This window comes from Anaeromicropila populeti (assembly GCF_900112775.1).
In the GTDB taxonomy this organism is placed as follows: Bacteria; Bacillota; Clostridia; order Lachnospirales; family Lachnospiraceae; genus Anaeromicropila_A; species Anaeromicropila_A populeti.
The window spans coordinates 158,351-211,046 of record NZ_FOYZ01000008.1; the positions used below are offsets into that span (position 1 = coordinate 158,351).

Genomic DNA, 52,696 nt, shown 5'->3' on the forward strand with positions numbered 1-52,696 from the left:
ATTGGTACTGCCAGCACAATCCCTATGCTTCCGCTAATTCCCTGTAGAATCTCTAAAGATACAAAATCTGTAGAAATAAGCTGTAGAAACGGAACTTTATAGGAATAAATAAGTATCATCATATTTAAAGAGGAACCAGCAAATGCTAAAATCAACGTATTTGACATGGTTCCCATGGCATCACGCCCAATATTCATCCCCGATTTCAGCAATTCTCTTTCACTTAATGCAGGATTTCTTGCATTAATTTCATTGATTGAAGATGCAATACTCATTGCAACATCCATTACAGCTCCCAGGGAGGATAAAAGAATTCCACACACCAACAATCCCTTTACGGATATTGTATAATCATATTTCGCCAGAAGTAATGCTTCTGATTCATCCGAATTAAGAGCTGTAATAGCCAGAAGCTTGCCAACTGCTATGGCAATGAATCCTGCAACGGCAACTCCTCCAATAGTTCCTGCCATTGCGGCAATGGTTTTAGCTTGAATTCCATCAATCATAATAAAACAGACTATAGTTGTCACAACTATAATCGCCATAGTTACAAAAAGTGGACTAAATCCTTTTAAAATCAGGGGAATCTGAATAAAGCAAATGCTAGTAAATGTAAATATAAGTCCTGCTACTGATTTTAGTCCTTTTTTACCACCCATTGCTCCAAGCAGAATAAAGAATGCAGCTATAAATAAAATAATCAGCAGAGTTCTGTCATAATTATATACATTTGTTTCAAAGCTGCCATCTTCAGCCGTATCAATTCTTACAACAACTCTCGTTCCTTCTTTTAAATAATAGCTGTACATAGCACTAAGATAATTCGTCACAACGACTTTTTCTCCTTTATGAGTACCAGAAGTAATCTTTAAAATTACTTTCTGGTCACCCTTCCGGATATTTTCTGTTTGGGAATCAATCTGGGTATTATCCTCTACTATTTGTTCTGCAACAGCTTTTGCATAAGTAGTATATGCTCCTTCCTTTTCTGCTGCCGTATTATCCTTATTCAAATAAATAATTGCGCCAATATATAATGCAAAAAACAATAGTATGCCAATCAGCTTTTTCCAGTTTGATTCCCAATATTTTTTCATATTACTCTCCTGATTATACTTTCTTTTTCTTCGAAACGTAACTGCTATATAGTTTTGTCTTTCCTACTTTCACATAAGTGCGGATACGAAATGTATAGGATTTCCCTTCCTTCAATTCACTAATGGTATAAGTTTGGGCTGAACCCTTCCCAATAGTTTTTACTTTCTTATAGGCACCTTTCCCTGTCTTCATCTCAATCACATAGCCATCTGCGCCAGAAACCTTGTCCCAGCTAAGCCTTGCCTCACCCTCTGCTGTCTTCTGTATCTTTACATTTTTAACTTTTGCTGTGACAGTTGAAGTAGTAATAGTAGTGCCTGCTTTTCCATAAACTTTTTTTCCTGACTCCTTGATGTACGACGTTACTCGAAATTTATATGTGGTTGCCTCTTTTAACCCCGTTATTGTCTGAGATATCTTGGTAGTTAATTTTACCGTCTCCCATTTTTTTGTGGCATTATTGTAAATTTCAATCAGATAACCATCTGCATGTTCTGCTTTTTCCCATGCAATTGTAATGGAAGTTTCCTTATTGGAGGAAGTTGAAATTTCCGTAACCTTTCCAGGAGTTTTTACAGTCTCATCTTCCTTTGTAGTATCAGCTGCATTGCCTTCTTGTGATGTGCTTTCATCAGATTTTTTTTTGCTAGAAACACAAAAAACTTCTCTACAATCTCTTACTCGAAGAACCGTAACTGATGCATTGGAAGCTCCTTCGGGATGTTTATATAATAATCCTGTAGCATAAATGGTCTTTCCTTCCTTAATGCTATCTGCCAACGTGTTTTTCCCTGTTTTAGAAGAAAGAATATACCCATCTATAAATACAGTTGCTTCTACTCCCGACGAATCTTTTACCTTACATTGTGATAAGGCACTTCCATTTGGTGTTATCTCTGTTACAGTACCTTTAATGGTAACAAGCTGTCCTCCAAAAGAATCATAGTCTGTTGCCTGAGCTGTAGTAAGAACTTTGCTGGTTACCTTATGAAGGTTTTTATCGTCCAGAATTTCTGATTTTATCACCTGTAATTCTCGATCCCCCTGGTACTCATCCACATAACCAATAATTCTTATCTTTGTTCCTATTTTTAATCCACTGGTAGAATATGGGAAAATTGTAATTCCCCCCGTATTATCCTGCACATAAATTGCATCAAAAAACGTATTTGACTCTAATTCTGTTCCTGCTGTAACATATCCTTCTACGCAATAAACATCACCAAGTTCCCCTTTTCTTGCCTCAGCAATGGTAGAAACCGGAACCTTTACTGCGGAATTGTCCAGAATATTCAAGATAATATTACGATTTGAATATTGCAGATCATTTCCATTGTCTACCTCTTTCTTCAGTTCAAAATCAGATAAAAATACTGTTCCAGCCAGAAATATGTTTGAACCTGTTGGTAAAGTTTCCCGTCCCATTGCTACAATATTACCCTTTCCAATCTCCTTGTAATAATTGTCAACTGTTTTTGTATTCAAGCTGTAGGTTGTAGCATGTCCATTTACGATAGGTTCACAGGTTCCTGCTGCAACCTTTGTCTCATCAAGAATAACGGAACATCCACTATAAGAACTATATGTTTGACCTGATGTAATTCCTCTCGTATAATTAGAATTAGTATTATAGTCATCAAAGAACAATCGGTATGCCTGTCCTCCGTTTGCATCATCATCTACTATTTCATCACTGTTTAACCTCATGGATGCTCCAATTGCTTCTAATAACCTGTTGATCTCTGTGGAACTCTGGCAGTCTGCTGTATCAGAATAATCGGCAAGGCCACAAAATATAATATTTCCTCCCTTGTTAACATATTCTTTTACAAGCTCAATGTAGGAATCTTCAAAGTGTGAAACCGTATATGCTCCCCCATTGGCTGTTCCGGCCTTCTTGGCTGGTGCGGAAATAATCAGCAGATTACAGTCATCTAATATTTCCTTTGTTATGTTGTCTTTCACAACTGTTACCTGTGCATAACTTTCCGCAAACAGTTCTGCAACATTTCCTACATTACCTCCATAATATCCTGTAACGTAATCGTTATAATGTGTTCCATCCACCACCACTTTTGTAACCATGTTTTGGGCAACATAATTTAATTGCAATACACTAGAGTATTTCTTGGCAGCACCGTTTAACCTGCCTGTTACAACCGCAGTAATTTCTATAGAGCCTGCCTTGTCATATGTGTAATGAAATTGATAGCTCTGACTTTTCAGAGAGGCTAATGTTGTTAAGCCTGCTGCTGCAAGATCTACTGTATGAATCGTTTCATTCCCAATTTTAAACTCGATTGAGTTGATTTCTAGTGCAGTATTTTCGTTGTTATATAGCTCAAGATTCACATCTAGTGACTCTCCTTGGACAGGAAGCGCAGCGGTGGTTGACATTCCTGCAATTCCTACTGCCTCTACATCCGAAATCCATACAGGCGCTGTTACTGCAATGTCTCCATCCTCTTCTACCACTTTTATATAATAGTACGAATAGGTTGATGGAACCGTAAAAGTCACTTCTGCTTCATTGGTAGAAATGGTTGTAGAATCTGCAACAATACCTCCATTTACGATTACCTCTACTGTGCCAATCTTACTATCAGTAGGATCACTAAATTCTGCCTTTAGTTCTACCGTTTCACCAGTTGAGCCTTCCTCAAGTATGGTTCCCATAATGTTTCCATCTAGCGTATATTGAATACTTAAATCATTATCTTCAGTAGCATACATGCGCATATTACGCATAGCATCATAAATATTTTCTTCTGTTAAGGTATCTGCCAGAACAACACTTCTCGCCGTATTTGCAGAACCCCATAGCCCTTTGTGGTTATCCTGATTGTTTGTTGGTGCCACATGCCAGCCTTTGTCTAGTGCTCTCGTATAATATTCATAGGAAGGGAAATACCCGCTGCTCCCAATAGATCCTTCTCCATTTCCCACTTCAATCATGGTAATAAGTGGATCAATTTCCTCATCATAGTGTGCAAAATCACTAAAATCACCAAACGTTGTACCTGGATGGTTAAACTGATTAATAGACGCGGGAGCTGTTTTTAAGGTCGCATAATAATTTTGAAGTGCCGTAGAATAATCTGTATATTCTGACTGGGTACGGCTTTGAAAACCATCTGTGTTAAATGTGTTCATATGCCCCAGTCCATTTGACCACGTCATTTCGTAACCATATATCCCAACAAAGTTACTGTCTGTATAGGCCGCTGCTAATGCATGTCCTTCTGTCCATTCTCCTGCTGATTTTGTATGAATGGATGAAGAATCGGCATTATCTAATGAATTAGAGTGATCGGTTACAGCTAGAAAATCTAGATTTTCTGCTGTATTTTTTCCATAATTAAATGCCTCTTCACAACTTCCAGCACCATCAGAATAGTTGGTGTGAGAATGAAGCTGTCCAAAGTAAATGTTGTACTTTTCATTTTCCCTTTTTGTAAAGGAAAAAGTATTTGTTTCACTGTCAATATAACCGTCTTTAACGCCTTTTGCGTAGATTACAGCAGGAAACTCCTCCAGCTTTATTTTCCCTGTATAGGTTATCCATGCTGCACTCTCTGCTAATTCATCTTGCTTGACAACTTTATAAAGTATGTCTGCTCCTTCTGTTGCTGTTGTAAGCTGTACACTGGTTCCTTCTGCAACAGAACCTCCGTTTGGAGAAGCTTTCACTGTTGCAACCTGCGCCTGGGTATAAGAATATGACATTACAATACTGTCATCCTGCCCTTCCTTTTGAGCATACGCATTTAAGGTTACTGGAAATTCTGTCAAAACTGGCTTTGCATCTCCAGAATATTTTACATACTCAGAAGAATTGATTGAATAAAAAATTGTCGCACTTTTTGTCTCTGATGATAACGTGACCTCTGTTCCTGCTGTAATCTCTCCTGCTCCAGGATTTGCCGTTACATATTTGGTAATTGAATCCGAAATAATCGGACTGCCACTTAGCTTTATTTCCGTCAGATAATTGGTTCCACTTTTTCCAATTGTACCATTATTAATGGATTTGGAAGAGGTTACAACAATTCGCAGGAATAAAGCTTCTGCATGATTTGCAGCGGATGGAAGTGTAAATGATATATCATGATATTTACTTGCTGTTACAAGAGAAAACTGGCCACTTGTACAGCTGTTATCTACATTTACACTAGAACTTTCACCATTGGAATATTGTGTGTAGGAACATTTTAAATTGCCATCTCCTGCTGGAAAATAATTCGTTCCATCTGTACTATATTGTAATTGAAATGCCGAAGCACCTGTATTAGAACCTTTCATCCGGAACGAAATCTGTAATGCGCCGAATTTTCTAGTGCTTGTAACGATTTGATAAAACTGGTTTTCCGTAAGTCCCACCGAACCTATATTAGATTTATTAACAACTGGAATTGCATCTGTGGAAAGAGTTAACATAGAATTTTTATCTAATCCGTCATTACCTCCATTCAAGTCACCGTATACCATTTTTTCAGTTGGTGCTGCCGTTCCTGCAAAGCCTGCAATTACTTTAGTAATAGAGGTATCTATATACTCCTTTAGAAAATAATCTGTATTCAGACCATTTCTAAGCTGTTTTGTTGCATTGAATTTTGATCCTGCAGCAAATATATTTACATTACTTCCTTCTGCAATCCCATCTGGATAAGAAACACCCTGATAAATATTTACGGTGCCTGTTTCATCTGAAATAGCTGTGTTCGATGTGGAATATGCTCCAAGAGTAACATTCTTAATGCATAAATACTCTGATATGTATTGTTCTGTATTTGTAAGAAATTCGCTGATTGAAATTTCCTGAGGTTCAAATTTCTGCACCCCTGCTTGGACTATCGTTACTACTGGTGAACTAATCTGGGTTACGCCTCCATAGAGAGCAGTCTTTCCTGTAACCGTAATCACATCACCCACCTGATAGCCTGTAGCTGCATTTGAAGTGTCATAAATCTGTAATCCAACCACTTCATTATTTATTACATCCTGTAACAGAACCGTATTCAATTTTCCTTTACTGCCATAAATATAAGCAACCTGTCCAATTACTGTCATGGAAGTGCCTATTGTTTCTGCAAGTGCTTCTTTAATAGTTAACACATTCTCTTCGATCATATCCTCAGTAACTGGGTCAAAGATTCCGCTGTTATTCCCTGACTGATTATTAATCTGATACTCAAACGTTATTTCTTCACTGGTCTTACTATCTTTCGCTGCATAGGCTTTTACATATATCGTATCGCCTTCCATTCCCTCAAGTGTAACAGTCTGTTCCTCGGTATAAACTTGTTCATTTGAAAATACAACTGCATTCCCACTAACCGTACCAATACTATAAAGTATCTCTGCATCCTCAGTTACTGTTGTTAGTGTAATCGTTGCTCCCGATGCAATAGCGGAACCAGATGCAGGCATTGCTGTGACATTTTCAACCGTTGCTTCTGCCTGTTCATTTTCTTCCTCTGCTGCTACATAAAAATCAGTCTGGCTAAATGTCCCTGTAAATAAAACAAGGCACATCATAATTACTGCCAATAATCTTTTCTTTTTTTTGTTAACTCTCATTTTCACCGCTCCTATTATTGTCTTTGTTCATAAAAATCATGCTGTTTCGGAGTTACTATTATATTCTTTACTAATATAAAACACTTTAGTAAAAACAACAATCTTTTTTTGTGAAAATGAGGTTAACTTTTTGTCACCCTATATATACAAATTTCCTTCCATTCCTTCAAATGAAATTGCTTTTTTACTTCCATCTATGAAAGCAATTTCTACTGGACCATAGCCACCACATTTTTCCTTATCTGTATAAGTAACCGAATCAATTGGGAAAATTTCCTCCTCGGTAAAATCCTCCAGACTTTCTTTGGTTATAACTTGAGAAATCATGATATACGGCTCGTATCCATATTGTTTTCTTCTTGTTAATTTTCCGTAGACTACAATAGAGTTTTCCGAGTCGGGATTTGTTTCCTTACTACGCAAAAAATTGATTTCATCCCATCCTTCATAAATGGTCATTGCAAGCTGTTTTTCTCTTCCAGTAAAGTCATGGCCTTTTAAAAGGATGGCTTTCCCATTTCCTTTCTCTAACCTACTTATCTCTGTACCATTATCGGGAAAACCATAAGCACCAAATGTCAATGAAACTGGCCTGCGATATAACCTGAGCTTATCTACCCTGAGAATTCCATGGGGTACAGGAAAATCGGCAAGATTTAATGCCTGAATCCAGTGTGACTCCTTCCATAACTCATAGTTAAAAAACTGCCTGCGATATAAAATCCCTTCCTTCATGCCACTCCAAAAAGTCACATTACATTTTTCATAGTTTCCAGAAGTTAAATCTTTCAATACATACTGTTGTGACTCAACATCTGTAGACGGAGCTGATTCCCAAGGATATTTACTGTTATAGCTTAACTTAGAGTAGTTCCACATACCATGCTCATCGTTACAATTCTTTACTACCTTTCCTGTCCTTAAGATAGTTTCTCCATTTGCCTTGTGATTAGTAAAACAAAGTGCTGGACCATTAAGCACCGTCTCCTTAATCTGCTTCTCTTCTAGTTTATCCCATGTGCCATTATTTTCTTGAGCTGTCCAAAACGGATGTTCTGCTGGTAAATGCAGACATAAAAATGCCTTCCCTAGCCAAAAGGGTGATTCTGCACAGGAATATCCCTGAACTAATGGAGTAAATTGTCCATAAAAACCCAAAGTAGGCACACCTTGAAAAAGAAAGTCCTCTCTCGTCAGAAATTGAAGCAGCGAACCCGATGCAATTCTTCTCGATAGACCTGGATTGGCTTTTGATTCCTTTAATAACATATTTGCATCAAATGGACTTGTAGCTGCATTTCTATAAATATTACTTCTCCCCCACATAGTGGTAAAACCATCTTGGTCAAAAAAATCTCCATATGTTTTGATTAATTCGTTAGAATATTCTTCAAACTTCTTTGCAATATAGGGTTCCTTTTCATAGCCATACCAAACATTCCATATAGGAGCATAAACATTAAATGCCCAACAGGAATAATAATCAAAGGAATGACCGTCACGATACCAGCCATCCCCAGCATAATAATTTAAGATTGCCTGTGCATGTTCTCTCATAATATCTTCGTCAATTGGATAGCCTTCTTTTGCTAAAAAAGCCATATCTAACATATTGAACAAACGCCAGTTTTGTGGAACCGTATTTGCATGCGCATAGTTTGACAAAAAATCGGCTATTGTGTCCTTTTCTTCCCTTGTATAAGTGTCCCATATTTCTTCTTTACAGTTCCATAAACACACTACTAAAGCACAGGTTTCTACTGTCTGCTGAAATGCCCTGTCAGGCTCCTTATTTCCTGTTAATTCCTGTAGTTCATCATAGTTTCCCACTGAATTACTATCTCCCTTTGTACATGCCCTCAGCACATGTTCTTTATAGTAATCCCGAAGCTTAAAATTGCAAATGCTGATTTCCTGCTTGGTATGAATTAAAGGAGCAGCAATAAAAAAGGATCTGGCTAGTCCTTCGAAAATCTCTGCTTTTCTCTCTAGCTCTTTTTGTATTTCCTCGGCATTTTGATGAGGATATGTGACTTTTGTCTCCTTTCTTGGCATAATGACTGGGTCATGAATTGATTTGATATTTTGAAAAATACCTGTTAATAAATACTCTCCTGCTTCTATCCAGCTTTCTCTAGTTAATCCTGTGTAAGGACTCAACTGAAAATCTAATGATTTTGGTTGAAAAATCACGCTATGCACCCCTTTCTTTTTTCCCGAAAAACATTTTACTATTTACCATATGAAAATTTCCTGACCATTTAATTTCCATATTGCTTCTATAAAAAAATAGTCGCCATATATAATAGAGAATTCATGGGTTTTATCATGGAATGCTGCTGTACACCTCTCAAGTATATTATCACTGTCCTCATCCCAATTACATCTGCTTTTTTCAAGTGTCTGAAGCATTTGTATTGCTGTTTTATAATAAATCTTCTTTTCCTCTAAAGAAACCATTTTTTGAAGCTCAAGTAAACCACAAGCAGCAATAGCTGATGCTGTAGAATCTTCTAAATTACAATCCTCTGGCTGGAAAAAATCTACTGGTACAAAACCACTTACAGGGATATGTGAAATAAAATAATCAGCCACCTTTTTGGCTGTATCAAGATAAGATTGCTTTTTTGTGTGTAAATAACTTAGTGCAAAACCATAAATTGCCCATGCCTGTCCTCTGGTCCATGAAGAACCCTCACAAAAGCCCTGTCCCCCATATGTCTTTACAAATTCTCCTGTCTCTGGATTAAATTCCACAATATGATGAGCAGAACCGTCCTGTTTTATAAAAAATTTTTCTGCCATATCTGCATGCATTACAGCAATCTGACGAAAACGCGGATCATTTATTTCTTCAGATGCCCAATATAAAAGTGGCAAATTCATCATACAATCAATGATTGCCAGTCCAGCGTTATTGCTATCTCCATAGTCATTCCATGCCCGTATAAAAGTTCCTGACAAATTAAACCTGCCAGCCAGATGATTAGCTGCCAAAAGTCCTCTATTACGGGATTTCTGGCTGCCTGTCAATCGATAATTGGCAACAGCAGTAGGAAGCCACTTAAATCCATTGTCATGATCCAGTCCTTGGGGCTCCATTAAATTTTGATCTAGTTTCTCCTCATTTTCTTCCGCTATTTGACGAAAAAGTTCATTCTTTGAAGCATGATACAACTGCCACATGATACCTCCCCAGAATCCATTGGTCCACCAACAGATATTTGTTATGGATTGGTCATCAAATTTTCCCTCTACTGTAGTATACGGAATCTTATCCTTATTTCGCTCTGCCACTATACTAACCTTTTTAATGATTTTTTCCGCAACTAGTTTTGCCCATTTTATTTCATCCATCTTATTCCTCCATCATCTTCTAGTTTCTGTGCCAGCTTTTTGAGCTGACATCTTTTCTCTAAATTCTCTGGGAGACAGCCCCTTATACTTTTTGAATTGTCTTGAAAAATGTATTTCATTTTTATATCCACAAATTTCTGCAATGGCTCCAATTGACATTACAGACTGCATCAAATAATACAAATGTTCCAGAAGGAGTCTGATATGATACTCCATTGATAGCAAATGATGTTTCTGATTTAGTTACTAGTAACAGATAGTCATTACTACCTTTCTTCTGACTTATCATAAAGTTTTGTGGATGATGATTATTGCATCCTCCAATATTGACTTTAATCATGTTTCATTCTTTCCTGCTTTCCAAATAATGATTTGTGTTTATTTAAAAGTAAATCAAAAATATATACTTCATTTTATCAAAGTACTATCTTATACTCAATGATAAAACCTGTTAAAACTTATCTTATCCTGCTATTCAATTCTTTTCATTATTTCCTTTTAGTTCCTCGTTTATATTATTGAAAGAATGGTTATAATCATATTAATACAAAAAAGGTGTGATTCATTATGGCAAACGTAATTATTATAGGAAATGGTCCTGCTGGTATTTCAACGGCATTATATACAACACGCGCTGGAATTAAGACAACAATAATTGGGAAAGACTTTGGTGCTTTAGGAAAAGCTTCAGAAATAGAAAATTACTATGGATTTCGTACACCTATATCAGGAACTGAACTGATTACAAATGGTATCGAAGGTGCGCGCCGTCTAGGTGCTGAAATCTTAACAGATGAAGTGGTTGGTATTTCATATGAACAGAAGTTTACTGTTATAACAAAGGAAAACGAATATACGGCTGACAGTGTAGTAATCGCAACTGGTTCTTCCAGAACTACCCCCAAAATAGAAGGTTTAAAGGAACTAGAAGGTTATGGTGTAAGCTATTGTGCCGTATGTGATGCATTTTTTTATAAACAAAAAAATGTTGCTGTACTTGGTAATGGTAGTTATGCACTACATGAAGCCCTGGAACTATTTCCAACTTCAGCTTCTGTCACAATCCTTACAAATGGAAAAGAACCTGATGTTTCAATTCCTGATATTATCCAGATAAATACCAATACTATCAAATCGGTTGACGGCAATGGCATTCTAGAAAAGGTTCATTTCACAGATGGTTCTACCCTTCCCATTTCTGGGTTATTTATTGCCATAGGAATTGCTGGAAGCAGCGATCTAGCTAAAAAAATTGGAGCAGAAACCAAAAATAATAAAATAACTGTGGACGAGAATATGTCAACAACCGTTCCTGGCCTATATGCTGCTGGAGATTGTACCGGAGGGCTATTACAGATTTCAAAAGCAGTCTATGAAGGTGCAAAAGCAGGCACAGAAGTAATTAAATATTTACGAAATACTTAACATCGTATTTTATAAAAAGCCTCTTTCTCTACAATTTATGTTAACAATACAATAAAGAATCCATTATAAATATATTTCTCTCGCAAAGACGTTTCCGCATGGTATATTCTGTGGTTTTTTCAACAATCCGTTTTTTGTGAATTAAGATAGCATATATATTCCTCGCCCCACTCCCCCAAAACGTCTAACACCTTTTTAAACTTTTTACCGATTTCACTTAATTGATACTCCACTTTAGGCGGTATCTGTGCGTATTCCTTTCTCACAATCAAACCTTCCTCCTCCAGGGTTTTCAGCTGCCTTGATAGAGTTGTATGCGTCATTTCCTCTGGCATTCGTCTTTGTAACTCATTAAAGCGCAAAGTTTCCTGTGATAGTATATATAAAATATACAATGACCATTTTCCAGTCAGTACCTTTTGTGAAGTTACATAGGGACACAAACCAAACAATTCTTTCTTCGCCATCTAGGTATCCTTTCTGATACTAGTATCAATAAATATCGTACTTGTACTTATCATCCTGTAACACTATAATTATATATGAATTTGACTCGAAAGTCAAAGGATTCAAATTACTAACTGAAAGGATGACATGAATGGAAGAAATATTAAACTATTTGAAAGCCTGCGGCACATTCTATATTGCAACCAGTGAGGATGGCCAGCCCCACGTAAGGCCATTTGGCGCTGTCTGCAAATTTGAAGAAAAGCTCTATTTTGTAACCAATAATCAAAAGAAGGTCTATCATCAGCTGTCTTCAAATCCAAAAATTGAAATCACCGGAATGAATAAAGGCACATGGATACGTCTGAAAGGTGAGGTGAAAGAGGATACCCGCCGTGAAGCCCGTGTTGCAATGATGGAGGCAAACAAAGACTCTCTCAGCAGTATGTACACTGTAGATGATAACCTAATGACTGTGTTCTATTTCACCTGTGACACGGCAGCTATTTACTCATTTACAGAGGAACCAAAAACAATCAAGTTCTGATTATTCTATTCCAAATATATTAAAAGAGGCTCTCTAATTATGAAGAAGGCTCTTGAATTTAAAGTTGCCCCCTATATCAGAGTGATATAGGGGGTATCTATGGTGAGAATCTATTATTTATAAATACGAATCTGTACGGACACATTAATCCAGCGGATCGACATCCTTTTTTCATGCTGATGGAATATGTTCTTTTATATGATGAAGTAAATCGAAACAAGTATCTTGCAATGCCGTCATTCATTGGTGCGATGAAACAATCGAAGAAATGAGGAATCATTAGATACTTCTTTACTAACACAATACACTTTTGTTGTGATAATATCCGTGTTATAATTAATATATCATCTTATCTAGATGAATCAACACTTGGAGGGAAAAAAATATGGATAAAAGATGGTCAATTTCAAAAATCATATGTCTTCTGTTGGGAATTATATCCCTAGTGTGCATTGTGATTTCAATATTTTTTCAAACAGGTAATAACCTTTTTCTAAATATTGGTCTGCTTTGCATATGTGTGAATTTGCTGCTTTTTCAATTAGTAAATAAAAGAAGTAAATAAGGGCAGCCTTCTATGCTCACAAACTACATGTTAAGCATAGAAGGCCGTTCCTCATATCATCTTCCCATATTTTGTACTTTTTTAACATTGTTCAACTGACCACTTTTCATATGCCCTTACTCCTTCTTTTAGGCGTTTCAGAGCCTCTTCCAGCCGCTTTGCCGGGCACGCTATATTCATCCTCATAAAATGATTCCCATTTCCTTTGTATTTACTCCCTGCTGCCAGATATAATCCTGTTTCATTTCTAATATAGCTACAAAGTTCTGTGGCATCTCCAAGCACCTTGCTGCAGTCAAGCCAAAGCAGATAAGTTGCATGCGAAGAAACCAGTTTAATATTTGGTATCTCTTCGATCAGAAATTCAGCAGCTATTTTTTTATTTTGTGCTAAATAATTTCTTAATTCATCCAGCCATTCTTCTCCTTCTAAAAAGGCTGCGGTCATCCCTTCTATAGCAAATGCATTAGGCTCTGCTATTTCATTTGAATTTAGTCCACGCTCCATATTCTGACGTAATGTCTCACTAGGAATCACAACAGCTGCTGCCTGTAAGCCTGCCAGGTTGAAAGCCTTACTAGCTGAAGTACAGGTAATACTGTTTTGGGCACATACATCTGATACAGACGCAAACGGTATATATTCATATCCAGGATCCGTCAGATCACAATGAATTTCGTCAGACACAACCACAACATGATGCCGCAAGCATAGTTCCCCAATTTCTAATAAATCTTGTTCTTCCCATATTTTACCTACTGGGTTATGGGGATTGCATAACACCATCATAGTTGTTTGTGGATGAGCAAGTTTTCTTTCTAGATCCTCAAAATCAATCCTGTAATGCTTCCCATCATATTTCAATTTATTTTCAAGTACATGTCTTCCATGATTCTCAATGGAATGAAAAAAAATTGTGCCTTCTCACCCACCAGTTTTGAATTGCATCCTTCCAGTCTTCTGGTATAATGGAATAGCCATTTTCGAACATTTCACCATCTCATCTCATTAAATTATTATGTAAAGCATTGTAATAAATATTATTATACTTAATAAAATGCTGCTATCACCTGAAAAAGCAGCACTAATGCACAAACTTATAACTCAAGCATATAGTATTATGAAAATTTATGAAGTGAGCAATCGAAATGTATACTCTCTATCCTTATCCCGGTGTCCTTCAAAATGCAGCGCTTGATATTACCTCAGACTTACCAGTGCCATCTGGTACACAAACATGGATACATGAACCTAGTAACAGCTTAACACTTTTAGGAGATTTTCATGCAAATTATAATACTTTCCCCTATTCTGTAGTACCTAACGTCGAGATTGTAATAAAAGGCCAGTTTCCTTTTGCAAGGTATTTATCCTTTAGTGTAATTGGTAATGCCGATTTAACAATTGCTACGGTACCTGATTATGCGCTGCTTCCTGACCCTGGAAACACAAATCCATTCTTGCCAGGTGAAGACTGGAATGCCAAAAACCGCAGCTATACTTTAAAAATCCGTTTTACTGCACCACCAGAGAATTCCGCTCACTTTGTTCCTGAAGCAGGAAACAATATTGTTTATGCTGGGACAATGCCATGGGGTGAGCCAAACATACAAGGAACCATAGGCCTCCGGATTTATGCTCCCAGCATTGGATATAATGCTACAGGAGGAGTAGGATATCCCGAAATCACGTATCAGTCTGTACCAATAAATAACCTTAATTTGCAACTATCAAATTCAATCCAACCGTCTGCTAAAGAAAAACCACACACTCCTTTTTATACAAGTCAGGAAGGAGCCTGTGCTTTATCTTGGAGTACCCTGGATCGTAAATCTGCCCTTATCCAATATGACTACAATGATGCCTATATCATTTCCAGTGAATTAATTAGAAGTTCAGACAAATTATTATATCTACGTTGGAAAGCCCCATCCTTTCCCAATACGTATCACAATATTGGCATTTCAGGTATGGAAGACATGCGCTACTGGAGTATGTCTTTTGTTTCCCCTGTAGGCTTAATTGGGCTTTATACCCTTGCGGATTTCGAGACAGTCACCGATAAAAACGGTTATGTGAATTTGATTATCAGCTTTGGGGCACCACGTCCATCTCTTGTAACAACAGAAAACGGTTTCAATTGGATTGATGTAAACCACTTACCCCTTGTTCCACTTCAGCTTTTTTACAGAAATAAGATTATCTCTGATAGTTTCCCATACTCTGCAAAGAATCTTGAAAGTGGCAGCATTGTTACATCTTCTAATATGGGAGATTATTACCCATGCGGAAACTACATTCTTCCCGAATCCTTATCCATGTAAAATAAATGAAGAAATAGTTAAACCAAAAATTTTTTTATTCTTTTTCAACCAATTTTGGATTCATTATTGTTTGGACAATTTGCCTCTCCCCGTTTTTTTCAAAATACTTATATATCCGCATACCTAACTTTTCAGCCACTTTTTGCGAAGGTATATTTCGTATCGTAGTATACGAAAAAACTTCGGGGTATTGTAAAACATTAAAAGCATATTCCATACAAGCATAAGCGGCTTCTGTCGCAAATCCTTGTTTGCAATATTCCATAATAATATGGAAACCAATTTCAGGAACTGTTTTATCACCGATATTTTGCATTGTGATACCACAATCCCCAACAAACACATCACCTTCTTTTGCTATTACAGCCCACAATCCGTGTTTGTATTTTTTATAATTATCAAGATTCCATTCTATCCACTTCTCTACCTCTTCTTCACTAAACGGATGTGGATAGAATTGCATCGATTCAGAATTTGATAATACTTTCATCAATTCTTTTTTGTCTTCCATTCGTAATTCTCTTAAATATAATCGTTCTGTTTCCATTATTTTATTAATTTTCACAGTATCATTTGTATATTGTCCATGTTTCTTTGTATTTTTCCCATATTGAATTGCAAACTTTGGGCAGCGGTGCAGACAGCCCAGACACATAACGCATTGTTCCTTTATCCACACTGGTTTACCATGACTCATTTTGATTGCATTAACTGGACATTTCTTTTCACATAAACCGCAACCGATACAAGTATCTTCTACATTAAAATGTTTTGTTTTCCTTATGCTTTCATATCCAATTTTATAGCAAACTTTTGCTGCCAAACGAGGAACTTTATGAGTCATAAAGTCTCCACATGCTGTGCTTTTTATCTGTGCAAGTAAAAAATCGATTTGGCTTTCTGCTCTATAATTAATGCGATTTACTTTTTCCTTATTACTCAGATCAAAAACAGGTGTCCATGTATCTGGCATTTTTACACTGAACTTTGCATCAATGGGAAATCCTTTCTCTCTCATGTACTCGTCTGCAAAAAACCCTGTTTGCCCAGGTGTCGTTCCGTAGGTGGCAACAAAATAAACATAGGGTTTCCTATCGGCTGAAATTTTCAACTTTTTTAAAAACTCAGCTACAATTATTGGTAATCCCAATGCATAAGTTGGCGAAACTATTCCAATTCCCTCATTTTTACTCATATGAAATGTGTAATGATTACTTTTCACACAGTCCACTACTGACATTATGTTATCATTTGTAACCTTAGCAATTTGGGTTGCAACATATTTGCAGTTTCCCGTTGCTGAAAAATAAAATATCATACTCAATACGTCCTTTCACAGCTCCAATACCGCTGCCCATATAATACGAAATCCTACCACTTTTTACAGTGGCAGTGTTTCATTTATTATAAAGCCGGTTCTCAGTTGGAAGCCTTAAAGTTATAAATTGGTTTCATTACATCTATGACATCCACTGAATCTCTAATGACATCCATAATATCTTCCAGTGATTTATAAGCCATTGGTGCTTCATCCAATGTTGCCTCATTTACAGAAGTCGTATAAATTCCTTCCATCACACCTTTATACTCCTCCATGCTCAGTGTTTCCTTTGCCTTTGTTCTTGACATAAGCCGTCCTGCACCGTGTGGCGCAGAATAATTCCATTCTGGATTGCCTTTTCCTACTGCAAGTACACTTCCATCCCTCATATTAATTGGAATCAACACCTTTTCACCTTTATGGGCTGCTATTGCACCCTTTCTTACGATCATTTCTTCTGTGTCAATATAATTATGAATAGTATGGAATGCCTCTCCACTAGCTATTCCAGTACGTTCAAGCAATACTTCTGCAATTTTCTCACGGTTTCTTTTGGCATATCTTTGACATATTTCCACGTCATGAAGATAATCTTCTAAATAACTTCCATATAAATAACACAAATCCTCTGGCATTGTTGTTTCTCTTTTATTCCACGATATTTCTTCCAATGCTGCCTGAATCTCATTCCTTCTTCCCTGCTCTTTAAAGGTGCGTATAATTTCATCCCTTTGCTGAAAATACGTTTCTTTTCCCTTACTTAGGTCAATCGCTAACTGCTGGTAAATCTCAGCAACCTGTTTTCCAAGATTTCTGCTTCCAGTATGAATCACCAGATATTTCGTTCCATCTGCTGCCTGATCTACTTCAATAAAGTGGTTTCCACCTCCTAATGTTCCCAGACTCCGTTCTAACCACTTGGTGTTTTTTAGACTTCTATAGCATCGAAGTTCTTGTAAGTCGAAGCGCTCCTGTCTGCCTTCCCAAATATTCATTCCTGAAGGCACATAATGTGCAGCTTCATCCAGTTTTCTAAAATCTACATCTACTTTTCCTAATTCAACTGTATACATCCCACACCCAATATCAACACCAACAATATTAGGTACTGCCTTATCCACAACCGTCATGGTTGTGCCAATTGTGCAGCCTTTACCGGCATGAACATCTGGCATGATTCGTATCTTGCTGCCTTCTGTGAATTCGTAATTACACATTCTTCTTATCTGTTCAATTGCTTCTTCCTCCACTACCTTTGCATAGCAGAGAGCTGTATTTATTTTTCCTATAATCTCAAACATTTATCTTTTCCTTTCTCTCACTCTTCATAATTTTCAAACATTGGTTCAATATAATCCTTAATCAACTTCAATCTATCTTTAGCCTTAGGTATAAAAAGAGAAGCAATCGCGGTTACCATCTGTTTCTTGGCATTCACATAAATAATATTCCCGCCATCTCCCATTGCTGCATACGCATGTTCCTTCTCATTTATAATCCACCACAGATATCCATACGACAGCCTCAACTGGTTACATCTAATATGTTCCTTGGTACTCTCCATTATCCAATTAGATGAAACAATTTGTTTTCCCCTCCATATTCCTGCATCCAAGTATAGCTGACCTATCTTCGCCATAGCTTCAGTAGTCAAATTAAGCCCCCAGCCTGCTGTATTTACTCCCGTCTTGCCTGCAACCCATCCTTTGATATTTTTAGCATTGTAAAACGCCATCTGTTCCTCTTTATTATGAAAAACCACATTATTTCCAATCGGTATTTCCAATGGATTAAATAAGTATTTTTGTGCAAAATCACGCACAGATTGTCCCGTTGCGTTTACAAGTATACCCGAAAAAATGTCTGGTCCTATGATAGGAGTATATCTAAACTCTCCCATCTTTCCTTTTCCTCCTAATAAATCAAGGGAACTATAAACCCAGTTATCACTTGCAAAATATTCTGCATAAGGCTCTGCTTTATATTTGTATGGTGCTGTCATTGTCAACATATCCTTAAGTGATATATTTTGTATCGTTTTCTCCCCTCTTTTCACTCCATACTCAGGAAAGAATTCTAATACTCTCTGCTCCACACTTTTGATATGCCCTTTATCTATGGCAATACCAATCAATATAGATATAATACTTTTTGTCACTGAAAAAACATGAAAAGTAGTGGCAGCAGTACATTGGTTTAAGTAGTTTTCATATTGTACTTCACCGTTTTTTAGTACAAGCATTCCTCCTATATTGCTATAGCTGTTATTCATTATTCTATCCAGCTTCGTCTTTAAAATCATATTAGATACCTTCCTGTCTTAGAATTTGGATTAACTATTAGCTGCTCAGGTGTTCCGTTGGCAATCACCTTTCCTCCCTTATCTCCTCCTTCTGGACCAAGTTCAATAATATAGTCACAGCTTTTTAAGACAGCTATGTTATGTTCAATGATAATGACAGAATTACCATTGGAAACTAATTTATCTAATATTTTTAGCAGCAATGCCGTATCATACAAACTAAGTCCAGTTGTTGGTTCATCCAGCACATATAGCATATTGCTCCCATGCTGCTTCCCAAGTTCTTTGGCAAGCTTAACTCTCTGTGCCTCACCACCACTTAATGATGAAGTTGGCTGCCCTAGTGTTAAATACCCCATACCCATCTGCTCTAAGATGCATAGTGGCTTTACAATGCTGGCTTGATTGGCAAAGAAGTGAACAGCCTGGGTAATACTCATCTCTAATACGTCTGAAATGGTTTTTCCTTTATATTTTACCGAAAGGCTCTGTTCCTGAAACCGCTTACCATTACACGTCTGACAGGTTTTATCAACAGAAAAATCTGAAGTTAGAAAGATTCTTTCAAAACCACTTCCCCCGCAGTCCGTACATGCTCCTTTTGAATGAAACGAAAAGTATCCAGCATCCATATCTCTTATTCTTGCTTCTGGTTGATTTGCAAAAACCTCCCTGATTTTATCCCAGATTCCTATATACGAAACAGGCGTAGAACAGGCGTTTTTCCCAATAGGTTCTTGAGATATCTTTACAAAACCACCGATCCGTTCCTCCCCTTCTATTCCAGACCCATGACCATATTTTTTGGCACTAGCAAGTCTTTTTAATAATGTTTCTTCTATCAAGGAACTCTTACCGCTTCCCGATAATCCTGCTATTCCAACCATTGCATGAAGTGGAAATGTAACTGTAATATGCTTTAAATAAAACGTATTGGCACCTTTTAGTACTATACAGTTATTCTTATCAAATATATCTGTTCTTCTTTCACGTTGTGGCATAATGGATTTTTCAAATAAATATTTGCTCAGCAGGGTATCTGCTTTCATATACCCCTGATAATCCCCTTGATAGACCACAGTTCCCCCCTCTGTGCCAGCCTTTGGACCAATCTCGATTATATGATCGGCCTGCCCAATCAGCTCCTTATCATGCTCCACAACAATGACGGTATTACCTATATCTTTTAGTTTCTTTACCGCCTGAATCACGCTTGGTTTCTCAGAGGGATGTAATCCTGCCATGGGTTCATCGAATATATAAATTAAGGAATTCAATCTTGATTCTAACTGGAGGTAGAGAAAAATACGCTGTACCTCCCCACCACTTAATGAAGACATTTCACGGTAAAGGGTAAGATGCCCCAAGCGAAACTGGATGAGCTGCTTTAAATGTTGTCTTATATCTTTTACTATATTCTTTCCAAACTGGGATAATCCTTCTTCTGGTACTTCGTTCAAATAATCATACAGACCCGTCAATGTCATCTGTGCCAATTCACCAATCCGTTTTCCATATAGAAAAACTTCTTTTGGCTCCTCGCTGATCCTTTCACCATGACAATCTGGACAAAGCTTCTTCCTATAAACTTCCTCTACGTCTTCTCCTTTTTCATATGCATTCCTTAGTACCCGTTCCAGACAATAACTTTGTTTCCCATTTTCATAGGTTCCATAAACCACTTCATCTCGAATATCTTCTGGAAGCATCCAAAATGAAGTGTTAAAATACATACCATATTTCTTCTTTAAAATTCGTAAGAAACCAGCAGTTACATTAAGTCCCACATAAACCTCGGCAAGAGTTATTGTACGATTAGGAATTAACTGTTCCAGATTAATATCGTAATAAAAGCCTCTTCCCTGGCAACTAATGCACATGCCCTCAGCTGTTGTATAAAGGTAGTAACTTGGAGAGAGATTTTTTTTATACCCATCCAGCGTTTTTCCTTCACTTGTAAACATAAGGGCCAGTTGGTTCAGTATTCTGGTCTTTGTGCCAACTGTAGATCTGGGATTACTCTGCCGGATTGTACTCTGACGTACCGCCACTGTAGGGCCAATTCCTTCTATTATATCAAATTTGTCCTCATTATTCAGCCCTGCCAGAATACCGATGGATCGTAGATACTGGTTCTTACCTTCTTCAAATAGAATATCAAATGCAAGACTGGATTTTCCAGATCCACTAATACCGGTAATGACTACCATTTGACCTTTTGGAATAATCAGACTAATATTTTTCAAATTATGAAGCCTTGCTCCATGGATTTTTATTTTTTCCATATGCTCACCTCTAAATCATTTTTCAGCACATTGGAAAAGAATAGGCTCAATGGGAACATAGATATCAACCTTATGAATATGATTCTTATTGGTAGATGGGTTATTACGGTACACTTCAAATGGGTAAGAATTTCTTGGAACGTAACCACTACACATAATCCATTCCTGGTACATGTAATTCCAGGCATCACTATACTGATGCTGCTGAATTTCAAAATGCCCGACTGCGTAGAGTCCATCTACTAACTTCATCTTGCCAATTACTCCGTCTTCCTGAATTACAATATCCTCTGGAACCGTCAGGCACAGACTGGTACGGAACTGACTCTCTTCTCCAAATTCCGGATTATCATGATAGACCGCAAGCACCCAATTTTGTCCATCCGCAAGAAGATTTTGGTTGTCTGCATGAGCAAATAGTGTCTGAATCAGACCAGGATACTCCCTTTCTAATGTCACATATGTGCCAGTATGCCTGACATAAACCAACTGTTTCTCTTCCAGCCGTACTATTGTAATTTGCCCAGTTACAGGACTCTGTATGTCTGCCCATTCTTTCTTTGCTGTGTTCTTATTGTACTCTGACAAGAAAAAAGAATCTTTGCAATTCTTGCTATATTCTTTTCGGTATTCCCTTGGACTAATCCCATAATAATTCTTAAATGCCCTGGAAAATACGGCTGAATCAAAAATTCCCAGTTCATAGGCAATGTCTGTCATATTTTTATCTGGCCGATGTGCCAATAGAAAAAGTGCATTCTCCATACGAATCCGGTTCACATATTGAGCTGGTGACTCATGTAATATGGCCTGAAAGATACGGCTGAAATGATATTTAGAAAACCCCGCCACATTGGAAAGTTCCTCTATAGATAGGGAACTTCCTATATGATGCTCCATATAATCCTGAACCTTATGAATTCTATGTATGTATTCCTCCTGACATTTCAGTTCTGACATATAAATCTCCATTCTGCCGCCAATCTGCGGCACAGCTAATTTTGCTTTTGACTAACCTCCTCATTCACATACTGAATTAACGGTTCTATATATTTCTTATCTGAATGATCAAATGACGTTCCCAGGTGCTTCTCCATGAATACATCCGTCTCCGTCTTATTCTCTTTTTTTGCAATTGATTTTTTCATAGACTTTAACATCATTCTGATTAGAAAATTTAGCTTTTCAAAACGAAAACCACCTGGCATATAAAAAAACACTGTATTCTCCAATCCGTTCTTTGTTTGAATACTATCTGCTACTTCCTTTGTTTTAGGCAGCGAACCCACTGCATACACCACAAGATTATTTGCTCCCATTTTTTTGATTTTATCTAGACCAACAATTGTATTCCCCATAATCCACCCACCATATATAACCATTTCACATTGGTGTAATGTGCTTTCTTCTACTTTTTTTAAATCCACCATCTCACAGTTTAGCTCTTTGGCAATCCACTCTGCATATGTTTTAGTAAATCCAGTGGAACTTTTATACACTACTACTCTTTTCATTTTTGAACCCTCCCGCCCAAATTCTGATCCATCTTCTTTAATGTCCTTAAGGTGATTTCCATTTCTTTTTGCGTAATGTTTCGATACAGATTTTCCATAAATTTAACCGTTTTCTCTCTTTGGTCACATGCCATTTTTTCGAATTTCCCAGTAGATTTCAACAACAGCTTTCTTTTATCTATACCATCTTTTTCAATGGTTAGGTATTGCTCTTTTTGCAAATGTTCTGCCATTCTTTTAACGTTCTGATACGAGCACCCAATAACAGCACCCATTTCCGTTAAAGCCGGCGGCTGTTCAAACATTTCCAAAGCGATCATCATAAAATGCTGCTTCATTGTAATATCATCAAATTCTTTATCGCCAATAGTTTGAATTCGATTACTCAGTGAAAACAGCATTCCGTATATTCCATATTCCTCACTTACACTTGATATATTCACATTATTTCTCCATATACATAACATATTATACTTATAACTATATAACACATTATATATTATGTCAATCCTACTTCTTGCATCACTTTTTATACAAGAAAAAGAACCATCTGCTTCCAAATGATTCTTTTTCCTCTTAATATTTTATTTCTTATCACTACTGCCACCTTGATCTATTTCCGCCCATTCCTCCTTTTCCGCCTCCACCCATCATGGATTCTGGCAGCTCCGTAATTACTTCACCATTTAAGGTAACTGTTCCACCATTTAATTCTCCTGCCACATCCCAGTCAAAACCTGAATTTGCGGTTACATTTACTATTCCATCATTTATTATAATAGTTCCATTTGCATCAAATGCATCTGTGTCTCCACTTCCTACCTCTACTGTAAGGTTTCCGCCATTTACCTCGATTATGACATCATAACTTGTCGATTTGCTTGTAGCGTTTATTCCATCATCTGTGGCATAAACAGTTATTGTACCATCATTGATTTGAATATAGGTACCTTCTATACCTTCCACACTACTGGTAATATTGATGTTACCACCATCCACTTGAACTACGCTGGTTCCACGAATTCCATCATCACCTGCTGTAATCTCTAGCGTCCCACCACTTATATAGATAGAACCCTGACTGTCATCCTCATCATTTTCACTATGGATGGCATCTGCCCCAGCATTGATATGTATTGTACCATCTGTTATCCCGACGAAATCATTTGCTTCTAACCCATCCTTGGATGCCGTAATGGTGTAACTTCCACCTGTTATTTTAAGATCATCCTTGGAAGTAATTCCATTTCCCGTAGCTGAACTTATGTTTAGTGTTCCTATTCCATTCAGTACCAAATCTGATTTTGAAAAAATAACGGCATCTAAATTAGTTTCTCCATCCGCACTATAAGTACCTGTTACCTCAAAGTCATTCTCACTATCTGTAGTGGTCACAAACACTTTATCACCCGTTTTTACATAAATTGCAGGTGCATCTGTGTTTGTTATGCTGACTCCGTCTAAAACGATTTGAACCTTAGCTGTTTCTTCTGCTTCTACTACAATGGTTACTTCCTCAGCATCTCCACTGATTACATAAACTCCTTCTTCGTTAATCGTGATATCCTCTCCACCTACCACTGTAATATATTGTGCTTTGGATGTATCTGCTGTCTGTTCATAGTCTCTGTCACTAAATAGTTCTGTTGTAACTAATGCAGAGCCTTCCACTGCGTTTTCCGTTGTAGAAGCAGTACTGCTGCTTTGAGTTGAGGAACAACCTGACGCAGTAGCAATAATTAATATAGTTAAGAAAATGGCAATTATTTTTTTTGATTTCATATTTATATTCTCCTTAATTTTGAATTAGTGTTTACTTGATAAGAAGATTATAACTTACGAACTTAAAATGAACTTAAAGTCATCCCTAAAAAATCTTTTCCATAATTAACCTTCCCCTTTTCATTTGGATATTCCTCCTGTACATAAGTATTATGTTTAAAATCTATTGAAACATGGATTTATTCACTGAAAGCGATTTTTTGTATAATTAATTTTGCAAATTCTTATAGATTCGGTTCAAATAAATAAGACATTGTTCCTTTTCTTCGTTTGAGAATCCGTTAAAACATAACTCTTCCACCTGATCAACATACTCTAAAATCTGAAAAGCTAATTCTTTTCCAATATGTGTCATAAAAACTCTGGTAATGTGGGTTCCATTACTTAGATTTTCTGAAACCCTATGAATCAATTTATCATTCTCCATTTTTTTCAATAACGCAGACATGGTTGCAGGTTGGAGCTCACAAGCCTTTGCCAAATCCTTCTGTGAACAACCATCATTATAAAGTAATAACTCTATAATCTTTGGCTGTCCTTGTGATAATCCAATATTATTAAAGTTTTTTAAATTTATCTTTTTATGTACATTATACAATCTTAGTAAATAGTGGTGAAATCTATCCATTTTTATTCTCCATGCTCTGACTACACTTTTGAAGTAGATTAAAATCAACCTTTTCCCTACTTCTAGTAAAAGTTTATGTCAATATTTATTATTAAATATATATTAGCAATCTAAATAAGTCAAGTTCCATTTGACAACATGGTAAGTAAATAGTATATTAGTGTAAGTTAGTATTCTAACTTGATGAAAACTTGGAGGAAAGCGTGCCTATGAATACAACAAAAAAAGCAAATACTGAACAATCTGTTAGTACAACCACGACAGCCAACAGTGAAATAATCATAACTGAATTAACCATTAAAAACGGTGAAAACTCCATTTATGGAAAATTATATACTCCTTCTGAAAATGGAAAACATCCAACTATTATACTTAGTCACGGTTATAATGGAACAAATAGTGATTTTACAAATGAATGCGAATATTTTGCTGAAAATGGATATGTTGCATATGCCTTTGACTTCTGCGGCGGTTCCAATAGTTCAAAAAGTTCTGGTATATCAACAGATATGACAATATTTACGGAGAAATCAGATTTACTTGCCGTTATTGATTACATAAGAACCCTTGAGCAAGTTAATGACCAGCAGATTTTTCTTTTTGGTGGCAGTCTAGGTGGACTTGTTACTACTTTAGCCGCTGAAGAATATATTGACAAGGTCAAAGGTATGATTTTATACTATCCTGCCTTATGCATTTCTGATGATTGGCGGAAAAACTATCCCTACGTCGAAAGTATTCCAAATACATTAAACTTCTGGGAATTAAATCTTGGACAGAATTTCTTTCTCAGTATTCATGATTTTTATGTATTTGAACAAATAGGATTATTTGATAAAAACATTTTAATAATCCATGGTGATCAGGATACCATTGTCCCTATTTCATATTCACAAAAGGCAATGGAGCTATATAAAAATGCCGAACTTATCACCCTAACTGGCGAAGGACATGGCTTTACTTCTATTGGAGGAGATAAAGCAAAAAAATATGTTCTTGATTTTTTAACAACACACACTAGTTAATTACTCTATAACTTTATAGTATGAACAGGTTAAGCAGCAAAAAAAGATAGCAAAATCCGATTAGAAACTCCCACCTTCTAATCGGATTTTTATCCTATTCATTTTGATAGAAATCTTCATTTTGCAATAAACCTATTTCATCATAATAATGAAGCGTGCGTACGCTGATACCTGTTATTTTAGATACTTCTGTTACAGTTTTCATTTTCCATTCCTCCTTTGATACATTCAATTTACACCATCACGTAACGTGAGTGTCAATAGTAAAAATAGAACGCCTTTGCACTATGGGTACCTATACTAGTTTTTATCGACGTTACTTCCGACAGTATTTCTCCACTCCAAAGTTCAAATCCGTTTACGCTGTTATAAATTTCAAGATCTGAAAGGGAAATGTCAACTTCCGTATCTTTTTCTCCTGCGTTGAAAACAGCAGCATACTGTCCACCTTCAGAGCTTACAGACGTCCACAGAATAATTTCCACTCCGTTCATTTCTCTGCGCCAAACCTGATGAGAGTGTCTAGAATTGCTGTGCATTTTCAGCACTTCCTGATTAGTTAAAAGACTCATCGTAAATTCGTCAAAACCTGTCATCTCACCCCCAATAATTAAAGGAGAACGGAAAATGCTCCAAAGTGTAAGCATTGTAATCTGCTCATTTTCAGTAAATTTCGTGCGGATTGATTTATCGTAATCTTGTAAGATAGGGCCTATAGGAAGCATATCTGCATCCGGCCAATGACCTGCTCCCGAATGAACGCACCATTTCTCTGCACGCTCAAACATATTGTAAAGAAGTTCCCACTTATCCCAAAAATCATCTGTAATCCGCCACATATTTGAAAACTGCTTATATAACTCCGCCTTTTCAAGTAGTGCAGGTCCAGGAGAAAGACTTAAAATCATATCTCTGCCACAGCTATGAAGCGACTCGCTGAGCATAACAAGCTCCCCTTCCTCCTGGGGAAGCTCACGAGCAATATCATCACACTTTATAAAGTCAACACCCCATGACGCATATAGCGCAAAAAGACTGTCATAATAGGCTCTTGCGCCCTCCCTTTCAGGATTAACACCGTACATATCTGTGTTCCAATGACAAATGCTATCTGTTTTTGCAATTTGACGTGCAGTCTTATTTGTACCTTTGATTGGGGTATTGCGATGAACCGCTTGTCTTGGAATACCTCTCATAATATGTATCCCGAATTTCAGACCGAGAGAATGAACATATTCTGCAAGAGGCGCAAAACCTTTTCCATTTGCGGAGGATGGAAAACGATTCTCAGCAGGAATAAGCCTCGAATATTCATCCATACAAAGTTCCGTAAACTGGTCATACTCGTGGTTTTTTGCATTAGGAGCGCTCCATTGAATGTCGACGGTAACATATTCCCAGCCATATTGTTTTAGATTTTTCGCCATGTATTCTGCATTTCTTCTTACTGTTTCTTCATCAACAGCTGCGCCGTAACAATCCCAGCTATTCCAACCCATAGGTGCTGTAAGCATATTCATTTTTAATCCTCCACGATTTTATACATTTTTTATTGCTTCCTGCTGCGTACAAGCCTGTCACTATTAAGCCAAATGTATCAGCTTTTTTCACAACATTCTATCTGGACAGCCAATCGAAAGCACACTTGTTTCCAACTATCTTACATGATTGCCAGCTGTTTATCAAGGATTTAATAAGAAACTTTATAATGGAATTTTTATAATAACTTTTGCTCCGTGTGTATCAACAGAATTCTCCAAAACAAGCAGTCCACCATGCTGCTTTGCCACAGAATCAGCAATATAAAGACCCATGCCGTAATGTAATTTAGAATTACGGCAGCTACTTCCCATATAAAATTTTTCTGTTTCAATTTTACAATCCCATCTGAGCTGGATATTATTCACCATGCACAGACCTTTTGCTTCTTTTTTAATATTTTGCAGAAAATCAGCAATAGCAACCTGGCTGATCCGTACTTGTATGCCATCGTTTGATTTTGTTACCTCCATTAACATCTGAACATAATTCTGTATCTGCAACGAACTTGCTTCAATGTACTGAATGCACTCTAACTGTTCTTCTGTGGGGTTTGTGTCAAACAATAATTCAGCATTTCCTCTGATAAGAGTTAATGGTGTTTTTACATCATGTGCTAATGCAGATATCTGCTCTTTTCTTAACTGTTCCATCTTCCACTGTTTTTCCAGAGAATTTCTTAAAGCTACACGCATCTTATCCATAGAAACCAAGACCGTATTTAATTCCTTTATATTATCTGTTTCGATAGGAAACTCTAATTCCTGATTTTGAATTTTCTTGGTTGCAAGAATAAGGGGATTCATTTTCTTCTGAAGTACCTGCCCAAAACGAATTGCCACACAGGCAAAGCTTATAATAATCAATAGCAATGCAATAATTAAAATGGTCATTTGCGGAGATAAAAAATATTTTTGCAAAAATGCATCTTTATATTGAGGAATAATTTTATATCGAAGTACACAATATTCGTTTTCTCTGAAAACTACTGTATAATAGTTTCCATAAATGTCTGACCTGCTTCCTTGTACAGCCGCCCATGCACGTTCTACACCTTTTCCATTTATATCTCCTGCTTTTACGGAGCCATTTGTATCAAATACAATGTAATCACAAAATTTCGGAATCATTTCTGAACTTATCTCCTCTGCATTTAGGAGCTTTTCATATGCCAAATTTGCCTGTTCCTGTGCATAATCCGCAGGATAAATCATATTACTAATAAACAAAATATTAAATGTAAAAAGGATTAATATGCCAACCAAACTAACGCAAATAAACAAATATAGAAGATATTTCAGATAAAACAAGCTAAGAGAGATTTCTCTTTTCCTTTTTATTTTTCCCACTTATACCCTACCCCCCAAACTGTTTTAATTGGGAAGTAACCCATATTTTCTAATTTTGAGCGGATATTTTTAATGTGGGTAGAAATTGTATTGTCACTACTTTCTCCATCATATCCAAACACACCTTCATATACCTGCTCTCTGGAAAATATCTGTCCTGCATGATGTGCTAAAAATTCACATATCTGGTATTCACCCTTAGTCAATGGCACTACCTTTTCATTGACAATAAGCTGCTTTCCAGAGAGGTTGAAATAAGCATTTGCAAAAGTAAGTTTTGCAAAATGTTCCCGATGCTCACGCCTGAGATGAGCAGACACCCTTGCTCTGAGTTCAAGATTTCCAAAAGGTTTACTAATATAATCATCTCCGCCTAGTTCTAATCCCAGCACCAAGCTGTTTTCCTCCGTCTTTGCAGTAAGAAACAGTATAGGACAATCGACATAACTTCGTATTTCTTTACATAAGGTAAAACCATCTATTTCTGGCATCATCACATCTAGCAGAATTAAATCATAAGACTCCGGTCTTAGCTGGCTGACAACTTTTGGTTCAGAAACAATTGTTACATTATGTCCATCCTTATTTAAAATTTTTTGTATCATGATTAAAATTGCCTGCTCGTCATCTACTGCTAAAATATTTGCCATAGTCTTCTTCCTTTCTTTCTTAAATTATACTTTCAGAAATACCCCCTGTAAAGTTTAATCACTAGTTTTTTGCCCCTCCCAATGGCAGGCCCAGATTCCATACAAAACTAATGCACAAAATGTAATGATGACACAAAGAAAAAGCGCTGCTTTATATTCAACATTAAATACATCCGTCTTTTTGGTTCCTGCAAGTGCATAGGTTGCAAATCTTGCAGGCCATGCACAAGGTGTATAACTCCAAATAGAATCACCCATTCCTGTCAGAAACAGTGCCGACACTAAACTTTCTACAATACCTACACCGATGGAAACCCCTTTATTTAATCGCAAAGATAAGAAGATATGCCAAATGTATAAAAACATGCTGCTTCCTAATAGAATAAATGCCTCTTTTACATAAAAAGAAACACTAACAATCTGTTCCTTCAGAATATACAGGTACCCCGCCCCAAAAAGAGTGCTTGCTAATACAACTGAGAAAGTTCCCATAAATATTAAAAGAAATAAAAATTGGTTCCATACGCCACTGAACTTCTCATTTTCATTTAATATAAAAGGCATCTTATTAAAAACAATCTACTTAGAATTAATTAGTCAGAAGCTTATGTCCTTTTCCACAAATCTCATAGAGCTCATCTCTTTTTTGCTGGATTAGCGGGTTAATTTCCTCATTCCTTTTAAATACTAAATTTTTATACAAAAAATTAGGAAGTATCCAGCCAAGAAAACCTGGTATTGCAAACATAATACACAAGAGGATCAATGGTGGCTCATGTATTACAGCAAATACAGAACCTGCCATAAATGCCGTACCAATTAACCCTGTGGTAAGTGCTGCCATTGTGGCTGTTGCTGTCTTACTACGTTCTAAGCGTTCCATCTGAGCTATGGAATCTTCAAAATGTCTCTGTAGTCTGGTCAGTTCCACACGGTTTATAAGTCCACGTTCTCTACGAAGCTTCAACTGTATTTTCCCTTTAGCATTCGCAGTCTGCAAAGCCCTACTCATAAAACGTTCATCCACTGTCCAGCCAAAATTTTCATAGCTGTCCAGATAAAATCCCACCTTATCTTTATCTACCAGAATATCCTTATATTCATAACCTCTGTATTCTTTTATATGATTTACCTGTTCACTCATCGCATCAGCGCTCCTTCCAGTCCTAACTCTTTTTTCTTTTGATATAATCATAGTATTTTGGCAAAACAATAGAAAATGTAGTCCCACAGCTAAGTTCACTCTTTACAGATATTTCTCCACCGAACATCTGTAGTATTCGAAATACCAGAGCCATTCCCAATCCATTTCCTTCCATTGCATGAGAAGTATCTCCCTGATAGAATTTGTCAAAGACATGCTGCATAGTTTCCTCACTCATACCACATCCCGAGTCTGAAATCATGATGGTCACTGTATCCTCAGATATCTCTTCCTTTATGTCAATCGTGCCACCTTGATCAGTAAATTTAACCGCATTTGACAATAGATTATTCCATACCAGCTCTAGTAAAGAAGCATCTGCTTCGATAAACAAACGCTCATCCAGCTCTGCGGTCAACTCTATTTCCTTTTGAGTCAGCTTTTCTTCAAACTGAAAGATGCAGTTGCAAATCTGCTCATTAACATCAAATCGTACAATCTCAGGATTGATATTCTGTTTCTCAAGTTTATTGATTTTTAGAATATTGGTGATCAATTCTGTCAGTTTTTTCGATGCGGAAAGAATATTTTTCACATAATCCTTCTCCTCTTCTGTAAGATTATCCTGTCGTAACAAGAGTTGCGCATAATTGGAAATAACCGCCAGTGGAGTCTTAATTTCATGGGATACATTCGAAAAGAAATCTGTTTTCAATGTTTCGATACTACCAAGCTCTTCCACCATTTTATTAAAATCCATAATCATAACATCCAGATAATCCAGTTTGTCTGCTGTATGGATTGGTGGCATATACACAGAAAAATCTCCCTTAGCCACTGCATTGGTTGCTTTTGCAAGCTCTTTCATCGGTGTTTCATAGTATTTGACCATCTGTTTGTTGGTGATTAACACAAACAATGCTGCCATCATAATCCAATATATAATAATAATTGCTGCTGTAACACCACTCCATAGTTCAAGCATCGTCAGTAACAGAATCAGTCCTGCATGTACTCCAGCGACAAGCAGCATTACCAAGAATGTAATTCCAAAATATCTAACTGGAAGATGGGATTGTCTGATTTTATCTTTTTGATTCATAGGTTTCCTTTCTTTAAACACACTCAATTGTCATATTTGACATAAACTTTTCATGTGAGTTATTCTCTTAATCTTCCTTAGATTACTGCTTTATAACCAAGTCCACGGACAGTAACAATTTTAAATCCATCACAACCAGAAAATTTATCCCTAAGTTTTGTTACATATACATCCACAGCTCTAAGGCTGGCATCTGTATCGATTCCCCAGAACTCATCCATCAATTGTGCTCTTGAAAAAGTCTTATTCGGATAAGACAAGAGCTTGTACATGATATTGAATTCCCTTGTGGTAATTGGCACCTCTTCTCCAGCAATGATGGCAGTCATAGCGTCCGCATCCATCGTCAAATTCCCTATTGTAAGCTTCCGTTCCATCTCTACATTGGCTCTTCGAAGGAGTGCTCTGACTCGGAGAAGAAGTTCTTCAAAATCGATGGGTTTTACCATATAATCATCAATCCCCAATTGAAATCCCTTCTGCTTGGATGGCAGATCATCCCTTGCTGACATGAATAAAATTGGGACTGTCTTATTTACCTTTCGAACACTTTCCGCAAATTCAAAGCCATCAATCCCTGGCATCATAATATCCGAAATAATAAGTTCAAAGAGATTATTGTACATTGCATCATATGCTTCTTCTGTACTGAGGCAGCCAACTGCATCAAATCCACTACTCCTTAAGAAAGAACATGCTGTCTTGTTTAAATTTTCGTCATCTTCTACCACTAATATATGAATCATATCCATCATCCTCTACTTGTTTTTTCTAATTGTAACATGCTTTTGTTTCAAAATTGTTTCTGTTTCTCTGAAAACAACTTTTTTCAAAGCACCCAAGTTCATTATTATTCCATTATATCCAATTTAAAAAATCTCAATTGTTCGTTCAAAATATCTGCGTAATCACTTAAGTGATTACCTATATCCTTTACATATTGCATTTTTTCTCCTACTACGATTACAGACTCTTGAATACCGTCCATATTAACTACATTTTTTTCTGACAAATGCCTCAACACTTCAATATTACCAATAATCTGATTTTTTAATATATTGCACTTCTCTGTTTTATCATTGATATCGGATACTTCACTTAAGGAATCTTCAATTCCTATATTTACTGTTGCCATGTGTTCTTTTGTCTGTTCCAACTTCTCCCTTTGCTTCGCCACATCTACAAGCACCGTCCCCATAATTGCAAGCATTTTTTCAGACTCTTCCAAAAGATTGGATACTATTTCATAAATTTCCTGAGTCGAGCTATTCGACTGTCCTGCTAGTTTATTGATTTCCTCTGCCACAACAGAGAATCCTGCTCCATGTTCTCCTGCTCTTGCTGCTTCGATTCCTGCATTGAGTGCGAGTAAACTCGTTTGTTTGGAAATATTCGTTATCAATTGGAGTACTTCAGTGATACTTACCGTAGCTTTATGTGTCAAATGTACCTGTTTATTTATTTGCTCAATAGATTCATTTGTTCTCACATTTGATTCATCAAGCTGTAACATCATGTTAACGGACTGACTTCCTGCTATCTTCATTTTTTCAGATGTATACATTAAGTGATTTACACTTTCAAGTACATCACCAACCATAATGCCTATTTCACCAATATGTTCGGAAGCCATATTTATGTTATCATCTTGCTTTTTCGTATCCTCAGTGCTTTCCTGCACGATTCTTTTTATCTGCTCAGAGTCTGTATTTGCCTGTGTCAAAGAGACACTCAGAATATCATTTGTGTCAACTAGCTGATTAGATACCTTTTTGATATCATTCATGGAACTTTTCAATTTGTGATGAAGAACAATAAGTGATTCCATCATTAGGCCAATTTCATCCTGCCTTCCTCCCTTTCTTTCAATCTTAATATCAAGCTGGCCTTCTGAAAGACTCCATATATATTCTTCTATCTTGCGAAGCGGCTTTACAATACTTCTGGCAACATACAAAAGTTGAACTACTCCAACACCTAAAATAATAGCTATTACATATGCAACAATCATATCATCAACACCACGCAAGGACAAAATGGAAACTAGCGTTGACATCATCAATAACGGGCAAAGCGCTGTAGCCAATATTTGACCACGTATACTCTTTTTCACCCTTTTGGGCTGCAAAGTTCCCTTTTTACTTTTTACCATTAATGCTTCCTCCATCACAAAGAATGTCTATCCCTGCTAAATAGCCATTGCGTTCATCCACAGCTGTCGCAAGTGCATATCCTAATTCCTCTGCTGTTCCCATTCTTTTCTCTGCTGTTGTCTTAAGCAAAGATCCACCTTCTTCTGCCTCAAGATTTCCCATATCGGTTGCAATCAGACCTGGACTTAAGGAAAGTACTCGGATTTTACGCTCTCCATATTGGTATGCACATTGTCTTGCATACCAGATCACAAACTTTTTCGACAGACCATATGCCAATCCTGCTGCCTTATACTTATCTTTGATTAGTCTGCTTAGCCCCAACATCTTACCCACAAATCGAGATTCATCGTGTTCCGCCAAGGCAAATACTTTCTTTTTTGCGAGAAATTCTGGAAGGATATAGGCTGAATTTGAAGAAACGTCTAAAATAACACTTCCTTCTTTCATCCTTTTTGAGAATTCCTGGTTTACATATACTGTTCCAAGTGCATTCACGCGAACCAATTGCTCTGGCGTTGCCATGGATGGGGAAAGTCCCGCAGCATGAATTACATTCTTTATTTCTCCCAGGCTCAAAGCAAATTCCGCAAGTTCAATCACCTGTGCACGATCTGAGGTATCACAGGTTTTAGCATATGCATCATATCCAAGTGCTTTCAATTCCTCTACCGCCTTATTTAATTTTGACATTGTCCGACCTGATACTACAATAACCTTATCCTGTGGCATAAATTTTGCCGCAGCAAGTCCCATTCCACTACCGCCTCCGGTAATCACACATACAGTTTTCATATTAAGCAATTTTCCCTTCTTTCTTTAACCATGCAACCTCATCACGTATTGTCTCTTCATAGGAACGTGTCACATATCCTAGTTCTTCCTTTGCCTTTCTGGAATCAAAGCTGTTATTTCTCGCCAGATTGTATACAGAAAATGTTGTCATAAGCGGCTGTTTTCCACTTTTTTTTGCTGATTTCTCTGCAAGTTTTGCAATAATATTTGCGACACTAATTGGTAAGAACATTTTTACCTTCTTACATCCAGCTTCAGCAACTAACATATTCACAAAATTTTTAAATGTTACCTCTTCATTTCCTAAAATATAACTGTTTCCACATTTCCCTTTATCCGCCGCTGCAATGGTTCCCTGTGCGAGATCCCTTACATCACAAAGATTGAATGAGCCATCAATGCCAGCTGGCATTTTCCCATTAATAATATCGATGACTGTTTTTGTCGTTTCTCCCACTGCAAAATCCTCAGGTCCTAAGATACCACTGGGATATACCAGGCATGCATTTAAGTCCTGTTCCCGAACTGCATCTAAAACAGCCTGAGATGCCATGGCTTTTGACTGGCTATAGCAACCCACAACTTTGTCTATATCAAAATGATCTACTTCCTTTATCTTTGTACCTTTTTCAAGTTCCGGAATCGCTCCTGTACTGCTGCAATAGACCAATTTCTGGCATTCCTTGTGTTTTAAGCACATATTAATAATGTTCTTTGTGCCTCCCACATTCACATCAATTACTTTCTGATTATAATCAGGTGATACCGTCACAATACTTGCAATGTGTAAGACGATGGTTTCTGTCCCTTCTGGAACAGTAAAAAATTTCTCTAGTGACTCTACATCACATAAGTCACCCTCTACAATTTCTGCTTCCTTAGGTACATACTTCATTGCCTTATCATTTGGTAGAACGAATGCTCTTACATGGTCACCTCTTTCCACTAATTGTCTACAAATCGTTCCTCCTAAGAATCCTGCCGCTCCTGTAACTAAATAAATTCTATTCTTCATGTGCTTGTTCTCCTTTTCTTTTGATGTTTCTATCTTATCGGAACAATGTTTGACTTCTGTTGCTGTTTTGTTTCTGAATTATTAATTAAAAAGACTGTCTGCATCCATTCTGACAGGGACAGCATCTATACCTGTTACAGAAACATGCGGTATCAACTTAAATATTTCATCAAGTTCTAGTCCTGTACCACAACCATCCAAATGCACTTCAACACATGTGATTATTGGACCATTTCACGCTCCGATGGAATGTATCAAATATGCTGTGCTTAAGCTGGTTTAACAACATTTATTTCTTTCTGCGCTTGAACACCACCAGGATATTTAGGATTTAATTCTCCATTTACTTTAAGGGTTCTCCAATACGGAGTTTTGTCCTCACTTCTTTGATAACTTGCCCATGCAATGAGACTGTTTTAAAAACCTTTAATCTTATAAGCTAATGTCGTTTTACCTATTTCTTAGAATTATTCGAGAATTCTATTATTTAACTATTTGAAAATTGTGAAAACACCTGATGACATTTTTCAATGTTCATGGTATTTATGTTGGCTTTTATATCGTCATGTGTTATTATAAACATGGCGATTAAGGAGGTGGCTTTGCCTGGTTGTCGTAGTTATACTATCATAGTACAATAATGCAGAATATAATTTATATATATTGATTTGGGATATGAGAGGAGACATAAGATGAGCAAAAAAATACTCATAAATGCTATAGGATTGGCAATTATGCTTGCAGTTACTGGCTGTGGAAATATAGTAGATTCTGAAGTACATACTAATGAGAAAATCATTTCTGATACTGCAAAGGAAGAGACAGAAGAGGTAACAGAGAATTCTGATGAAGCAGTTGATCTTTTAGATCAATTTGCAGCTGGAGAAATTGAAGCCGGTTATTATGACTCTGATTACAATTTTAAGATTACAGATCTTAACATGAATCCAGAAGAATGGGATGCATATAGTGTTGGTGATCGTCGTGATTTGGATAATGACGGTGAAGAAGAGCTTATTATGAATGGACCTTATGGCGGAATGTATTTAGATGTCAAGGATGGAAAGGTTATGGTACTAGCTGAGGGAGAAGGTTCTGCTGGTGAGATGACCTTTGTTGATTACGAAAATGCAATTTGGATTGTTCATAGTGATACATCACATACAGGTAGAATGCTTTACAACTTCAAGAAATATAAAGGTGCAAATAACATCATTGATGAATTTGATTTAAGTGCTGAGTACTACGATAAGAAAAAGGACATTTATGATGAAACAAGTACTTTCACATATCGTAATCAGACTATAACTATGGAAAAATTTGAGAAGTTACGTAGCGAAATTCTTGGTATCGAATAAGGTAAGAAAATCCGACTATTCCGTAAACATTCTTTGCAAATGATATTGGGAATAACCTGAGGCATCCGCCATGTCATCCAGATTGATCTCGTCTGAAATATGTTCTTCAATATAGTCTATCAAAAAGCATACGTTCTGCGTATTATTATCCATGAGGTTTACTTCCTTGTTAAAGGATAACAAATTCAAGGACGCCTGTATTCATCCTTGCTATAAAGAAGGAGTGGCATAAAGTGTGATATCCACCCGTATATCATGATGAGTATTCTCCGTACTCACAGCCAGCATTTCTTATTTCAATGTGATCGATCAGCACCTTGTCTTTCCCTTGCTTTTGATACAGCTTGATGGTACCGTAGCCGGTTCCTCCATTCCAAAGACGATTATGCAGTTTTTTGCCGTTGGGCGCTTCATAATTGATGAAGAGCATTTCTTCAATGGGACATTCCAGTGAAAGCTTCATGACAGAATTTCTGTTTGAGGCCGTAATAGTCCAGGTGTTTACAAAGTCGCCTTCATTAAAACTAAAATTGACCTTTGACTGGGTCCAGAATTTTGTAAAATTATAGTCGTACATATGCCCTTCATAAAAAAGACCGCCAAGAATTTGTCTGTTCAAAGGATGCCCGTAAATTTTAGGTCTGCCGCCGCCGAATTCGACAGCCGAATTGCTCAGAACCTTTCCTGAAATGAGACTCCTCATATTGCAGCTGCTAATCCAAAGCCATGGTGACGTAAAATCAGCGCCCCAGTTTTTATCGGCATAACCATAGGATTGATTGGGGATGATATCATAGGGTTCATCATTAAATGTCACTTCGCCAGAATATTCCGTCTTTATTCCTTCTGCATGCCAGAACATTTCAAATGCGTTGATTTTGCGAAAAAATGCGGAAGCACCATAACCAACGTGATAAGAAATTTTCTTATCAATGCTTATATTCCAACTCATTTTTCCTGCGTCAGACATGTATTCCGGATGCTTCGCTGCCTGCTGTGGCGTAATCACGCAGGAACCGGTCATATGATGCTCGGTAAGGAGGCAAGTGCCGACTTTGATGTTTAATTGATCGCTTGCACTGGAAAATTGGGAGATCGGATAAAAGGTGTTGATTTGGCATGCATTTTTTCCCCAAGTACCAACCTTCACCATGGCGTAAGAGGGCTTTACACCCTGGCTCCTGTTTTGCGGCAGCTGCCCTAAAACAGCGGTATCACCGCCCAATGCGGGATTGCACACAAAGTATTCAATAAAAAAAGTTCTTGGTTCACCAGATGCTCTGTTGTATCCTGTGAAATTGTGCCACCACCAGTCATAGCCATTCTTGGTCAATGGACCTTTGAGCATATATAAATTTCTGCTTAAATCACTTTTATTCATTTTCATCACCTTCCAGAAAGAATTGCGTTCAACAGTTAAATCTGAACAATACTCATTTTACATTATAACCATTAGACCTGTTTCCATGCACGGGCAAAATCGCATTTTGAGTGTACAGTTTGAGAACTGCAAAACCACAGAAATGGCTTATTTACTGAACTTTTCGCATTTCATTTCTTATAACAATCTTTGATAGCGTTTGATTCCAAATCAAAATCTCTTAATCCCATTCTGTTTCTTTTCCAGAATACAGATCTGTCATTTTCAGCAATGTGCCATCTGCATCAGTTTTGGTGATGCGGTTCACGTACTGTCCTATTGTACCAATCTTCTCGGCAAGCTGTGCCTGCGTAATTTTATTCTATATACACTTGACCTTAACATCAACTTCTATATTGTTTTTCAGCATCCTAAAATCTCCTGTTTGCAATGGACTAATTCTAACACATATTAGATAATTTATTATACTGCTATTCTGTAAATTTTTCAATTATATACAGGGAAAAACAGACACCCTGCTTTTACACAGAGTGCCTATCATAAATTTGTGTTATCCTTCTTTCTAAATAAATTCATTTGTGTCGTTACTTTGTTACTGTAACCTTTTTCAATCATAAAAGGGAGTGGATAAGTTATGTGGGATGAAAATTTCATAGTAGGTAATAACAGAACAGTAAGAACTTGTGTAAGGGAAACAGAAACAGTGGCAGTACAAAAAGACATCTGCCTAAGATAAAACTCGATAAGGGTCAAATTTCGTTTTAAGAGATTTAATTTTTGATAAATAGTCTGGATTGTACACTTGGTTCTCTTTACCGTTTTGCGAATCGATGCCTGTTTTATCCTCACTTGTTCACACAAAAATAGCACTACTGGTAAAGAATACACCTGAAAGGGAATACAATCCCATGGAAGTATGCTGTGGGTAGAATGGCAAGACTGACATTTTAAGCGAAGTATTTCAAGTGATTCAAATACAACCTCTCCTGTGGTAGATAGGTATGTAATAGAACGTAAATAGGTACCGTGACGGTGAAATTTTGCTTTCGCACCGCATTTTGGGCAGGTATACGCACATGTGTTATTATTATTTAAAATTTTTTTCTTATAGTCCTTGCTAAAAACCTGAAATTCGATTATCATAAGAGTGTGTTTAGATGTTTTATTACATCTATGTTTGGAGAATGGAAGGTACTTTCGTCGGTGGCCTTCCATTTTTTAATTAGTTACATTCAAACAATAACAAAGGCTATGATAATTTGCAACTACTTTTGCATTTTATGATAGCCTTCTTTTTTTAATATGGAGAAAATAAATAGCAAATAAACTTGATATATTTGGAAAAAAATTTTGCAAATCTACAACTAATAATATATCCTCGGAATATGAATACATTTTGGGGCCATTCTCCAAATTATCATATACGTGTTCAATCTCTCCAATAAGATTGCCTGCTGCTTGTGGATTTTTCAATTGATTAATAATATAATGTATAATATAATTCAACAGTTCTTCTGCACGTTCTGTAATCGTAAGATTATATTTCGGATTTCTCTCTCAAGTTACCAAGAGATTGTCTTGCATCCTTTATTTTTCCTGACTCAATCTCTCTTTCAGAAAGCTCCAGTTCACGATACATATTTAATCTCTTCATTGTACTTTCATACATTTCGACACTCATGATAACCATATCTCCATACCCATTCTTTGTAATATAGATTGGTTCTTCTGCTGCATGTACCAGTTCTGAAATATCTGCTGTATTTTTTAAATCTTTTATCGGAATAATCTGTGGCATAACATCCACCTCCTTGTGACTTAATTATACCATCATTATACCATGACAGCAATCAATTATTCTTTTTTAATTAATATACACTACTCTTATACTTCTATTAATATTCAAAGTAATCCAAGCCGTCTAAAATATCCATCAAGACCTGTTTCAACAAAAGGTACAAAATCATATTTGCGTATTTCAGAGTTATGACGATTGGTTAATACCCCAAGGTGGCTATACTGCTGCAAGCCGACCGCTGATTTCTTTAACTGAACATAATAACAATCAAAACTACTCAAAAAACTTTCCCTTATGAAAATTCTCATTTCCAAGTTTCTTTGCCGTCAGTCTAAACATAACGCAACCATCCGGACATACAATCTCTTTACTATATTTACTAGTTCCTCCTATATTTTCTAAATCTCCACCGCTTCTTACAGCCTCCATGATAGGAAACATAATCATCATAGCTTTGGAGCAAATACCCTGCCCATCCGTATTTACAGGACAGCCATAGGTGCAGGTATACTTATCTCCGACTTCCTCGCCATTTCGGCAATAATGCTCTGTATGATCGCCACGCAAAAACCCAATTACCTCGATTTCCCATTCATACTCCTCATCATACCATTTTTTCATTCTAAACCTCCAACTTCAAATTTGTTTCTCATTGTTTTTAAATAATCTCCGTTTATCTATATTAGTTCCATATACTTCTTAATAATTCCTGCCTTCAGCGTTAATATGTGACGCTGCAAAGGAAGTATCCTCATGAATAAAAGACCAATATTACACTTATTAATCTGCTGCCAGAATTGCTCATCAGCAATCAAACAACCGCTTAAAAAATTATTCGCTTATAGCAAAAGGCAAAACCAATGGTGTCCATATGCTGATATATGCATTGACACTCCTGATGACCACGAAGAGAAAATATTCCAGCAAAGAAGATTGGGATGCTCCTATCTTTTACTCCATCAAAAGAGGACACAAATCATTACATCATTCAATGGTCAGGAGGACTGTAAAATCTTTAACGCTACTTATCATTATCGTATTTTTAGTAATAAGAAGCAGCCTATTTTACAACATTTCTTTCTCCACAACCTACCCAAAAGTAATCCTATCACCTCAACTATACGACTTTTTCACAGTAAATATATTCCCACAGAGTAGTCATTTTACAAAAGGTTCTGCTATTCTGCAAATCAGCAAAATACGCAGAACCCTTGCTTTCTACACTTTCAAGCCTTTTACTTTTACACCCTTGACATCATTATTACTGTCTCAACGTGCGTGGAAACAAAAACAAAAAATTCTTTTAGCTAGCTTCATATCCGTAAGCGTCAACTCTATTTCAAGACATTCTTCATATATTAAAAATGTTGACATAAAATGCTCCATTCTGCCGTCAGTATACTAACCATGGCTAGTTTTCTTCTCCATGTCAAAGGGAGTAAATGCATCCGCATTTCACCAAAATATTTACATTTCATGAATCCATACGAGACTACCGCTTACAAGCTCATAGATATTTTCTCTAGATATGGATTTTCACTTTACAATGCACTTTTTCTTATTACGAATAGTATATCTCTTCACTACACATTTATAGCCATGTTAGTACTATGCTCTTAAATCTTTCAACATAGTAAATCTCATTTCACCTATAACATCAAATTCTTTTTATATCGACTAAATCTATCTTACAACGAGAGCAAACGTTGGACTTTAATCTATCGGAATTGATTTTAAAAGAACAAAAAGGTCTAGAGTTCTTTAAAATTTTATTTCTCGATTACTTCGTTCTGAACCACATAGCTGGAAAAACCATAATATCTTTATTAGTTATAGTATAACCATAATTCATAACTGAACCATTTTCTGACAAAAATGCTGCACAACTCTGAATATGACCTGGAGAACGCAGCCAAATGTTACTATCTATATCAGAAAGTATTGTTCTATACTTTTTCGCTTCATCAATGTCAAGTACAAACACATAATCTTGTGTTTCATCTCCACCATATGTACCATATATATCATTATTTTTATTACTAATATTTTTTAATATAATGTTTTTTTGTTCTTCTTGTGAAAATGTCTCATTTATAAACTTAGAATTAAGATATTTGCGAAGTGAAGACTCTTCCCACGTAATGTCCTTCAATATATTATTATAAGCTATTGAGGAAATATTTTGTTTTTTTATTAAAAGTGCTTGGTTATCTTGTTTATCAATTATTATCCATTCACAATTTCCTACCATAACAGTTTTTCCAATTTCACTTTTCTTAACTACCTTTTTTTCAGCCTCAATCTTCTTTTCTCTACTATCCTTATAACAATCTAGCATGCTATAATTTTTTAATGCAGAATCATATGAACCTAATTTCATATATATATTTGCTATATGATATTGCACAAATGGACTTCCTAAGCTATAAAAAAACATAGTCACCAAAAATAATATTATTGCTTTTTTAACCATATTTCTCTTAGCTTCTTTTTTATAAATGCTAATCCCCATTTGAGTGCATTGAATAGCTTGTAAATTAGAATCTTTATATCCTTCAATTTTTGTAAACTCATCAACTGCTATTTTGTAATCTTTAAAACTTTTTGCATTATCTTTGTAATTATATGCCCGTTCGTAAATATTTTTTTCAATATATTTTTTTTCTTGTGCTGCGAGTTGTTTACATAATTTAGAAAGTTCCACAGAATCTTTGTATTCAGATATATCATCGAAATAATCTGCAGTCTTCAAATACATCTTAATCTTTTCATCAGACATCATCATACATCTAATACTTCTCATTAACTTGAGTGCTTTTATATATTTTTGTTCTAATCCTCTATCCTGCGCTAAAGGTAGTATTTTCTTTTTATCATTTTCTAAATCTTTTTTTTTCATCATAATACTTTTCATCTTTTAATAACCTTTCAATGCATTCTTTCCTGCCGTTTCCCAGTCAATATCCTTTCCCTGATACACATCTGAAACAATACTTCCTACTCCGCCTATGTTCAAATTGTATTATGGTATATTTTTCATCACATAGTCATTCTACTTTCGACTCTTTATCCTAATATATTCAACATCAACAACTACTTTACTAAATTTTAGGTAATGGTACACCGTTCGAAACTTTTCTCCCTTTACCATCTTAGATTTATCCTGTGCATATGTCAAAATCTTATCATACAAAAGTATTTTAACCTCTTTTCCATCATCAGCAGTAACTTTTATTCTCTTTCCGCATGGTGAATGTCCTTCGCTAGCATAGATTGAATCCATTCGTTCCTCTTGTCCCTCAATGGTTTCTGTATGGAAAAAGATGATGTCTATCCAGTACCCACGTGAAGCAGAATAACCTCCCATAAACCAAACTGTTCCAAATACTAATCCAAGCACCCAGTACAGTTTTGTTTCTGCACCAAAAATTCCATAAATCAAGAAACACAATCCAATTCCATAATTCAGCAGACTATTTACAGCATGTTTCGTTGTATAACCTAAAAACATAAGTCGTTTCATTTTTACCATCCTTCTAAACAACAAGACATATCTTCTGAAAATATTAACTGCAATTTTTCCTTCGATTTCAATACGTTTTGCGTATGTTCCTTAATTTTATTCATTTGGTCTCCTGCAAGTCCAGATGCAACAGTTTCTCTTGTGCCGTTTGTAACAACCAACCTCTGAACACCTGTATATGCTTTTCCTAAAAGTGGCATAGGATTTTCTTGAACAAGTCTTGCCAAATCATTGATTCCCATTTTTGCACCTGAAACTTTGTACAAGTTTTGTATGTATCTTGCTGTTGCATTGCTTCCATTTACTATATTATCCCCCATAACATTTCGAATAAAACTTTTGGCACCATTCTTGGAACTGCACCATTCTTTTGCTAATTTACTTCCGTTAGCTCCTAAACCGTAAGATAAAGCACCACCAAGAGCACCACCTAACCCACCAAATGCTGAATTCCAGAAGAAATCTGATGCTTTCACGTCATAAGCATAATCCTTTTTATTTAGCAGCCATTCAGTTGCCGTACCAGCCAATCCACCTAATGCCCCACCCTTGGCTGACAAGCCGACATACTTCATAAATCCCATTCCTGGTCCTGGTCCAAAATAACCGCATACCGCACCACTAACTGCACCTGATAACCCTTTATATACATATTTCTTTGGGTCACTGACATTTCCGTCCTTATAGTCGCCGACTGCTACAAAACCTACTGCTACAGCTCCACCTACTGCTGCACCAACTGTCATAGAAGTTACTGTAGTAGAAGCAATTGCGCCCACTGCTGCAAGTGCAGCACCTCCAGTAAATACTACTGCTGCCGCAACTGCCACAACTGCTAATCCTGCAAGCACACCTAATGCAAGTTTCCCCCAATCAAACTTTCCTTTCTTTGGTGCATCATCAAACGGTGCGTATGTCACATGTACCGTCCCAAACATTCCACTAGTGTCACCGATGAGATCTTTACAATTAAAAATACTCAAACCTGTGCTAGGATTGGCCAGAGTAGCAGGTGAAATAGCTCCCCCTGTCTGTGCCATCATAAAATTCAGCTTTGACTGGATATTGACAAATGGTGCTTGAAGTTTAATCCCTTCTCCAGCTGTAAAATTCAAGGTTTTCTTACTTCCAATTGTAATTCCATTATTATCATCTAAAATCAGTTTATGGGGTGCACTCTCTACTTCTCCTTTTTCTGTGGTATCACCTGCAAGACCCATAGTATCAGGATTCAGATACATCTGTTTTCCATGCTCCGTAGTAAAACTGCGTTTTGTAGAATCTGTGGTCTTTGGACAGGTCGCTCCATTGGTTCTGATACAGTTCACTACTTTAGCTCCCTGCTCGTCCGTGTTATTCATATACAAAGATACACGAGTTCCCACTTTAGGCATGCAATACATCATATTACCTGTTGGAGGCGTCCAATCGTAATCAAATGCTGTAGCTTCCTTCTGTCCTTCATCTATATCTAGATGAATCTTAACAGTCTCAGACTTAGTCTTAATTACGGTACCTAAAATTGACATACCGTTAATCTTTGTATTGAAATACTTTCTGTTCTTCTCTAATCCCGACTTTCCTAGCTTATATGTAAATATTAGTTCACCATCCTGAATATCTGCGTGCTTTTCTATAATTCGCAATGCCTGGTTTCGAAAATGTACCTGACTGCCAATTTGGAACTGTTCCGTACTCTTCACCAGGTAATACTGATATTCACTCTTTGGAAGAGGATTCTGCAGCCCCCCCATTGTAAAATATTTTTGTTCTATCCCTGTCTTGTATTCGTTTTCAAGGAACTTACATGCACCACTCTGCTCTGGAATACCGAACCAGAACCGGGGCAACGGATAGGTACACTCTGGAATTAGCACTGCATTTAGGTGACTCGCCATGCGCTTTATAAATTCCCAATCTGTTTCTAAATACTGAATGACTGGTTTTCCTATTTTGGTATCTATACCTACACGAAATAGAGCACTAGCCCTACTAGTATCCGTTAATACCGATTTTATTACCTGCTTATAAGTCATACCTATATCTTGAAAGCTTCTGCTCTTTGCCTCCATGTCAAGAAGATAAGATCCCGTATATGCTACTGCTTTTGCTGTAAAATACCCATTTACTTCCGATACTTCTACATTTCCAATCACTCCTGAAAAAACAGGTGTAGAAATTTCATGCCCTTTCCCATCTAATTCCCTTAAGGATATCTCCTGATTTTTTAACTGCGACTGCATAATGGCATCACGTGTTGCTTCATTAATTATTCCATTTACTTTAAGTACACCATGTTCATTTGGAACAATACTCATACTAACATCACATAATGTTTCGAAAGAAATACATCCTGTAATTTTTAATTTATCATAACTTAAATTGCTCATCTTTACCTCCGTAAATTCCAATGTTACTTAGGTGGCAATGTTTCTTCATCATCCTGACCCGAATCTACAACTTCTATAAGTCCTTGATATTTACATACTAAAAATGATCTAGGAGTAATTGCTGGTTCTGTCCCAACAATTGTAGTTTCATGAGGACACATCCATTGTGATACGATTATCGGAACACAAGGAGTTCCTTTTACATTTCCCTCTCCTGCACCTGCTATTGGTCTGCCATAGACATCTCTTGGAACATCCGCAACAAGCAGAACCGATCCTCCCGTACTATTTTTTCCACTAGAGCAAACACCAAATGTAGGAATGTTAAGTGCATCACCTGGCAGAGAATCTGCTACATTCATAAGTGGTCTCTCTTTTGTATAAACCCCATGACACTCTGGTAGATTCAATCGTCGATAGTGACTTCCACAGCTACAGTGCATCATTGCACCACGTACAAGATACTTTTCTTTTTCCTGTTCATACTGTGCAAGCTCTTGTTGGTAATTTTCCATCTGCTCTAATGAAGCTTTATCTTCATCAGACATCTGTTCTTTACATTCTTCTTTTGCAACATCTGGAAGTGAATTCCATTGTGCAAGAGCACTATCCATCTGCTCTTTCTCAGCTTGGATACTCTCACTTCGTGCAGATTGGCTAAGTTCTGATATTTGTGTATCCAGTTCCTGGCTTTTCATCTGCGCTGATGTTTCTTGTTGCTTTGCACTGACACTACTTGGTGAATAACCATCTGTGACAGTCTTCATTTTTCCATCTTCATCAAAATAATTATTATTCATCTTCTGCTTCACCTCGCACTTGTAAAGGGATAATCGACAAACCTCTTGCACCTCTTCTTAAAATACTCTCAAGTATATCTAGACGCATCACCGTATAAGTACTGTTCTGATATGTGAATTGAAAAATCGTCTTTTCCTTAATCTTTGAATATTCTAATTCTATTTCTGTAACCAACTGTCCTTTCTTTAACTCACAGTTCATTTTCTCCAGAATAGGCAGATGATATAGTTCTGTCTTTTCAAATTTTCCATCCAGTAACGCAATTTGTTTAAAAATAGTTTTCGGTTCATACATCGCAATTACTTTTCTAACAGTTTCTGTTACAAGAAGAAACGGAAAAAAAATCACATCGATAAATACAGTATCTTTGTTACTTCTAATTGGAAGTACTAACCTCTGAGGCAACAGATGGGATCTGCCCTTCTCTATGTTTTCTATCCTGATCTTTTGAAACCAGTCAATCAGAAAAGGAGCATCTGTATACTTTTTATCTGATTCTACTAAAAAATATTTCATTCCTCTTCCTCTTTCTTATTAATTACCTGTAAGCATTTATAAGTTCCCATGTATTCTCCGATACAGATAGTTATATTCTCTTCTTTCTCAAGTTCCGTATACACCTTGAGTTTTTCTATCAGCGGAAGTAAGTTCTCCAGTATTTCTTCCACAAAACGATAGTATCCAAATGCATATGAACGCTTCATTTCCTGTAGTTCATATGCCTTCATTCTTGGTACTTTGCTTTCTATTCTTCTTCCAATTTTCTCCCAGTCTTCTTCCACATATTCGAATATCCCACTGACATCCCAATCCTCATAGACTTCCTCTTGGTCTACAAAGAAATCTTTATCAAACACATCTATCTGATAACCGAATTTATCCTGTAGAATATTACTATGCAAATAAGAAAAATATAGTATCTGTACTTTGCCCTTCTTTCCAAGTTCCTGAAGCTTTTTGGTTCTTGTCAGTACCCGATTCATAGCTCTTACAAAACTATTTGCATAGTCTGCTATATAATCATCGATTTTATTTGCAAGCCTTTCCATCCCTATTTCCATATATTCCATACAGATTGGAATTGCTGCACTCATTATTTCATTCGTTCTGTCCATACAATAACCCCTATATCATTTTGACTTGAGAACCACTTAATTTAATATCATCTTCCATGGTTAATGTAGTATCTCCCTGCGTTAATGCAATTTTATCTGGTGCTACAATATGCAGATCTTTTTGTAGACTCGCAATATTAATTCCTTCCTCAGACTGAATATTGATTGCCTTATCACTTGTAATACTAATTCCTTCCTCATCCACTATTTCAATTGACATTCCTTTATTATTGGTCATTTTTATAGAATTCTCCGTAAATAATAATTCTTTTCCATATTTACTCTTTAATGATTTATTGTCAGGATTACTTCTCGCTGATGCATTTTGCCCTTCTAAATGCACTGCACTAATTACATATGCATGTTTTTCTTTTTCGCTTGGAAAATACACTCTTACTTCATCACCGTTTTCTGGCATACAGTACCACCCTGTACCATCTGCAGAAGAGTAGACCGTTGAGTAAGGGAACCATTTTGCTGTACCCGAATCTTGTGTTCCATCTGCTTTCACACATACTTTTACTGTATCACCTTTTACATCAATAATATTAGCTGGCAGAGAAGCACCAATCATCTTTTCATTGTTCTTATGCCTCATCAAAAAACCCGCTTTATCCTTTAATATGTAACTATGTACTAATTCTTCTCCTTCAAAATAAGATTCTACCTGATACACATATAAGGTTTTTCCCTTGAATTGGATCTTATCACATATCTGAAGTATTTCACGGCTCTTCACAACATAAAACATACTGTTTGCTTCACTTAATCCTGAAACCTTGTTTGCTGTTTTATTTATGTATTCCTTTATGTCCTTATGCATCGAATACTCTGTACTTTTAAGTTGATGAACAGCTCCAGCCGTTGGTAGTCCAAAGTAATACTTAACCCCTTCTAAATTACTGGCAGGAATTATACATGCTTGAAAATGACTGGCCATCCTCTTAATAAATTTCCAGTCTGTTTCTTGATACTGGACAACTAAATCATTCAATGTCTTTCCGTTCCCAAGATTCATAATGAAGTTTCCCTGCTCATATTGATTCGTTATCTTTTTCAGAAGTTCCTGATACTGCATACCTGCATTCTGGTAAGTATAAGTATGCTCAACATGATCCATCAGAAATGTACCGCTCATTAACGACACTTTCATTTTATATAAGCCACCCTGTACCTCAATATTTAAGTCAGTGATTATTCCTGAAAATAAATCTTCACTGCCGCCGTCAAGAGCTTCTGCACTTATTGTTACCCATGTATGGGATTGTCCTAACGAAATATATGCTTCTTCCCTATCCTCTTCTATATATCCTTCTATAACTGCTGTTGCATGTTCATTAATTTGTTTTCTAATTAGACATTGTAACACTGACTGAAATTGAAATGGTGCTACTTTTATCTTCCATCCTCTCATTATTCTTCACCTCTTGTTAAATCTTTTATTGACTGTATCACCTGAAATGCCGCCTCTTTCCAGTCAGCAGACTCCTGATCCATACAGTTAAAGATTCCGTGTAAAATATTTTTTCCAATAGAAGTTACGTAAACAATATTATATATGTCTGCATCAATAGCTGATGCCTTATAATCAAACCAGCTTACTTTTGTTTTACCTAATTCCCATGTATCATTTTCATAAAATACATTCGCTGGCTGTACTTTTTTTATGATACTTTGAAATCCTTTACACGTATCCTCAATATCTTCCTTATCGATCTCCATATCAAATAAACTGAATGTGAAATTTACTGAAGAACTTAAATCTGTCATTATAATCTGTGGTCTTTGAGAAGAAGGGTATTTCACTTGTGCAATTGCTGAAGGCATCTTAACAAATGTGTCAGGAAGCCAAATTTCCATTCGCTCATTAAAGAAATTAAAACATTTGAACTGCATTACCTCATTTCTTATGTACATACCCGTAGAAATTTTATTATATTTTTCTTTCATTTTCTTTCTTTTTTCCACAATTACTAATTCATCTAAAGAACTCATATGTTGCTCTCCTTTTCCTCAAATAATCCTCTTATTATTATGACATATATACATACTATCGTCAAACTGAATCCAAATATAACCTTTTCTATATAATTCAATTTAGATTACAAATTATTTATATTTTGCACTGCATTGAATGTTGAAATGTGGTAGTAGAATCATTTTGGAATCACTTGTATCCTATATTTATTATTACTTATGTGGTATTTCTAGTAATTCCTCAAACTCAAGATTCTTCTCGATTTTTCTTTCCAGTCGCTCATATGCATCGGAATATGCTGCTTTGCCTGGTCTTCTGCGTAATCTAGATACATGGTTACAATCCGATATAAACTTTCTATTTCTTCTCGATTTAAATAATTCTTCGCTACTGTTACATCTGATTTATGGACTTTTGCTCCTTTAAATGAAGTCAGCCCCGTGCAGACGGAGTACAGTTCAGCCATCGCGTGGAAGAATATGCGGATAACAATGCATGCCGCCCCATTACAATTTCTCCGCCAACACTGCCCGAATCTGCTCTACGGTTACTTTCTTCTCCTTGGTATCTGCTTTTGCAGTATGTGCCTGCTTATTCAGCATTGTATCCTCTGCTTTATCTGTACATGGATTTACCATCTCTGTCTGCCCCGCAAGCATCCGAAGACTCTCCGCTACCATGGAGAATCCTTCTGCCATCTTCAATAAATCACTGCCCATCTAACATTCCTCCATATCTTCCAATCGTCTTACTAATTCCTCAGAGAACATGGTACACAGCAATAATTCCTCTCCGATTTCTCTTGCATCAAAGTATTTCGCCCGGCGGCCATATTCCAGGCAGGCTTCCTCTATCAGACTGCTTTTTTCTTCCTCTTTTTCATTTCCAAATACCCATATTTCGTCCACCTGTTTTGCCAGCCTTAAAGTCAGCAAATGTTCAACCGCTAATCCAATCTCATCCATGAAAATGTTATGGAAATTCAGATAAGAGCTGATGGGCAGGACTCCCTTATGAGCGGCAAAACGGCAATATTCCAAAACCCTGGCCCGTTCATTTTCCTCATTTCCCGTTATTTTTGTTACAATCATTACCAGCTTCATCCGTCATTTCTCCTTCCTGCATCTCTTTGAACCAGACCGGGATCCCATGCTCTACGGCAAACTTCACTTCCTGCGCCATGCCATCCGTTGTCTTTCCATATACCCAGACTTCATCACACTCCTGCTTCAGTTCCAGTCCCATAGAAATCCCATCCGTACGCTCTTTGAGACTATCCTCATTCAGAAATTGAGGAAATATAAGATGCGGGGCTATCGGGAGACAGCCTTCCTTGTATGCCTTTCTACAGTACCTTGCAGCTTTTTCGCTGTTTCCTTTTAAATCTCCACGGAAAGCGCTGCATATAAAATCTTTTTCATCTTTTCCTGCTATCCTTTCCGCACATGGCTGATGACTTCTTTTTTTCTGAAAGGAACGACAGGAATCCTTTTTTGGTTCTCTCATTCGTTACCATAATTCTTGAACAATCCTCTCCGCTTACAATAATCCGCACTGTCCTCATGGCTAAAAACCTCCTTTCCTTTTGAGGCATTTTCAAAGCCTCTATCTTATAGCCACGGGAAAATGAATTTTTAAACTAATCCAAAAGTTTTTTTATCTTATCCGGTATTTTTTTCAGTCTCTTGGATACAGCCATTACTGAAATACCTAATTCTTTTCCGATTTCAACCATGGTCTTATCCTCAAAATAATATTTCTTAACGATTATGGAATCCTTACGATCCAGTTTCTGAATGGCCCGGTGTAGCCTTTCTTTCTCATCTGAATGAATAATGATTTGTTCTACATCAGCCCTATTGTCAGCAAACTGCATTGGACGATACCCATCATGGTTTTCCTGCATGAATTCCAGAGAATTATGCCGTCTCGTTTCGGCACGGTTCCTCCTGGACTGCATTTTCTCCATTTCGATGATAACTTCACCAATATTGTCATCCACTTCTATTTCAAACTTCTCTCCGGTTATAAACTCATAACTGATTCTCATGCTGCTCCTTTCTTTACCCGTGAGTAAAGCGGAGCAGCAGGTGAATAGGTTATAATAAATTATACAAATCATATTCGGTCATGATATAATGAGAAAAATGGAGGATAACTATCATGGCAGGAAAAGTAAAAAATTACACCGATGATTTTAAAAAGCAAATAGTCGCATTAAGGCAAAATGGTAAACCAGCAGCAGAAATAGCTAGAGAATATCAACTGGCTAAATCAACAGTAGTGAAATGGACAAATGACTATGGTAATACAGGTTCTTTTAAGGCTAAAGATAACAGAACTGACGAAGAAAATGAGTTGATTCGCCTTCGTAAAGAAAATAAACAGTTATTAATGGAGAA

Annotated in this window: 52 protein-coding genes and 1 pseudogene (1 of these 53 only partly in view); 6 read left to right on the forward strand and 47 right to left on the reverse strand. The window is 36.6% G+C overall.

Annotated elements, in window-relative coordinates:
• The 6 genes from BM305_RS11515 to BM305_RS11535 all read right to left on the reverse strand — a co-directional run.
• Positions 1-1,100 carry the 5' portion of a YibE/F family protein gene (locus tag BM305_RS11515; RefSeq protein ID WP_092560948.1) on the reverse strand. The gene continues 64 nt to the left of window position 1, outside the view, so the window shows 1,100 of its 1,164 coding nt (coding positions 1-1,100); the start codon lies at positions 1,098-1,100; its stop codon lies off the left edge, out of view.
• A gap of 13 nt (positions 1,101-1,113) precedes the next feature.
• Positions 1,114-6,681 (reverse strand): CehA/McbA family metallohydrolase, encoded by a 5,568-nt coding sequence (locus tag BM305_RS11520; RefSeq protein WP_092560950.1) that lies wholly within the window; start codon positions 6,679-6,681, stop codon positions 1,114-1,116.
• 138 nt (positions 6,682-6,819) lie between these two features.
• A complete protein-coding gene (locus BM305_RS11525) occupies positions 6,820-8,874 on the reverse strand; it encodes a DUF2264 domain-containing protein (RefSeq protein WP_092560952.1) in 2,055 nt (684 codons plus the stop codon).
• 42 nt (positions 8,875-8,916) lie between these two features.
• Positions 8,917-10,038, reverse strand: a complete 1,122-nt coding sequence (locus BM305_RS11530; protein ID WP_092560954.1) for a glycoside hydrolase family 88 protein — start codon at positions 10,036-10,038, stop codon at positions 8,917-8,919.
• A 12-nt stretch (positions 10,039-10,050) separates the two neighbouring features.
• Positions 10,051-10,254, reverse strand: coding sequence for a helix-turn-helix domain-containing protein (locus tag BM305_RS19880; protein WP_408606127.1), 204 nt, complete (start codon positions 10,252-10,254; stop codon positions 10,051-10,053).
• Complete coding sequence (locus BM305_RS11535) at positions 10,160-10,378, reverse strand: hypothetical protein (protein ID WP_242940529.1); 219 nt, start codon at positions 10,376-10,378, stop codon at positions 10,160-10,162. The genes BM305_RS19880 and BM305_RS11535 overlap by 95 nt, the downstream gene beginning before the upstream one ends.
• Positions 10,379-10,605: 227 nt before the next feature.
• On the opposite strand from BM305_RS11535, the gene BM305_RS11540 reads away from it, so the two are divergent.
• Positions 10,606-11,463 (forward strand): NAD(P)/FAD-dependent oxidoreductase, encoded by an 858-nt coding sequence (locus BM305_RS11540; RefSeq protein WP_092560956.1) that lies wholly within the window; start codon positions 10,606-10,608, stop codon positions 11,461-11,463.
• 119 nt (positions 11,464-11,582) lie between these two features.
• Here BM305_RS11540 and BM305_RS11545 read toward each other — a convergent pair whose 3' ends face one another.
• Positions 11,583-11,930 carry a winged helix-turn-helix transcriptional regulator gene (locus tag BM305_RS11545; protein ID WP_092560958.1) on the reverse strand — a complete coding sequence of 116 codons (348 nt, stop codon included), beginning with the start codon at positions 11,928-11,930 and terminating at the stop codon, positions 11,583-11,585.
• A 131-nt stretch (positions 11,931-12,061) separates the two neighbouring features.
• Between BM305_RS11545 and BM305_RS11550 the strand changes: the two genes are divergently transcribed.
• A complete protein-coding gene (locus BM305_RS11550) occupies positions 12,062-12,457 on the forward strand; it encodes a pyridoxamine 5'-phosphate oxidase family protein (protein ID WP_092560960.1) in 396 nt (131 codons plus the stop codon).
• A gap of 646 nt (positions 12,458-13,103) precedes the next feature.
• Here the strand turns inward: BM305_RS11550 and BM305_RS11560 are convergent.
• On the reverse strand, positions 13,104-13,886 hold the full coding sequence (locus BM305_RS11560; RefSeq protein WP_242940522.1) for a MalY/PatB family protein: 783 nt from the start codon (positions 13,884-13,886) through the stop codon (positions 13,104-13,106).
• A 284-nt stretch (positions 13,887-14,170) separates the two neighbouring features.
• Between BM305_RS11560 and BM305_RS11565 the strand changes: the two genes are divergently transcribed.
• Positions 14,171-15,346 (forward strand): hypothetical protein, encoded by a 1,176-nt coding sequence (locus tag BM305_RS11565; protein ID WP_092560964.1) that lies wholly within the window; start codon positions 14,171-14,173, stop codon positions 15,344-15,346.
• Positions 15,347-15,380: 34 nt separating this feature from the next.
• Here BM305_RS11565 and BM305_RS19345 read toward each other — a convergent pair whose 3' ends face one another.
• The 9 genes from BM305_RS19345 to BM305_RS11610 all read right to left on the reverse strand — a co-directional run bounded on the left by BM305_RS19345 (position 15,381) and on the right by BM305_RS11610 (position 25,178).
• Positions 15,381-16,664 carry an EFR1 family ferrodoxin gene (locus BM305_RS19345; protein WP_092560966.1) on the reverse strand — a complete coding sequence of 428 codons (1,284 nt, stop codon included), beginning with the start codon at positions 16,662-16,664 and terminating at the stop codon, positions 15,381-15,383.
• 101 nt (positions 16,665-16,765) lie between these two features.
• Positions 16,766-17,968 (reverse strand): RtcB family protein, encoded by a 1,203-nt coding sequence (locus BM305_RS11575; protein WP_092560968.1) that lies wholly within the window; start codon positions 17,966-17,968, stop codon positions 16,766-16,768.
• A gap of 17 nt (positions 17,969-17,985) precedes the next feature.
• Entirely contained in the window at positions 17,986-18,969 is a 984-nt protein-coding gene (locus BM305_RS11580) for a serine hydrolase domain-containing protein (RefSeq protein ID WP_092560970.1), read from the reverse strand.
• A complete protein-coding gene (locus tag BM305_RS11585) occupies positions 18,966-21,254 on the reverse strand; it encodes an excinuclease ABC subunit UvrA (protein ID WP_092560972.1) in 2,289 nt (762 codons plus the stop codon). The genes BM305_RS11580 and BM305_RS11585 overlap by 4 nt, the downstream gene beginning before the upstream one ends.
• A 15-nt stretch (positions 21,255-21,269) precedes the next feature.
• Positions 21,270-22,247, reverse strand: a complete 978-nt coding sequence (locus tag BM305_RS11590; RefSeq protein WP_242940523.1) for an AraC family transcriptional regulator — start codon at positions 22,245-22,247, stop codon at positions 21,270-21,272.
• Between the two features lie 2 nt (positions 22,248-22,249).
• Positions 22,250-22,768: a flavodoxin domain-containing protein gene (locus tag BM305_RS11595; RefSeq protein WP_092560974.1), complete on the reverse strand. Its 519-nt coding sequence runs from the start codon at positions 22,766-22,768 to the stop codon at positions 22,250-22,252.
• Positions 22,765-23,211 carry a MarR family winged helix-turn-helix transcriptional regulator gene (locus tag BM305_RS11600; RefSeq protein WP_092561049.1) on the reverse strand — a complete coding sequence of 149 codons (447 nt, stop codon included), beginning with the start codon at positions 23,209-23,211 and terminating at the stop codon, positions 22,765-22,767. Before BM305_RS11600 ends, BM305_RS11595 begins: the two co-directional genes overlap by 4 nt.
• A gap of 154 nt (positions 23,212-23,365) precedes the next feature.
• Positions 23,366-24,550, reverse strand: coding sequence for a carbohydrate-binding domain-containing protein (locus tag BM305_RS11605; protein ID WP_092560976.1), 1,185 nt, complete (start codon positions 24,548-24,550; stop codon positions 23,366-23,368).
• A gap of 208 nt (positions 24,551-24,758) precedes the next feature.
• Positions 24,759-25,178 (reverse strand): MarR family winged helix-turn-helix transcriptional regulator, encoded by a 420-nt coding sequence (locus BM305_RS11610; protein ID WP_092560978.1) that lies wholly within the window; start codon positions 25,176-25,178, stop codon positions 24,759-24,761.
• 209 nt (positions 25,179-25,387) lie between these two features.
• Between BM305_RS11610 and BM305_RS11615 the strand changes: the two genes are divergently transcribed.
• Positions 25,388-26,203 carry an alpha/beta hydrolase family protein gene (locus tag BM305_RS11615; protein ID WP_092560980.1) on the forward strand — a complete coding sequence of 272 codons (816 nt, stop codon included), beginning with the start codon at positions 25,388-25,390 and terminating at the stop codon, positions 26,201-26,203.
• Between the two features lie 121 nt (positions 26,204-26,324).
• Here BM305_RS11615 and BM305_RS18805 read toward each other — a convergent pair.
• The 11 genes and pseudogenes from BM305_RS18805 to BM305_RS11670 all read right to left on the reverse strand — a co-directional run.
• Positions 26,325-26,408 (reverse strand): annotated as a pseudogene (locus BM305_RS18805) (MerR family DNA-binding transcriptional regulator); the annotation flags it as partial.
• 52 nt (positions 26,409-26,460) lie between these two features.
• Positions 26,461-27,723: a glycoside hydrolase family 27 protein gene (locus BM305_RS11625; protein ID WP_092560984.1), complete on the reverse strand. Its 1,263-nt coding sequence runs from the start codon at positions 27,721-27,723 to the stop codon at positions 26,461-26,463.
• 183 nt (positions 27,724-27,906) lie between these two features.
• On the reverse strand, positions 27,907-29,091 hold the full coding sequence (locus BM305_RS11630) for a sensor histidine kinase (protein ID WP_092560986.1): 1,185 nt from the start codon (positions 29,089-29,091) through the stop codon (positions 27,907-27,909).
• Positions 29,079-29,741, reverse strand: coding sequence for a response regulator transcription factor (locus BM305_RS11635; protein WP_092560988.1), 663 nt, complete (start codon positions 29,739-29,741; stop codon positions 29,079-29,081). Before BM305_RS11635 ends, BM305_RS11630 begins: the two co-directional genes overlap by 13 nt.
• A gap of 54 nt (positions 29,742-29,795) precedes the next feature.
• Positions 29,796-30,305, reverse strand: a complete 510-nt coding sequence (locus BM305_RS11640; protein WP_092560990.1) for a lantibiotic immunity ABC transporter MutG family permease subunit — start codon at positions 30,303-30,305, stop codon at positions 29,796-29,798.
• 25 nt (positions 30,306-30,330) lie between these two features.
• Positions 30,331-30,885: a hypothetical protein gene (locus BM305_RS11645; protein ID WP_092560992.1), complete on the reverse strand. Its 555-nt coding sequence runs from the start codon at positions 30,883-30,885 to the stop codon at positions 30,331-30,333.
• A 22-nt stretch (positions 30,886-30,907) separates the two neighbouring features.
• Positions 30,908-31,987, reverse strand: a complete 1,080-nt coding sequence (locus BM305_RS11650; RefSeq protein ID WP_092560994.1) for a HAMP domain-containing sensor histidine kinase — start codon at positions 31,985-31,987, stop codon at positions 30,908-30,910.
• Between the two features lie 77 nt (positions 31,988-32,064).
• Positions 32,065-32,733 carry a response regulator transcription factor gene (locus BM305_RS11655; protein WP_092560996.1) on the reverse strand — a complete coding sequence of 223 codons (669 nt, stop codon included), beginning with the start codon at positions 32,731-32,733 and terminating at the stop codon, positions 32,065-32,067.
• A gap of 104 nt (positions 32,734-32,837) precedes the next feature.
• On the reverse strand, positions 32,838-34,139 hold the full coding sequence (locus BM305_RS11660) for a methyl-accepting chemotaxis protein (protein ID WP_177214700.1): 1,302 nt from the start codon (positions 34,137-34,139) through the stop codon (positions 32,838-32,840).
• Positions 34,126-34,935, reverse strand: coding sequence for an SDR family NAD(P)-dependent oxidoreductase (locus tag BM305_RS11665; RefSeq protein ID WP_092561051.1), 810 nt, complete (start codon positions 34,933-34,935; stop codon positions 34,126-34,128). Before BM305_RS11665 ends, BM305_RS11660 begins: the two co-directional genes overlap by 14 nt.
• A 1-nt stretch (position 34,936) precedes the next feature.
• Positions 34,937-35,950: an NAD-dependent epimerase/dehydratase family protein gene (locus BM305_RS11670; protein WP_092561000.1), complete on the reverse strand. Its 1,014-nt coding sequence runs from the start codon at positions 35,948-35,950 to the stop codon at positions 34,937-34,939.
• Positions 35,951-36,642: 692 nt separating this feature from the next.
• Here BM305_RS11670 and BM305_RS11680 point away from each other — a divergent pair.
• Positions 36,643-37,308, forward strand: a complete 666-nt coding sequence (locus BM305_RS11680) for a hypothetical protein (protein WP_092561002.1) — start codon at positions 36,643-36,645, stop codon at positions 37,306-37,308.
• Positions 37,309-37,323: 15 nt separating this feature from the next.
• Here the strand turns inward: BM305_RS11680 and BM305_RS18815 are convergent, their stop codons facing one another.
• The 19 genes from BM305_RS18815 to BM305_RS11770 all read right to left on the reverse strand — a co-directional run bounded on the left by BM305_RS18815 (position 37,324) and on the right by BM305_RS11770 (position 52,344).
• The gene (locus BM305_RS18815; RefSeq protein WP_143099170.1) at positions 37,324-37,461 is read right to left on the reverse strand and encodes an AraC family transcriptional regulator; all 138 of its coding nucleotides are present in this window, start codon (positions 37,459-37,461) and stop codon (positions 37,324-37,326) included.
• A 100-nt stretch (positions 37,462-37,561) separates the two neighbouring features.
• Positions 37,562-38,689 (reverse strand): tocopherol cyclase family protein, encoded by a 1,128-nt coding sequence (locus tag BM305_RS11685; RefSeq protein WP_092561004.1) that lies wholly within the window; start codon positions 38,687-38,689, stop codon positions 37,562-37,564.
• Between the two features lie 537 nt (positions 38,690-39,226).
• A complete protein-coding gene (locus tag BM305_RS19145; protein ID WP_177214701.1) occupies positions 39,227-39,832 on the reverse strand; it encodes a DUF6431 domain-containing protein in 606 nt (201 codons plus the stop codon).
• A 394-nt stretch (positions 39,833-40,226) separates the two neighbouring features.
• Positions 40,227-40,487, reverse strand: a complete 261-nt coding sequence (locus BM305_RS11695) for a type II toxin-antitoxin system Phd/YefM family antitoxin (protein ID WP_092561008.1) — start codon at positions 40,485-40,487, stop codon at positions 40,227-40,229.
• Between the two features lie 104 nt (positions 40,488-40,591).
• Entirely contained in the window at positions 40,592-40,768 is a 177-nt protein-coding gene (locus BM305_RS19150) for a hypothetical protein (protein ID WP_177214702.1), read from the reverse strand.
• On the reverse strand, positions 40,761-41,108 hold the full coding sequence (locus tag BM305_RS11700; RefSeq protein ID WP_092561010.1) for a TIGR04076 family protein: 348 nt from the start codon (positions 41,106-41,108) through the stop codon (positions 40,761-40,763). Before BM305_RS11700 ends, BM305_RS19150 begins: the two co-directional genes overlap by 8 nt.
• A gap of 1,159 nt (positions 41,109-42,267) precedes the next feature.
• Positions 42,268-43,401: a DUF6273 domain-containing protein gene (locus BM305_RS11710; protein ID WP_143099171.1), complete on the reverse strand. Its 1,134-nt coding sequence runs from the start codon at positions 43,399-43,401 to the stop codon at positions 42,268-42,270.
• Between the two features lie 138 nt (positions 43,402-43,539).
• Entirely contained in the window at positions 43,540-44,010 is a 471-nt protein-coding gene (locus BM305_RS11715; protein WP_092561016.1) for a hypothetical protein, read from the reverse strand.
• 2 nt (positions 44,011-44,012) lie between these two features.
• Positions 44,013-46,400, reverse strand: coding sequence for a hypothetical protein (locus BM305_RS11720; RefSeq protein WP_092561018.1), 2,388 nt, complete (start codon positions 46,398-46,400; stop codon positions 44,013-44,015).
• A 23-nt stretch (positions 46,401-46,423) separates the two neighbouring features.
• A complete protein-coding gene (locus BM305_RS11725; RefSeq protein WP_092561020.1) occupies positions 46,424-47,200 on the reverse strand; it encodes a DUF4280 domain-containing protein in 777 nt (258 codons plus the stop codon).
• Complete coding sequence (locus tag BM305_RS11730) at positions 47,193-47,717, reverse strand: hypothetical protein (protein WP_092561022.1); 525 nt, start codon at positions 47,715-47,717, stop codon at positions 47,193-47,195. The genes BM305_RS11725 and BM305_RS11730 overlap by 8 nt, the downstream gene beginning before the upstream one ends.
• The gene (locus BM305_RS11735) at positions 47,714-48,316 is read right to left on the reverse strand and encodes a hypothetical protein (RefSeq protein ID WP_092561024.1); all 603 of its coding nucleotides are present in this window, start codon (positions 48,314-48,316) and stop codon (positions 47,714-47,716) included. Before BM305_RS11735 ends, BM305_RS11730 begins: the two co-directional genes overlap by 4 nt.
• A gap of 10 nt (positions 48,317-48,326) precedes the next feature.
• On the reverse strand, positions 48,327-49,730 hold the full coding sequence (locus BM305_RS11740) for a phage baseplate assembly protein V (RefSeq protein WP_092561026.1): 1,404 nt from the start codon (positions 49,728-49,730) through the stop codon (positions 48,327-48,329).
• Positions 49,730-50,311 carry a hypothetical protein gene (locus tag BM305_RS11745; RefSeq protein WP_092561028.1) on the reverse strand — a complete coding sequence of 194 codons (582 nt, stop codon included), beginning with the start codon at positions 50,309-50,311 and terminating at the stop codon, positions 49,730-49,732. The genes BM305_RS11740 and BM305_RS11745 overlap by 1 nt, the downstream gene beginning before the upstream one ends.
• A gap of 212 nt (positions 50,312-50,523) precedes the next feature.
• Positions 50,524-50,760: a RhuM family protein gene (gene rhuM / locus BM305_RS11750; RefSeq protein ID WP_092561030.1), complete on the reverse strand. Its 237-nt coding sequence runs from the start codon at positions 50,758-50,760 to the stop codon at positions 50,524-50,526.
• Positions 50,761-50,800: 40 nt separating this feature from the next.
• On the reverse strand, positions 50,801-51,013 hold the full coding sequence (locus BM305_RS11755; protein WP_092561032.1) for a hypothetical protein: 213 nt from the start codon (positions 51,011-51,013) through the stop codon (positions 50,801-50,803).
• On the reverse strand, positions 51,014-51,397 hold the full coding sequence (locus tag BM305_RS11760; RefSeq protein ID WP_092561034.1) for a DUF7768 domain-containing protein: 384 nt from the start codon (positions 51,395-51,397) through the stop codon (positions 51,014-51,016).
• A complete protein-coding gene (locus BM305_RS11765; protein WP_242940525.1) occupies positions 51,357-51,800 on the reverse strand; it encodes a DUF7768 domain-containing protein in 444 nt (147 codons plus the stop codon). Before BM305_RS11765 ends, BM305_RS11760 begins: the two co-directional genes overlap by 41 nt.
• A 133-nt stretch (positions 51,801-51,933) precedes the next feature.
• Entirely contained in the window at positions 51,934-52,344 is a 411-nt protein-coding gene (locus BM305_RS11770; protein ID WP_177214703.1) for a sigma-70 family RNA polymerase sigma factor, read from the reverse strand.
• A 113-nt stretch (positions 52,345-52,457) separates the two neighbouring features.
• On the opposite strand from BM305_RS11770, the gene BM305_RS11775 reads away from it, so the two are divergent.
• The coding region (locus BM305_RS11775) for a transposase (RefSeq protein ID WP_143099172.1) at positions 52,458-52,696 on the forward strand (239 nt) is incomplete at its 3' end.

Excerpts from the sequence above, each read along its gene's own strand:
- BM305_RS11585 (WP_092560972.1), bottom strand. The coding sequence starts at position 21,254 with ATGGAAAAAATAAAAATCCATGGAGCAAGGCTTCATAATTTGAAAAAT.
- BM305_RS11640 (WP_092560990.1), bottom strand. The coding sequence starts at position 30,305 with ATGCCTTTTATATTAAATGAAAATGAGAAGTTCAGTGGCGTATGGAAC.
- BM305_RS11745 (WP_092561028.1), bottom strand. The coding sequence starts at position 50,311 with ATGAGTTCTTTAGATGAATTAGTAATTGTGGAAAAAAGAAAGAAAATG.
- BM305_RS11770 (WP_177214703.1), bottom strand. The coding sequence starts at position 52,344 with ATGAGAATCAGTTATGAGTTTATAACCGGAGAGAAGTTTGAAATAGAA.
- BM305_RS11565 (WP_092560964.1), top strand. The coding sequence starts at position 14,171 with ATGTATACTCTCTATCCTTATCCCGGTGTCCTTCAAAATGCAGCGCTT.
- BM305_RS11715 (WP_092561016.1), bottom strand. The coding sequence starts at position 44,010 with ATGAAACGACTTATGTTTTTAGGTTATACAACGAAACATGCTGTAAAT.
- BM305_RS11680 (WP_092561002.1), top strand. The coding sequence starts at position 36,643 with ATGAGCAAAAAAATACTCATAAATGCTATAGGATTGGCAATTATGCTT.
- BM305_RS11595 (WP_092560974.1), bottom strand. The coding sequence starts at position 22,768 with ATGAAAAGAGTAGTAGTGTATAAAAGTTCCACTGGATTTACTAAAACA.
- BM305_RS11765 (WP_242940525.1), bottom strand. The coding sequence starts at position 51,800 with ATGAGAGAACCAAAAAAGGATTCCTGTCGTTCCTTTCAGAAAAAAAGA.
- BM305_RS11670 (WP_092561000.1), bottom strand. The coding sequence starts at position 35,950 with ATGAAGAATAGAATTTATTTAGTTACAGGAGCGGCAGGATTCTTAGGA.
- BM305_RS19880 (WP_408606127.1), bottom strand. The coding sequence starts at position 10,254 with ATGGAGTATCATATCAGACTCCTTCTGGAACATTTGTATTATTTGATG.
- BM305_RS11760 (WP_092561034.1), bottom strand. The coding sequence starts at position 51,397 with ATGAAGCTGGTAATGATTGTAACAAAAATAACGGGAAATGAGGAAAAT.
- BM305_RS11740 (WP_092561026.1), bottom strand. The coding sequence starts at position 49,730 with ATGAGAGGATGGAAGATAAAAGTAGCACCATTTCAATTTCAGTCAGTG.
- BM305_RS19345 (WP_092560966.1), bottom strand. The coding sequence starts at position 16,664 with ATGATATTTTATTTTTCAGCAACGGGAAACTGCAAATATGTTGCAACC.
- BM305_RS18815 (WP_143099170.1), bottom strand. The coding sequence starts at position 37,461 with ATGGATAATAATACGCAGAACGTATGCTTTTTGATAGACTATATTGAA.
- rhuM (WP_092561030.1), bottom strand. The coding sequence starts at position 50,760 with ATGGCTGAACTGTACTCCGTCTGCACGGGGCTGACTTCATTTAAAGGA.
- BM305_RS11540 (WP_092560956.1), top strand. The coding sequence starts at position 10,606 with ATGGCAAACGTAATTATTATAGGAAATGGTCCTGCTGGTATTTCAACG.
- BM305_RS11580 (WP_092560970.1), bottom strand. The coding sequence starts at position 18,969 with ATGATTTTAAAGACGAAGCTGGATAGAATAATGAATAACAGCTATAGC.
- BM305_RS11730 (WP_092561022.1), bottom strand. The coding sequence starts at position 47,717 with ATGAAATATTTTTTAGTAGAATCAGATAAAAAGTATACAGATGCTCCT.
- BM305_RS11535 (WP_242940529.1), bottom strand. The coding sequence starts at position 10,378 with ATGATTAAAGTCAATATTGGAGGATGCAATAATCATCATCCACAAAAC.
- BM305_RS11720 (WP_092561018.1), bottom strand. The coding sequence starts at position 46,400 with ATGAGCAATTTAAGTTATGATAAATTAAAAATTACAGGATGTATTTCT.
- BM305_RS11660 (WP_177214700.1), bottom strand. The coding sequence starts at position 34,139 with ATGGTAAAAAGTAAAAAGGGAACTTTGCAGCCCAAAAGGGTGAAAAAG.
- BM305_RS11520 (WP_092560950.1), bottom strand. The coding sequence starts at position 6,681 with ATGAGAGTTAACAAAAAAAAGAAAAGATTATTGGCAGTAATTATGATG.
- BM305_RS11685 (WP_092561004.1), bottom strand. The coding sequence starts at position 38,689 with ATGAATAAAAGTGATTTAAGCAGAAATTTATATATGCTCAAAGGTCCA.
- BM305_RS19145 (WP_177214701.1), bottom strand. The coding sequence starts at position 39,832 with ATGATAATCGAATTTCAGGTTTTTAGCAAGGACTATAAGAAAAAAATT.
- BM305_RS11625 (WP_092560984.1), bottom strand. The coding sequence starts at position 27,723 with ATGAATATGCTTACAGCACCTATGGGTTGGAATAGCTGGGATTGTTAC.
- BM305_RS11635 (WP_092560988.1), bottom strand. The coding sequence starts at position 29,741 with ATGGCAAATATTTTAGCAGTAGATGACGAGCAGGCAATTTTAATCATG.
- BM305_RS11650 (WP_092560994.1), bottom strand. The coding sequence starts at position 31,987 with ATGAATCAAAAAGATAAAATCAGACAATCCCATCTTCCAGTTAGATAT.
- BM305_RS11645 (WP_092560992.1), bottom strand. The coding sequence starts at position 30,885 with ATGAGTGAACAGGTAAATCATATAAAAGAATACAGAGGTTATGAATAT.
- BM305_RS11655 (WP_092560996.1), bottom strand. The coding sequence starts at position 32,733 with ATGATTCATATATTAGTGGTAGAAGATGACGAAAATTTAAACAAGACA.
- BM305_RS11695 (WP_092561008.1), bottom strand. The coding sequence starts at position 40,487 with ATGCCACAGATTATTCCGATAAAAGATTTAAAAAATACAGCAGATATT.
- BM305_RS11710 (WP_143099171.1), bottom strand. The coding sequence starts at position 43,401 with ATGAAAAGTATTATGATGAAAAAAAAAGATTTAGAAAATGATAAAAAG.
- BM305_RS11725 (WP_092561020.1), bottom strand. The coding sequence starts at position 47,200 with ATGAATAATAATTATTTTGATGAAGATGGAAAAATGAAGACTGTCACA.
- BM305_RS11530 (WP_092560954.1), bottom strand. The coding sequence starts at position 10,038 with ATGGATGAAATAAAATGGGCAAAACTAGTTGCGGAAAAAATCATTAAA.
- BM305_RS11735 (WP_092561024.1), bottom strand. The coding sequence starts at position 48,316 with ATGGACAGAACGAATGAAATAATGAGTGCAGCAATTCCAATCTGTATG.
- BM305_RS11605 (WP_092560976.1), bottom strand. The coding sequence starts at position 24,550 with ATGAAATCAAAAAAAATAATTGCCATTTTCTTAACTATATTAATTATT.
- BM305_RS11545 (WP_092560958.1), bottom strand. The coding sequence starts at position 11,930 with ATGGCGAAGAAAGAATTGTTTGGTTTGTGTCCCTATGTAACTTCACAA.
- BM305_RS11615 (WP_092560980.1), top strand. The coding sequence starts at position 25,388 with ATGAATACAACAAAAAAAGCAAATACTGAACAATCTGTTAGTACAACC.
- BM305_RS11700 (WP_092561010.1), bottom strand. The coding sequence starts at position 41,108 with ATGAAAAAATGGTATGATGAGGAGTATGAATGGGAAATCGAGGTAATT.
- BM305_RS11550 (WP_092560960.1), top strand. The coding sequence starts at position 12,062 with ATGGAAGAAATATTAAACTATTTGAAAGCCTGCGGCACATTCTATATT.
- BM305_RS11755 (WP_092561032.1), bottom strand. The coding sequence starts at position 51,013 with ATGGGCAGTGATTTATTGAAGATGGCAGAAGGATTCTCCATGGTAGCG.
- BM305_RS11665 (WP_092561051.1), bottom strand. The coding sequence starts at position 34,935 with ATGAAAACTGTATGTGTGATTACCGGAGGCGGTAGTGGAATGGGACTT.
- BM305_RS11575 (WP_092560968.1), bottom strand. The coding sequence starts at position 17,968 with ATGTTTGAGATTATAGGAAAAATAAATACAGCTCTCTGCTATGCAAAG.
- BM305_RS11610 (WP_092560978.1), bottom strand. The coding sequence starts at position 25,178 with ATGGATAGATTTCACCACTATTTACTAAGATTGTATAATGTACATAAA.